This is a genomic window from Pseudomonas sp. FG29 (assembly GCF_057809355.1).
Genome location: NZ_JBMDJU010000006.1, coordinates 115,344 through 171,895 on the forward strand (window position 1 = coordinate 115,344; position 56,552 = coordinate 171,895).

Annotated in this window: 50 protein-coding genes (1 of these 50 only partly in view); 31 read left to right on the forward strand and 19 right to left on the reverse strand. The window is 65.3% G+C overall.

Annotated features, from left to right (window positions below; all coding sequences use genetic code 11):
* Positions 1–91 precede the first annotated feature (91 nt).
* Positions 92–1,408, forward strand: a complete 1,317-nt coding sequence (locus ACODS1_RS09355; protein ID WP_489085420.1) for an alginate export family protein — start codon at positions 92–94, stop codon at positions 1,406–1,408.
* Between the two features lie 88 nt (positions 1,409–1,496).
* Here ACODS1_RS09355 and ACODS1_RS09360 read toward each other — a convergent pair whose 3' ends face one another.
* Complete coding sequence (locus ACODS1_RS09360; protein ID WP_489085421.1) at positions 1,497–2,561, reverse strand: ATP-binding protein; 1,065 nt, start codon at positions 2,559–2,561, stop codon at positions 1,497–1,499.
* Positions 2,558–3,292 carry a response regulator gene (locus ACODS1_RS09365; RefSeq protein ID WP_489085422.1) on the reverse strand — a complete coding sequence of 245 codons (735 nt, stop codon included), beginning with the start codon at positions 3,290–3,292 and terminating at the stop codon, positions 2,558–2,560. Before ACODS1_RS09365 ends, ACODS1_RS09360 begins: the two co-directional genes overlap by 4 nt.
* A 160-nt stretch (positions 3,293–3,452) precedes the next feature.
* Here ACODS1_RS09365 and ACODS1_RS09370 point away from each other — a divergent pair, with 160 nt between their 5' ends.
* Genes ACODS1_RS09370 through ACODS1_RS09385 form a run of 4 tightly spaced genes read left to right on the forward strand, consistent with a single transcriptional unit; the run spans position 3,453 to position 10,735 of the window.
* Entirely contained in the window at positions 3,453–4,616 is a 1,164-nt protein-coding gene (locus ACODS1_RS09370) for an efflux RND transporter periplasmic adaptor subunit (RefSeq protein ID WP_489085423.1), read from the forward strand.
* Between the two features lie 16 nt (positions 4,617–4,632).
* Positions 4,633–7,773: a multidrug efflux RND transporter permease subunit gene (locus ACODS1_RS09375; RefSeq protein WP_489085424.1), complete on the forward strand. Its 3,141-nt coding sequence runs from the start codon at positions 4,633–4,635 to the stop codon at positions 7,771–7,773.
* Positions 7,774–7,775: 2 nt separating this feature from the next.
* A complete protein-coding gene (locus ACODS1_RS09380) occupies positions 7,776–9,230 on the forward strand; it encodes an efflux transporter outer membrane subunit (protein ID WP_489085425.1) in 1,455 nt (484 codons plus the stop codon).
* 2 nt (positions 9,231–9,232) lie between these two features.
* Positions 9,233–10,735, forward strand: a complete 1,503-nt coding sequence (locus ACODS1_RS09385) for an MFS transporter (protein ID WP_489085426.1) — start codon at positions 9,233–9,235, stop codon at positions 10,733–10,735.
* Positions 10,736–10,741: 6 nt separating this feature from the next.
* Here ACODS1_RS09385 and ACODS1_RS09390 read toward each other — a convergent pair whose 3' ends face one another.
* Entirely contained in the window at positions 10,742–11,491 is a 750-nt protein-coding gene (locus ACODS1_RS09390) for an IclR family transcriptional regulator (protein WP_489085427.1), read from the reverse strand.
* Between the two features lie 212 nt (positions 11,492–11,703).
* Here ACODS1_RS09390 and ACODS1_RS09395 point away from each other — a divergent pair, with 212 nt between their 5' ends.
* From ACODS1_RS09395 to ACODS1_RS09440, 10 genes are all read left to right on the forward strand, one after another.
* Positions 11,704–13,254, forward strand: a complete 1,551-nt coding sequence (locus ACODS1_RS09395) for an acetolactate synthase large subunit (RefSeq protein ID WP_489085428.1) — start codon at positions 11,704–11,706, stop codon at positions 13,252–13,254.
* A 4-nt stretch (positions 13,255–13,258) separates the two neighbouring features.
* Positions 13,259–14,749: an aldehyde dehydrogenase family protein gene (locus ACODS1_RS09400; protein WP_489085429.1), complete on the forward strand. Its 1,491-nt coding sequence runs from the start codon at positions 13,259–13,261 to the stop codon at positions 14,747–14,749.
* Between the two features lie 24 nt (positions 14,750–14,773).
* On the forward strand, positions 14,774–15,568 hold the full coding sequence (locus ACODS1_RS09405; RefSeq protein ID WP_489085430.1) for an SDR family NAD(P)-dependent oxidoreductase: 795 nt from the start codon (positions 14,774–14,776) through the stop codon (positions 15,566–15,568).
* Between the two features lie 13 nt (positions 15,569–15,581).
* Positions 15,582–16,622: a glycosyl hydrolase gene (locus tag ACODS1_RS09410; protein WP_489085431.1), complete on the forward strand. Its 1,041-nt coding sequence runs from the start codon at positions 15,582–15,584 to the stop codon at positions 16,620–16,622.
* Positions 16,623–16,633: 11 nt separating this feature from the next.
* A complete protein-coding gene (locus ACODS1_RS09415; protein WP_489085432.1) occupies positions 16,634–17,083 on the forward strand; it encodes a VOC family protein in 450 nt (149 codons plus the stop codon).
* Between the two features lie 10 nt (positions 17,084–17,093).
* Entirely contained in the window at positions 17,094–17,696 is a 603-nt protein-coding gene (locus ACODS1_RS09420; RefSeq protein ID WP_489085433.1) for an amino acid synthesis family protein, read from the forward strand.
* Positions 17,697–17,710: 14 nt separating this feature from the next.
* Positions 17,711–18,559 (forward strand): alpha/beta fold hydrolase, encoded by an 849-nt coding sequence (locus ACODS1_RS09425; RefSeq protein WP_489085434.1) that lies wholly within the window; start codon positions 17,711–17,713, stop codon positions 18,557–18,559.
* 18 nt (positions 18,560–18,577) lie between these two features.
* Positions 18,578–20,182, forward strand: a complete 1,605-nt coding sequence (locus ACODS1_RS09430; protein ID WP_489085435.1) for a bifunctional 3-(3-hydroxy-phenyl)propionate/3-hydroxycinnamic acid hydroxylase — start codon at positions 18,578–18,580, stop codon at positions 20,180–20,182.
* Positions 20,179–20,919, forward strand: coding sequence for a 2-keto-4-pentenoate hydratase (locus ACODS1_RS09435; protein WP_489085436.1), 741 nt, complete (start codon positions 20,179–20,181; stop codon positions 20,917–20,919). The genes ACODS1_RS09430 and ACODS1_RS09435 overlap by 4 nt, the downstream gene beginning before the upstream one ends.
* A gap of 74 nt (positions 20,920–20,993) precedes the next feature.
* Positions 20,994–21,944: a helix-turn-helix domain-containing protein gene (locus ACODS1_RS09440; RefSeq protein ID WP_489085437.1), complete on the forward strand. Its 951-nt coding sequence runs from the start codon at positions 20,994–20,996 to the stop codon at positions 21,942–21,944.
* A gap of 4 nt (positions 21,945–21,948) precedes the next feature.
* Here ACODS1_RS09440 and ACODS1_RS09445 read toward each other — a convergent pair whose 3' ends face one another.
* From ACODS1_RS09445 to ACODS1_RS09485, 9 genes are all read right to left on the reverse strand, one after another.
* Positions 21,949–22,728, reverse strand: a complete 780-nt coding sequence (locus ACODS1_RS09445; RefSeq protein WP_489085438.1) for an IclR family transcriptional regulator — start codon at positions 22,726–22,728, stop codon at positions 21,949–21,951.
* A gap of 217 nt (positions 22,729–22,945) precedes the next feature.
* Positions 22,946–23,620: a sarcosine oxidase subunit gamma gene (locus ACODS1_RS09450; protein ID WP_489085439.1), complete on the reverse strand. Its 675-nt coding sequence runs from the start codon at positions 23,618–23,620 to the stop codon at positions 22,946–22,948.
* Position 23,621: 1 nt separating this feature from the next.
* On the reverse strand, positions 23,622–26,519 hold the full coding sequence (locus tag ACODS1_RS09455) for a 2Fe-2S iron-sulfur cluster-binding protein (RefSeq protein ID WP_489085440.1): 2,898 nt from the start codon (positions 26,517–26,519) through the stop codon (positions 23,622–23,624).
* Positions 26,516–26,824, reverse strand: a complete 309-nt coding sequence (locus tag ACODS1_RS09460) for a sarcosine oxidase subunit delta (RefSeq protein ID WP_074938280.1) — start codon at positions 26,822–26,824, stop codon at positions 26,516–26,518. The genes ACODS1_RS09455 and ACODS1_RS09460 overlap by 4 nt, the downstream gene beginning before the upstream one ends.
* Positions 26,825–26,834: 10 nt before the next feature.
* Entirely contained in the window at positions 26,835–28,073 is a 1,239-nt protein-coding gene (locus tag ACODS1_RS09465; protein ID WP_489085441.1) for an FAD-dependent oxidoreductase, read from the reverse strand.
* A gap of 5 nt (positions 28,074–28,078) precedes the next feature.
* Positions 28,079–28,954, reverse strand: a complete 876-nt coding sequence (folD, locus tag ACODS1_RS09470) for a bifunctional methylenetetrahydrofolate dehydrogenase/methenyltetrahydrofolate cyclohydrolase FolD (RefSeq protein WP_489085442.1) — start codon at positions 28,952–28,954, stop codon at positions 28,079–28,081.
* Positions 28,951–29,817, reverse strand: coding sequence for a formyltetrahydrofolate deformylase (purU, locus tag ACODS1_RS09475; RefSeq protein ID WP_322981366.1), 867 nt, complete (start codon positions 29,815–29,817; stop codon positions 28,951–28,953). Before purU ends, folD begins: the two co-directional genes overlap by 4 nt.
* A 298-nt stretch (positions 29,818–30,115) precedes the next feature.
* The gene (locus ACODS1_RS09480; protein WP_489085443.1) at positions 30,116–31,495 is read right to left on the reverse strand and encodes an ATP-binding protein; all 1,380 of its coding nucleotides are present in this window, start codon (positions 31,493–31,495) and stop codon (positions 30,116–30,118) included.
* Positions 31,492–32,214, reverse strand: a complete 723-nt coding sequence (locus tag ACODS1_RS09485; protein ID WP_489085444.1) for a response regulator — start codon at positions 32,212–32,214, stop codon at positions 31,492–31,494. The genes ACODS1_RS09480 and ACODS1_RS09485 overlap by 4 nt, the downstream gene beginning before the upstream one ends.
* A gap of 179 nt (positions 32,215–32,393) precedes the next feature.
* Between ACODS1_RS09485 and ACODS1_RS09490 the strand changes: the two genes are divergently transcribed.
* The 3 genes from ACODS1_RS09490 to ACODS1_RS09500 are packed head-to-tail and all read left to right on the forward strand — an operon-like array spanning position 32,394 to position 35,349.
* Positions 32,394–33,515 (forward strand): ABC transporter substrate-binding protein, encoded by a 1,122-nt coding sequence (locus ACODS1_RS09490; protein ID WP_489085445.1) that lies wholly within the window; start codon positions 32,394–32,396, stop codon positions 33,513–33,515.
* Positions 33,512–34,585, forward strand: coding sequence for a FecCD family ABC transporter permease (locus ACODS1_RS09495; protein WP_489085446.1), 1,074 nt, complete (start codon positions 33,512–33,514; stop codon positions 34,583–34,585). The genes ACODS1_RS09490 and ACODS1_RS09495 overlap by 4 nt, the downstream gene beginning before the upstream one ends.
* Positions 34,582–35,349, forward strand: a complete 768-nt coding sequence (locus tag ACODS1_RS09500) for an ABC transporter ATP-binding protein (protein ID WP_489085447.1) — start codon at positions 34,582–34,584, stop codon at positions 35,347–35,349. Before ACODS1_RS09495 ends, ACODS1_RS09500 begins: the two co-directional genes overlap by 4 nt.
* On the opposite strand, the gene ACODS1_RS09505 is transcribed toward ACODS1_RS09500, so the two are convergent.
* Entirely contained in the window at positions 35,350–35,787 is a 438-nt protein-coding gene (locus tag ACODS1_RS09505; protein ID WP_489085448.1) for a winged helix-turn-helix transcriptional regulator, read from the reverse strand. It abuts the gene before it with no gap.
* Positions 35,788–35,868: 81 nt separating this feature from the next.
* Between ACODS1_RS09505 and ACODS1_RS09510 the strand changes: the two genes are divergently transcribed.
* Positions 35,869–36,756: an SDR family oxidoreductase gene (locus ACODS1_RS09510; protein WP_489085449.1), complete on the forward strand. Its 888-nt coding sequence runs from the start codon at positions 35,869–35,871 to the stop codon at positions 36,754–36,756.
* Here ACODS1_RS09510 and ACODS1_RS09515 read toward each other — a convergent pair.
* Positions 36,741–38,033: an NAD(P)/FAD-dependent oxidoreductase gene (locus tag ACODS1_RS09515; protein WP_489085450.1), complete on the reverse strand. Its 1,293-nt coding sequence runs from the start codon at positions 38,031–38,033 to the stop codon at positions 36,741–36,743. The genes ACODS1_RS09510 and ACODS1_RS09515 overlap by 16 nt on opposite strands.
* Positions 38,034–38,160: 127 nt before the next feature.
* Here ACODS1_RS09515 and ACODS1_RS09520 point away from each other — a divergent pair, with 127 nt between their 5' ends.
* Positions 38,161–38,910, forward strand: a complete 750-nt coding sequence (locus ACODS1_RS09520; protein ID WP_489085451.1) for an IclR family transcriptional regulator — start codon at positions 38,161–38,163, stop codon at positions 38,908–38,910.
* Between the two features lie 225 nt (positions 38,911–39,135).
* Entirely contained in the window at positions 39,136–41,694 is a 2,559-nt protein-coding gene (locus ACODS1_RS09525; protein ID WP_489085452.1) for a sensor domain-containing protein, read from the forward strand.
* 13 nt (positions 41,695–41,707) lie between these two features.
* On the opposite strand, the gene ACODS1_RS09530 is transcribed toward ACODS1_RS09525, so the two are convergent.
* Entirely contained in the window at positions 41,708–42,331 is a 624-nt protein-coding gene (locus ACODS1_RS09530; protein WP_489085453.1) for a TetR/AcrR family transcriptional regulator, read from the reverse strand.
* A 118-nt stretch (positions 42,332–42,449) separates the two neighbouring features.
* Between ACODS1_RS09530 and ACODS1_RS09535 the strand changes: the two genes are divergently transcribed.
* The 5 genes from ACODS1_RS09535 to ACODS1_RS09555 are packed head-to-tail and all read left to right on the forward strand — an operon-like array spanning position 42,450 to position 48,912.
* A complete protein-coding gene (locus ACODS1_RS09535) occupies positions 42,450–43,286 on the forward strand; it encodes an enoyl-CoA hydratase-related protein (protein ID WP_489085454.1) in 837 nt (278 codons plus the stop codon).
* A gap of 46 nt (positions 43,287–43,332) precedes the next feature.
* Positions 43,333–44,853, forward strand: a complete 1,521-nt coding sequence (locus ACODS1_RS09540) for a phytoene desaturase family protein (RefSeq protein WP_489085455.1) — start codon at positions 43,333–43,335, stop codon at positions 44,851–44,853.
* Entirely contained in the window at positions 44,846–46,009 is a 1,164-nt protein-coding gene (locus tag ACODS1_RS09545; protein ID WP_489085456.1) for an FAD-binding oxidoreductase, read from the forward strand. Before ACODS1_RS09540 ends, ACODS1_RS09545 begins: the two co-directional genes overlap by 8 nt.
* A gap of 49 nt (positions 46,010–46,058) precedes the next feature.
* Positions 46,059–47,729, forward strand: a complete 1,671-nt coding sequence (locus ACODS1_RS09550) for an AMP-binding protein (protein WP_489085457.1) — start codon at positions 46,059–46,061, stop codon at positions 47,727–47,729.
* Positions 47,730–47,784: 55 nt separating this feature from the next.
* On the forward strand, positions 47,785–48,912 hold the full coding sequence (locus tag ACODS1_RS09555) for a YheT family hydrolase (protein WP_489085458.1): 1,128 nt from the start codon (positions 47,785–47,787) through the stop codon (positions 48,910–48,912).
* Here the strand turns inward: ACODS1_RS09555 and ACODS1_RS09560 are convergent.
* Positions 48,896–49,867 carry a GlxA family transcriptional regulator gene (locus tag ACODS1_RS09560; protein WP_489085459.1) on the reverse strand — a complete coding sequence of 324 codons (972 nt, stop codon included), beginning with the start codon at positions 49,865–49,867 and terminating at the stop codon, positions 48,896–48,898. The two genes, ACODS1_RS09555 and ACODS1_RS09560, sit on opposite strands and share 17 nt — an antisense overlap.
* 108 nt (positions 49,868–49,975) lie before the next feature.
* Here ACODS1_RS09560 and ACODS1_RS09565 point away from each other — a divergent pair, with 108 nt between their 5' ends.
* The gene (locus ACODS1_RS09565; RefSeq protein WP_489085460.1) at positions 49,976–50,518 is read left to right on the forward strand and encodes a thioesterase family protein; all 543 of its coding nucleotides are present in this window, start codon (positions 49,976–49,978) and stop codon (positions 50,516–50,518) included.
* A 50-nt stretch (positions 50,519–50,568) separates the two neighbouring features.
* Here ACODS1_RS09565 and ACODS1_RS09570 read toward each other — a convergent pair whose 3' ends face one another.
* From ACODS1_RS09570 to ACODS1_RS09580, 3 genes are all read right to left on the reverse strand, one after another.
* Positions 50,569–50,964, reverse strand: a complete 396-nt coding sequence (locus tag ACODS1_RS09570) for a carboxymuconolactone decarboxylase family protein (RefSeq protein WP_489085461.1) — start codon at positions 50,962–50,964, stop codon at positions 50,569–50,571.
* The gene (locus ACODS1_RS09575) at positions 50,942–51,361 is read right to left on the reverse strand and encodes a MerR family transcriptional regulator (RefSeq protein ID WP_489085462.1); all 420 of its coding nucleotides are present in this window, start codon (positions 51,359–51,361) and stop codon (positions 50,942–50,944) included. Before ACODS1_RS09575 ends, ACODS1_RS09570 begins: the two co-directional genes overlap by 23 nt.
* A gap of 103 nt (positions 51,362–51,464) precedes the next feature.
* On the reverse strand, positions 51,465–52,064 hold the full coding sequence (locus tag ACODS1_RS09580; protein WP_322981381.1) for a helix-turn-helix domain-containing protein: 600 nt from the start codon (positions 52,062–52,064) through the stop codon (positions 51,465–51,467).
* A gap of 245 nt (positions 52,065–52,309) precedes the next feature.
* Here ACODS1_RS09580 and glnT point away from each other — a divergent pair, with 245 nt between their 5' ends.
* The 4 genes from glnT to ACODS1_RS09600 form a co-directional block, all read left to right on the forward strand.
* On the forward strand, positions 52,310–53,644 hold the full coding sequence (glnT, locus tag ACODS1_RS09585; protein WP_037003220.1) for a type III glutamate--ammonia ligase: 1,335 nt from the start codon (positions 52,310–52,312) through the stop codon (positions 53,642–53,644).
* A gap of 77 nt (positions 53,645–53,721) precedes the next feature.
* Positions 53,722–54,624: a class II glutamine amidotransferase gene (locus ACODS1_RS09590; protein ID WP_489085463.1), complete on the forward strand. Its 903-nt coding sequence runs from the start codon at positions 53,722–53,724 to the stop codon at positions 54,622–54,624.
* Between the two features lie 160 nt (positions 54,625–54,784).
* On the forward strand, positions 54,785–55,468 hold the full coding sequence (locus tag ACODS1_RS09595) for a GltB/FmdC/FwdC-like GXGXG domain-containing protein (protein WP_119693163.1): 684 nt from the start codon (positions 54,785–54,787) through the stop codon (positions 55,466–55,468).
* A 30-nt stretch (positions 55,469–55,498) separates the two neighbouring features.
* Positions 55,499–56,552, forward strand: partial view of an FMN-binding glutamate synthase family protein gene (locus tag ACODS1_RS09600; protein WP_489085464.1) — the 5' portion only. It continues 272 nt past the right edge of the window; only the first 1,054 of its 1,326 coding nucleotides appear in the window; it begins with the start codon at positions 55,499–55,501; its stop codon lies beyond the right edge, outside the window.

Consider the following 56,552-nt stretch of genomic DNA (forward strand, 5'->3'; position numbering starts at 1 on the left):
GCTGCCAGCCCGCGTCTTTCGGCGCGGGCATCCATTCCCTCCCGAAAAACCAATAAGAACGACTGCACAAGCACCGAGGAGCTCAATGAAGATGAACCTACGACATAGCAGCAAGCTGGTTCTAACCCTAGCCGTTACGGCGGCATTATCCGGACAGGTTCAGGCCTACGAACTGTACGCCGATGAAGACACCCAACTGAATGCTGACGTACTGGCCGTATTCGGCATGATGAATAGCCGCAAGAACTACGATGGCACCACCGGTGGCTCCACCTGGCGTGAGGGCTTCATCAAGTATGGCCTCAGCGGTCAGCAGGGCCTGGGCAGTGCCGGTAGTCTGTATGGTGCGTTCAACCTGGTCAGCTCCGGCACCTGGGGTGATGGCGACCCGGCTGGCAATACCCTGGGCACCGAGCGCACCACCAAGATCGAGGATGCCTATCTGGGCTGGCGCTCGGGGGATCTGTTCCCCGCGTTGGGCAAGGATGGCGTGGACTTCTCCGCTGGTCGTCAGGTGGTCAAGCTGGGGCGTGGATTTTTGATCAACGACGATGGCCCGAACCTGGGCAAGGGCCCGGCCGACGGTGACCTCAATCGCGGCGGCGCCTACTACATCGCGGCGCGCCATGCCTTCGATCGCACCGCCGTGCTGCGCCTGGGCGGCGAGGAGGGTCTGCATGGCTCGGTGGTCTGGCTCAAGTCCGATAACCGCGCCCAGGCCGAAACCGAACTGGCCGCTGGTACCCTGGATTACACCACCGACGCCGGCACTCTGGGGCTGACCTGGGTGCATGGTCTGGACGTCAACCAGCGTTGGGCCACACCGATCCAGAGCGAGCGTGACAACCTCGACGTCTACAGCATCCGTGGTGAAGGCAATGCCGGCATCGAGAATGCCAATTTTGCCTTCGAATATGCCTGGCAGGACGTCGATACCGGCGTTGAGAAGGCCTGGTACGCCGAGGCTGGCTATACCTTCGCCGACGCGCCCTGGTCGCCGAACCTGACCTATCGCTATACCCGTTACTCGGGTGGCTGGGATTCGCTGTTCACCGGCCTGAGCACCGGTTATGGCACCTGGCTGCAGGGCGAAGTGGCGTCCAACTATTCCGGCCCTTTCAACAGTAATACCGGCATTCATCATGTTGCCCTGAAGGCGTCACCGATGGAGGGCGTCACCCTGGGGGCGTTGTACTTCGACTACAGCACGCTGCATGACCGCGATGCGCTCAACCTGGATGCCCGCGAGCTGGATCTGTATGCCGAGTGGGCGGTCAGCGAACACCTGATCATCAGCCCGTTGGTGGGGTTGTATCAGCCGAAGAAGAGTTCGGATAACGGTGGCAATCAGGTCGGTGGCAACGGCACCAACGTTTACAGTCAGCTGATGGTCATCGTGCCGTTCTGACGTGAGCGATACCCTCTTGGCGTGACCGTGCTTTGCTCCTAACCACGCTCTAGTCGCGTGTCACGCAGCCGCCTTCGGGCGGCTGTTTTTATGGTCGCAGCGGCCAGCTCAAGACGAAGCGGCTGCCACCGTTCGCTGACGCCTTGCAGTACGCCTGCCCGCCATGGGCTTCGGCGATGGCCTTGACCACTGCCAGGCCCAGGCCACTGCCGCCGCTCTTGCGCGAGCGCGACGGGTCGCCACGGCGGAAGGCATCGAAGATATCGGTGGCCAGGGCGCTGTCGATGCCGGGGCCGTCATCTTCCACGCTCAACTGGCACTCGCCGCCGGCCTGCTCCAGGCGCACTCGCAGATTGCCCGGATCGGCATGACGCAGGGCGTTTTCCAGTAGTGCCATCAGCGCCTGGCGGATGCGCACGGCGTCGCATTCCACCTCCAGCTTGGCGTCCAGTTCCCGGTGCAGGGCAAAGCCTCTCTCCGCCAGTGGCGTGGCGAAGGCCTGCAGTACGGTGCCCAGCTCATCGGCGAGGCGGACGCTGACCCGCTGCACCTCCAGATGGCCACTGTCATTGAGGCTCAGCACGCGCAGATCCTCGATCAGACAACTGAGGCCTTCCACCTGGCGCAGCAGACCTTCGAACAGCTCGCTGCTGGGGCTGAACACGCCTTCGGCCAGGCCCTGCAGACGGCCGCGCAGGATGGTCACCGGGGTGCGCAATTCGTGGGCGATGGCGGCGTTCCAGAACTCGCGTTCGCGGGTCATGCCCTGCAGGCGTTCGGCCATCGCATTGAAGTCGCGCACCAGTTGCGCAGTTTCGCCCATGGCCTGTTCGTCCAGGGGAGCGCGCGCGTCGAGCTTGCCCTGGGCGACTTCGCGCAGGCTGTGCGCCACCGAGTTCAACGGAGTGATCAGGCGCCGTGACAGGCGAATGGCAACGAACACAGACAGCGCCAGTGCCGCGGCGATGGTGCAGCCGATCCAGAGCATCTCCACCCGCGAAGGCATCCAGGTTTCGGAGATGCTGCCCGGCAGGTAGGCCATCGCGATCGCGTAGAACACATAGGAACCGAACACCGCGATGAAGATGATGCCCAGCGCCATCACCGCCAGGGACTGAATGAATTGCCGGCGCAGGCCCGGAGTCGGCTTCATGGCTCGGCGCCGAAGCGATAACCCACGCCCCAGACGCTGGCGGGTACGCCCTGGATATCGAGGGCTTCGAGTTTTTTGCGCAACTTGCTGACGTGGCTGTCCACGGTGCGTTCGAGCGTATCGCCTTCGGGCAGGCAACTCTCCAGCAGTTCGGCGCGGCTGAATGCTCGTTTCGGTGCGCGCATCAGGCAGGCCAGCAGCTTGAATTCGGTCAGGGTCAGATCCAGCGTCTGCGTCTGGCCATCACGAAGTACGCTGGCCTCATGGCTGTCCAGGTCGATCTGGAAAGCGCCGACGCGCAGCACCTGCGTGGCGGTCGGTGCACTCGCTCGTGTGCGCCGCAGTACGGCCTGTACCCGCGCTACCACTTCGGCTGGATTGAAGGGTTTGACCACGTAGTCGTCGGCGCCCAGGCGCAGCCCCATCAGCTTGTCGATGTCCTGGTCGAGGGCGGTGAGCATGATCACCGGGGTATCGCCACGGGAACGGATTTCGCTGAGCACCTTCCAGCCATCGAGCACAGGCATCTGCACGTCGAGCAGCAGCAGATCCGGCTTGAGCGATTGGTGCAGTGCCAGGGCCTGCTGACCGTCGCTGGCGTGCTGGGTGCGCAGGCCGCTGCGTTGCAGGTAGGCGATGAGGATGTCGGCGATCTCGGCTTCGTCCTCGGCGATCAGCACCAGTGCCGGAGCGGAGGAGGCGGAGCTGGTGCGTGCGTGGGGATCGAACATGGGCAGGCTCGCAGACGATGGCGCTGAATGTTATCGCGGCCTCCATGCTTTCTCCACAAAGCCTCGAATCATTCGCAATAGCCTCGCTTCAGACTGCCGCTTCGATCAGTTCCCGGCCTGCATCAGGTGTCGGGCTGCAGTGTTCAGTGAGGAGTGGGTTATGGGCAGCAAACAACGGCATCTGGGCAGTGTGCTCGCAGTGCTTGCCGTGTTGGGACTGGCAGGTTGTGATGCGCCGCAGCAGGAGGCACAGCCGGAACCCGTGCAGGTGTCGGTCATGACGCTGACACCGCAGACCCTGGAGGTCAGTGAGGATTTGCCTGCTCGTGTCGCGGCGTTCAGAACCGCCGAGATTCGTCCGCAGGTCGGCGGTATCGTGCAGCGCCGGCTGTTCGAGCAAGGTGCCGACATCCAGGCTGGCGCTGCGCTGTTCGAGATCGATGCCGCGCCGTTCAAGGCCGAGGTGCAAAACGCGGCGGCCGCCCTCAAGCGTGCCCAGGCCGTGCTGGCCCGCGCGCGCATCCAGGTCGAGCGCCTGCAACCGCTGGTGAGCGCCGAAGCGGTCAGCCAACAGACTTTTGATGACGCCGCCTCCCAGCGCGAGCAGGCCGCCGCCGACGTCGCCCAGGCCGAGGCGACGCTGGCGCGCAAGCGTCTGGATCTGAAGTACGCCACCGTCAGCGCACCGATTTCCGGTCGTGTCGACCAGGCGCAGGTCTCCGAAGGTGCCCTGGTCTCGACCACCGACACCACGCCCATGGCCACCGTGCAGCAGATCGATCAGGTGTATGTCGACGTGCGCGAGTCGGCCACCAGTCTGGAACGCTGGCGCCATGCCCTGGGCAACCGGCTGGCCCCTGGCGCCGACGGCGTGCCCGTGCAGATCCTCGACAGCAGCGGCAAGGCCTATGGGCTGAGCGGCAGGATCCTGTTCTCCGGCATCAGCGTGGATGCCGGCACCGGCAACGTGTTGCTGCGTGTACAGGTCGACAACCCCAACCGCCAGCTGCTGCCCGGCATGTACGTGCTGGCGCGGGTGCCGCGGGCACACTACACCGATGCCCTGAGTGTGCCGCAACAGGCGGTGTTGCGCCGTGACGGCCAGGCCAGCGTATGGATTCTGGGCGAAGGCGAGCAGGTGCAGCGCGTGTCGGTCGAGCTTGGTGAGCTGGTGGGGCGTCGTTATCGCATCGTCAGCGGCCTCAGCGCCGGCCAGCGGGTAGTGATCGAAGGCCTCGATCGGCTGGCCGAGGGCGCGCCGGTCAAGGCGCGGCTGTGGCAAGCCGGCACCGCGAGCGAGCTGGCCAGCTCGTCCGCGCGCTGATCGGGAGAAAACTCAAATGCCACAGTTCTTCATCAACCGTCCGGTGTTCGCCTGGGTGATCGCCCTGTTCATCGTGCTGTTAGGCTCAATCGCCATTCCCCAACTGCCGATCGCCCGCTACCCCTCGGTGGCGCCGCCGTCGGTAGCGCTGTACGCCACCTACCCAGGCGCTACGCCCAAGACCCTCAACGATTCGGTGGTCAGCCTGGTCGAACGCGAGCTGTCCGGGGTCAAGAACCTGCTGTACTTCGAGTCCTCGGTGGACACCTCGGGTAGCGCGCAGATCACCGCCACCTTCAAGCCGGGCACCGATCCCGAACTGGCCCAGGTGGACGTGCAGAACCGCATCAAGGCGGTCGAATCGCGGCTGCCCCAGGTGGTGCGCCAGAGCGGTCTGCAGGTGGAATCCGCCGCCTCGGGCTTTCTGATGATGATCGGCATGACCTCGCCGGACGGCCAGTTCGACGAGGTCATGCTGGGCGACTACCTGGCGCGCAATATCGTGCCGGAGCTGCGCCGCATCGAGGGCGTCGGCCGCGTGCAGTTGTTCGGCGCCGAGCAGGCGCTGCGCATCTGGGTCGACCCCAGCAAGCTGAACGCCTTCGGCCTGACCATAGGGGATCTGTCCCAAGCCATCGAGCAGCAGAACGCGCAGATTGCCCCCGGTCGGCTCGGTGATGAGCCGGCATTGCCGGGGCAGCGGCTGGCCGTGCCGCTGACCGTCGAAGGCCAGCTGGAAACGCCCGAGCAATTCGCCGCAGTGGTGCTGCGCGCCAGCGCCGACGGCTCGCGGGTGACCATCGGCGACGTGGCGCGGGTCGAGCTGGGCGCGCAGTCCTACGGATTTTCCAACCGCGAGAACGGTGTGTCGGCGACCAGCGCGGCGATCCAGCTGTCGCCGGGTGCCAACGCCGTGCGCACGGCTCAGGCTGTGCGTGACCGGCTCGCTGAGCTGGCGCCGAGCATGCCCACCGGCATGAGTTATTCGGTGCCGTTCGACACCGCGCCGTTCGTGAAGGTGTCCATCGAGAAGGTGATCTACACCCTGGTCGAGGCCATGGTGCTGGTGTTCCTGGTGATGTTCCTGTTCCTGCAGAACATGCGCTACACACTGATTCCGGCCATCGTCGCGCCGATTGCGCTGCTCGGCACCTTTGCGGTGATGCTGGTGGCCGGCTTCTCGATCAACTCGCTGACCATGTTCGGCATGGTGCTGGCCATCGGCATCATCGTCGACGATGCCATCGTGGTGGTCGAAAACGTCGAGCGCCTGATGGCCACCCGCGGCCTGTCGCCGTGCGAGGCGACCCTGCAGGCGATGAAGGAGATTACCGGCGCGGTGATCGGCATCACCCTGGTGCTCACCGCGGTGTTCATTCCCATGGCCTTCGCCAGCGGCTCGGTGGGGGTGATCTACCAGCAGTTCACCCTGTCGATGGCGGTGTCGATCCTGTTCTCGGCGTTCCTGGCCCTGACCCTGACGCCGGCGCTGTGCGCCACGCTGTTGCGACCGGTGAGTGCCGATCACCATGAGAAACGCGGTTTCTTCGGCGCCTTCAACCGCGGCTTCGAGCGGCTGACCGAGCGCTACACCGGACGTGTCAGCCGGCTGGTCGGGCGCAGCGGAAGTATGATGGTGGTGTTCATGCTGCTCTGCGGCGTGCTGGCCGCCGCCGGTCAGCAGTTGCCATCGTCGTTCCTGCCGGAAGAGGATCAGGGCTATTTCATGACCTCCATCCAGTTGCCGACGGGCGCCACCAGCGAACGCACCCTGGATGTGGTCAAGCGCTTCGAGGCCCACGTGGCCACACGTCCGGCGCTGGACACCAACCTGGTGGTGCAGGGCTTCAGCTTCTCTGGTTCCGGCACCAACGCAGCCATGGCCTTCACCATGCTCAAGGACTGGGATCAGCGCCACGGCGCCACTGCCGCCGAGGAGGCGACGCTGGCCCAGGAGGCCATGGCCGATAACGTGGAAGGCACGGTGATGAGCCTGATGCCGCCGGCCATCGACGAGCTGGGTACCTCGTCGGGCTTCACGCTATTTCTGCAGGATCGTGGCAACCGTGGCGAAGCCGAGTTGCTCAAGGCCCAGGCGCAGCTGCTGGAGCTGGCCGGACAGAGCAAGGTGGTCAGCGACGTTTATCCCGATGGTCTGCCGCCGGGCGAGAGCATTCGCCTGAACATCGACCGCCAGAAGGCCGAGGCCATGGGCCTGTCGTTCGCGGCGGTGAGCAGCACGCTGTCAGCGGCCATGGGCTCGCAGTACGTCAACGACTTCCCCAATGCCGGGCGCATGCAGCAGGTGATTCTGCAGGCCGACGCCCCGGCGCGCATGCAGCTCGACGATGTGCTCAATCTGCGCGTGCGCAACACCAGCGGCGGCATGGTGCCGCTGCGCGAAGTGGTGACGCCGGTGTGGAGCGAGTCGCCGCAGCAGATGATGCGCTTCCAGGGCTTCCCGGCGGTACGCATTGCCGGCGGTGCGGCGCCTGGCGTTTCCAGCGGCGCGGCAATGGCCGAGATGGAACGCCTGGTCACCGAGTTGCCTCAGGGCTATGCGGTGGCCTGGACGGGCCAATCACTGCAGGAGCGCCAGTCGGCGGCCCAGGCACCGATGCTCATGGTGCTCTCGGCGCTGGTGGTGTTCCTGGTGCTGGCGGCGTTGTACGAGAGCTGGTCGATTCCGTTGTCGGTGATGCTGGTGGTGCCCCTCGGTCTACTCGGCGCGGTGGCGGCGGTGATGCTGCGCGGCCTGCCCAACGACGTGTTCTTCAAGGTGGGGATGATCACCATCATCGGCCTGTCGGCGAAGAACGCCATCCTGATCGTCGAGTTCGCCCGTCAGCTGCATGGCGAAGGTCGCTCGCTGGTGGACGCCGCGGTGACCGCCGCGCGACTGCGCCTGCGCCCGATTCTGATGACCTCGCTGGCCTTCACCCTGGGGGTGGTGCCGTTGATGCTCGCCGCCGGCGCCAGCGCCGAGACCCAGCACGCCATCGGCACCGGCGTGTTCGGCGGCATGCTCAGCGGCACCCTGCTGGCGGTGTTCTTCGTGCCGTCGTTCTTCGTGTTCGTGATGGGGCTGCAGGAACGCTTCCAGGCTTGGCGCGCACAGCGCACCGCCGCAGTGCCGCAGCCTGGTGAGGAGCAATGATCATGCGTTGTTTTCTGGTAGTCGCCCTGGTCACCGGTTTGTCGGCCTGTTCCATGACGCCCGAACTGGAGCGCCCGGCGCCGCCGGTGCCGGCCAGCTTTCCAGAGGCTGCTGCGCTGCAGGGCGCCGCCGTTCCTGCCAGCGAAATGGGCTGGCGCACGATGTTCGCCGACCCGCAGTTGCAGCGCCTGATCGAGCTGGCCCTGGCGCACAACCGCGATCTGCGTCTGGCGGCATTGAACGTCGACGCTGCGCGCGCGATGTTCAACATCCAGCAGTCCACCCGTCTGCCGTCGGTGTCCCTGGATGCCAGCCGCACCCGCGAGCGCGCCCTGGCGCAGGGCAACAGCGGTGAGTCGCGACGCGAGGTGAGCAACCAGGTCACCGTGAATGTCGGCGTCAGCGCCTTCGAGCTGGATTTGTTCGGTCGCGTGCGCTCACTTTCAGATGCGGCGCTGGCCCGTTACCTGGCCAGCGAGCAGGGCCGCGATGCGGCGCAGATCAGCCTGATCGGGGCGGTGGCCGACGCCTACTTCGCTCGCCAGCTGGCCGACGAGCAGCGTCAGCTGGCGCAGCGCACCCTCAAGGACTGGCAGCAGTCTCTGAAGCTTGCGCGCCTGCTGCAGGACGCCAAGCAGAACAGCGGCCTGGATGTCGCCCAGGCCGAAGGTCAGGTGGCCAGTGCCGAGGCCGATCTGCAGGCGCGCCAGCGGGCCTATGTCCAGGCCGGCAATGCCCTGCAGTTGCTGGTCGGTGAAGCGCTGCCGGCTGACTTGCCCGCGGTGCGGGAACTCGCCCGGCAACCGCTGGTGGCGCGGCTGCCGGCTGGCCTGCAGTCGGACATGCTGCTGGTGCGTCCGGACATTCGCCAGGCCGAACAGACCCTCAGTGCCGCCAATGCCGATATCGGCGCGGCGCGGGCGGCGTTCTTCCCGCAGGTGTCGCTGACCGCCTCGTTCGGCTATGCCAGCACCTCGCTGGGCAGCCTGTTCGACCCGAGCCGCCAGGTGTGGCGCTTCGCCCCGCAGATCTCCCAACCGTTGTTCCAGGCCGGGCGGCTGCGCGCCGAACTGCGCCTGGCCAAGGTACGCAAGTCCGAGGCGGTGGTTCAGTACGAGCGCGCCATTCAGGTTGCCTTCCGCGAAGTGGCCGATGCCCTGGCGGGCGCGGCCACCCTGGATGGGCAGATCGAGGCGCAAACCCGTGTGGTGGCCAGCGCCCAGCGCCGGATGGCGCTGTCCGGCCTGCGCTATCAGGCCGGCGTCGATGGTCGCCTGGAGCTGCTCGACGCCCAGCGTGGGTTGTACGCCGCCCAGCAGAGCCTGCTGGAGCTGCGCCGCGACGCAGCGGTCAATAGCGTGGCCTTGTACAAGGCGCTGGGCGGCGGCCTGCGTGAACGTACTATCATCACCGCCGCGAACGACCCCGTGGCCAACGCCGATCATCGAGAGCAGTAGTCATGTTGCGTGCCGTACCCAAACGCTGGTTGATTCTCGTCGCCGTGATGCTGGCCTTCATGCCCATCGTCATCGACATGACCATCCTGCATATCGCCGTGCCGTCGCTGACCCAGGCGCTCGGCGCCACGAGCACGGAGATCCTGTGGATCATCGACATCTACCCGCTGCTGATGGCCGGCCTGTTGGTGCCCATGGGCACCCTGGCCGACCGGGTGGGCAACCGGCGAATTCTGCTCGCCGGGCTCGGCGTGTTCGGCGTGGCGTCGACGCTGGCAGCCTTCGCACCCACACCGACTCTGCTGATCGCCGCACGAATACTGCTGGCCCTTGGCGGATCGATGATCATGCCCTGCGTGCTGGGCATCATCCGCCGTACCTTCGAGGATGAACGCGAACGGGCCATGGCGCTCGGCCTGTGGGGCACCGTTGGCGCCGCTGGCGCAGCGGTGGGGCCGCTGGTGGGCGGCGCGCTGCTCGAGCATTTCTGGTGGGGCTCGGTGTTTCTGATCAACGTGCCGGTGATGGCGGTGGTGATTCCGGTGGCCTTCGCACTGCTGCCCCGCGTCGAGGAGACCACGCCGGGCAAATGGGCCATCGGCCAGGCGCTGATCCTGATCGCCGGCATCATCAGCGTGGTCTACGCCCTCAAGGCCGGCGTCGGCGGTACCCAGCCGCTGCCGGTGGCCCTGCTGGTGCTGCTCGTCGGCTTGGCGTTGCTGACCCTATTTACCCGCCAGCAGTTGCGCTCGGCCGAGCCGATGCTCGATCTGTCGCTGTTCGGCCGCCCGGTGCTGCTGGCCGGGCTGATCATGGCGGTGGTCGCGATCGGTGCCCTGGCTGGCGTGGAGCTGACCCTGGCGATGGAGCTGCAGTACGTGCTCGACAAGTCACCGCTTGAGGCCGGCATCTTCATGATTCCGATCATGGCCGCGGCGGCGGTCGGCGGGCCGCTGGCCGGCTACCTGTCCAACCGCTTCGGCCTGCGGGCGGTGGCCAGCCTGTCGCTGCTGGTTTCCGCAGGCGCCCTGGGTTTCGTGGCGTTCGCCGATCTGCATGAGCCGGGCGTCAGCGTGCCGGTGGTGCTCGCCGTGCTGGGGCTGGCGCTGAGCATCGGCCTGACCGCCTCGTCCATCGCCATCATGGGCGCGGTGGAGGCCAGCAAGGGTGGTGCGGCGGGCGCTTTGGAGGCGACCGCCTACGAGTTGGGCACCGGGCTGGGGATCACCTTTTTCGGCGTATTCATGAGCAGCGTGTTTCGCTACAGCATTGTGCTCGACCCCGAATTGGCTGCGCCGCTGGCTGAACGTGCGGCACGTTCCATCGGTGACAGTTATCTGGTCGCCAGGGATTTGGCCGAGCCGCAGGCTCAAGCCCTGATCGAGGCCGCGAAGACTGCCTTCTCGGCCACCCACTCGATCTTGCTGCTGAGCTCTGCAGCCATGGTCGGCGTGCTCGCGGTGGTGGTGTTCTTCATGCTGAGCAAGTACCTGGCGCGCCGCTAGGCGTCTTCAGGGCATCTGCATATTGCTCGCGATACGTTGCGTGGTCTGTATCACCAGGTCGATTACCCGTTCCTGGCGCAGCAGCTTGAAGGTGTCGCTACTGCCTACCGCCGAGACGCTGCCAACCACTTCCTTACCATCCGTGAGCATGATCGGCGCGGCGATGCCGGTGAGCCCCAGGTTCAGTTCGTCATGGGTGATGCAGTAGCCATCCTTGCGGATCTTCTTCGCTGCGCGAGCGAACTCCGACCAGCTGCGGCTGCTGTAGGGGTTGTTGGGATCCTTGGAGATTTGCTCCTCGAACAGCTTCAGCAGGCGCCGGCCCTTCTGGTAGGCCACCAGCACCTTCGATTGCGCGCCGCGAAACAGCGGCAGGGGATGACCACGCCCGAAGGAGAAGTGGTACTGCTCATTGGGGTCGGTGATGTAGGTGTTGATGATGTGGCCGTCGTAGAAAACGCTGGCGAACACCGCCAGACCGGTTTCCTCGGCCAGGCGCTGCATGGGTTCGCGGCCAGCGATGAGGATGGGGTCGTACTGCCGCATCATCCAGTCCAGCTCGATGATGCGTGGGCCCAGGGCGTAGCTGCCGGCGCCGACGCGGCTCAGTAGACCGGCTTCGCAGAGATCCTTGACGTAGCGGTAGACCGTGGCGCGCGACAGCCCCATGCGCTCGGCGATGGTTTCCGGATCCAGCTGCAGTTGCTGTGGGCCGAACAGGTCCAGTACCCCCAGGGTCTTGCTCAAGCTGCTCATGATGTTCCTTCCGGGTTCGGCCCGTGTATGAGGGGCTGGTGGACGCGTGCCTCGAAGCATAGCTGGGAAATGGATTGTTTTTCGAGCGCATTTTTTGGCTTAAAAATCTCATTTATCTCGTATTTTGAGCTTTTTGCAAAAAAACACTTGTTGGTATTGCAGTGCGATGCAATAAATCTCGCATTCGTCAACGCATGCCATGGGATCGTCAAATGAATGGTGCCGAACTCCTGATCGAAGCCGCTGCCGCCAGCGGGGTCGAATACTGCTTCGCCAACCCGGGAACCACCGAGATTCCGCTGGTGGCCGCTATCGCCAAGCATCCTGCGCTGAAACTCAAGCCTGTGCTGTCGCTGTTCGAGGGGGTATGCACCGGCGCCGCTGATGGTTACGGACGCATCGCTGGCAAGCCGGCCATGACCCTGACCCACCTCGGCCCAGGCTTTGCCAACGGCATGGCCAACCTGCACAACGCCCGCCGTGCCAATACCCCCATCGTCAACGTGATCGGCGATCACGCCTCCTGGCATGTCAACTACGACCCGCCTCTGGCCAGCGATATCGAAGCCATGGCCGGCGCGGTATCCGGCTGGGTGCGCACCTCGCGTAGCGCCGAGCGTATCGGCGAGGATTTCCAGAGCGCCGTGCAGGCTGCCTGGCAGCCGCGCGGGCAGATCGCCAGCCTGATCCTGCCGATGGATCTGCAGGCCAACCAGGTGTCGGCGGGTGCTGCGCACTTCGCGCCGCTGCTGGCGCCGGTTCGTCGCCTGGCCGGTGACAAGGTCGAGCAGGTGGTGGCCGCCCTCAAGGCCGGCAAGCGCCTGGTGTTCATCGTCGGTGACAGCGGTTTGACGGCCGAGGGCCTGGAGGCCGCTGGCCGCCTCGCCCACCTTCCGGGTGTGCGGCTGTTCGCCGAAACCTTCCCGCGGGTCAGCCATCGCGGTGGTGGCCTGCCGGATCTCGACCGCCTGCCGTACTTCCCGGAAGTGGCCATCGAAATTCTCGACCAGTACGACCTGGTGGTGTGCGCTGGCGTGCCGGAGCCGATCAGCTACTTCGGCTACGAAGGCATCGCCTCGCGCCTGGCCGAGCGTGACCGCCTGTTGTCGCTGGCCGAGGTCGGTGACGACGTGATCGGTGCCACCAACGCGGTGGCCGACGCCCTGCAGGCGCCGGCCCATATCCCCACGCCGCAAGGCATCGAGCTGCCGCCCGCCGATGAGGCGCTGTCACCGCAGTCCGTTGGCAAGGTACTGTCGGCGGCCCTGACTCACGACTGCATCGTCTCCATCGAAGGCGGCACCTGCGGTTATCCCTTCTTCACTGCCTCGGCCGGCGCGGCGCGTCATCGCGTGCTGACCAACACTGGCGGCGCCATCGGTCAGGGCATTCCGGCCGGCTTCGGCGCGGCCCTGGCCGAGCGCGGCAACACGGTGTTCTGCCTGCAGTCGGACGGCAGCGCCCAATACACCATCCAGACCCTGTGGAGCATTGCCCGCGAGCAACTGCCGGTGATCATCCTGATCGCTGCTAACCACCGTTACGCGATCTTGCAGAACGAGCTGCGTCGCTTCGGCGTCACCGAATTCGGCCCGCAGGCGCTGGCGCTGACCGAGCTGGATCGCCCACGCGTGGATTGGAAGGCCCTGGCCAAGGGTTACGGCGTACCGGCCAGCAGCGTGCGCACCAATGCCGAACTGCAGCAGGCGCTGGCCCGCGCCATCGCCTCTGCAGCCCCCTGCCTGATCGAAATGGAGCTGTAAGACCATGAGCGATATCGAACTGTTGCCTGCGGTACGTGAATTTCTCGCCGCGCCGCGTCGCCTGTTCATCGGCGGTTCCTGGCAGGACGCTGCCCTCGGCCAGACCTTCGCCGTAGAGAACCCGGCCAATGAGCAGGTGCTGTGCGAGGTCGCCGACGCCTCGGAAGCCGACGTCAACGCAGCCGTGGCGGCAGCCCGTGCTGCCTTCGAGGGGCCCTGGCGGCGCGAGACACCGGCCCGCCGAGGCCTGTTGATGATGCGCCTGGCCGATCTGATGGAAGCGCACGCCGAAGAGCTGGCGCAACTGATTACCCTGGAGAACGGCAAGCCCATCGCCAACGCCCGGGGCGAGGCGGCCAGCGCCGCCAACATCATCCGTTACTTCGCCGGTTGGCCGACCAAGATCGAGGGCAGCACCATACCCGTGTCGCCAGCCAGCGGCGCGCCGATGCTCAACTACACCCTGCGCGAGCCGGTGGGTGTATGTGCGCTGATCGTGCCGTGGAACTTCCCCCTGACCATGTGTGTATGGAAGCTCGGCCCGGTGCTGGCCACCGGCTGCACCGCCGTGCTCAAACCCGCCGAGCAGACCCCGCTGGTAGCCGTGCGCCTGGTGCAACTGATCGAGCAGGCGGGCATTCCCGCCGGCGTGGTCAACCTGCTCACCGGCTTCGGTGCGCGCACCGGCGCACCGCTGGCCCAGCATGCGGACGTGGACAAGATCGCCTTCACCGGCTCGACCCAGGTCGGCCGGCTGATCGCCCAGGCTGCCACCGGCAACATGAAGAAGGTGTCGCTGGAACTGGGTGGCAAGTCGCCGAACATCATCCTCCCCGACGCCGACATCGCTCGCGCCGCCAAGGGTGCCGCCGACGGCATCTTCTACAACCAGGGCCAGGTGTGCACTGCCGCCTCACGCCTGTACGTGCACGAAAGCGTACTCGATCAGGTGCTCGCCGAGCTGCGCCGGCATGCCACTTCCTACGTGCTCGGTTCCGGCCTGAATCCGGCGAGCAGCATGGGGCCGCTGGTTTCCGGACGGCAACTGGGCACGGTCAGCGGCTACCTGCAACGCGGCCAGGCCGAAGGTGCCGAGCTGATCTGCGGCGGCAAGCGCCCCGAGCACCTGGACAAGGGCCACTTCATCGAACCGACCGTGTTCCTCGACCGCGCCGAAAACGCCTGCGTGGCCCGTGAGGAAATCTTCGGCCCGGTGGTGACGGTTATGAGCTGGTCGGACACCGACGAGCTGGTCAGCCGCGCCAACGATTCGCCCTTCGGCCTGGCTGCCGGCCTGTGGACGCGTGACCTGCGCGCGGCCCACCGCCTGGCTGCCGAACTCAAGGCCGGTTCGGTGTGGATCAACTGCTGGAACGTGGTCGACCCGGCCTCGCCCTTCGGTGGTTACAAACAATCCGGCTGGGGCCGGGAAATGAGCAAGCACGTGATCGACGCCTACACCGAGACCAAGAGTGTCTTCGTCGATCTCGCCTGACCTGACAAAACAAGAGGATCAATCATGGATCTGCAACTCAAAGACCGCGTAGCCATCGTCACCGGCGGCGGCATGGGCATCGGTAAGGAAGTGGCACGTTTTCTGTCCCAGGAAGGCTGCAAGGTGGTGATCTGTGCGCGGCGCATGGAGTACCTCAAGCAGGCTGCCGAGGAGATCAGCGCCGAGACCGGCAACGAAGTGCTGCCGCTGTTCTGCGACACCAACGAGATGAGCGCGGTGTCCGAGATGGTCGCCGAGACCCAGCGTCACTTCGGCCGCATCGACATCCTGGTCAACGGTGCTGCCGCGCCGTCCGGCGTGGTGCGCAACGACATCGAGCACGCCGGTGACGACGAGCTGCTGTCGGATCTGAACACCAAGGTGATCGGCTACTTCCGCTGCGCCAAGGCAGTGACCCCGCACATGAAGGCCGCCGGCTTCGGTCGCATCATCAACATCGGTGGCCTGACCGGCCGCGGCAGCAAGGTGCTGTCGGGCATGCGCAACCTGGCCATCGCGCACATGACCAAGACCCTGTCCGACCAGCTCGGCCCGGACGGCATCACCGTCAACCTGATTCACCCCGGTGTGGTCGACACCCCGCACATCCAGGAGCTGTACGAGCGTGAAGGCGTCAAGCAGGGCAAGACCCCGCAGCAGGTCGAGCAGGGTTACATCGACGCCACGCCGATCCGCCGCACCCTGCAACCCATCGAGATGGGTTGGCTGATCGGTTTTCTCGCATCGCCCAAGGCCGGCGCCATCACTGGCGAGTCGATCGGCATCGACGGCGGCCTGACTCGCGGCATCTTCATCTGAGGAGCAAGCAGCTATGAGCAACGGAACCTTTCTGGTCGCCACCGTTGGCCAGGCCATCATCCGCAGTGCCGACAACGGCGCCACCTGGCACCGCCAGGGCCTCGGCCAGCCGCTGGAATTCGATGCCATCACCCGCTCGCTGAGCCTCGACCCGCAGCGCCCGGAAGTGATTTACGCCGGCGCCGATATCGGCCTGATCGTCAGCCATGACGTGGGCAGCCATTGGCAACTGGTGGACTCGCCGTTCAACGGGCAGACGGTGTGGAAGGTTGCGGTCGATCCGCAGGATCCGCAGCGCATTTTCGTCGGCACCGGTGCGCCGTCGCGTGCAGTGCTGTGGCGCACCCTCGACGCTGGGCAGAGCTGGTACCGCGTGCCAGTGGAAATTCCCGAGTTCTGCGCCGGGGTGAGCAAGCCGCGCCTGCTGGCCTTCGCCTACGACCCGAGCGACCGCAATCAGGTCTGGTTCGGCCTGGAGGAGGGCGGGCTGTTCCATAGCCGCGATGGTGGCGACAGCTTCACCCGTGTCGATGACCGCCTGCTGTGGGATTACAACTCGGACATCCACAACATCCTGGTGATGCCCAACCACGGCAAGAAGATCATCGTGGTGGTGTGCGTCAACGCCATCTACCGCAGTGAGGACGAAGGCCAGACCTGGAGCGGGCAACTGGCCAAGGACGACTTCGGCCTGTACTACGTGCGTGCCATGAACGCGCCGCTGGGCAGCGAGGACACCGTCTACCTGAGCATTTCCGACGGCACGCCGGGCACCACCAGCAAGATTCTCGTCTCGCGCGATGCCGCCGCGACCTGGGAAGTGCTGCCTCTGCCGCAACAGCCCAACTCCTGCGTCTGGGCCATCGGCATCAACCCGAGCAACCCACGGCAGATCATCGCCGGCACCAAGTACGGCCATCTGTTCACCTCGGACAACGGCGGTGACGGCTGGCTCAAGCAGTGGCGCGACTTCAGCGAGATCGCCGACGTGCTGTGGACGCCAGCGGTCGCGCAGATCAAGCCGGCGCATACCTCTGTCACCAGCAAGAAGTGAGGAGAAGCGCGATGAAAGTCGAGGTCGTGCGTACCCATCTGTCCCTGTTCGTCAGCGATCCGGATGCTTCCGCGCGCTGGTATGCCGATGTGCTCGGCATGCACGAGAGTGCCCGTGGCGAGGCCTGGGTGATGATGGCTTTCGGCAGCAAGCACCACGATATCGCCCTGATCAAGGCCGCTCCCGGCGCCCACCATGGTGGCCTGGGCCTGCAGCACTACGGGCTGGAGATCGCCGGCGACATGACCACCCTGCGCCAGCTCTACGGCATGTTGCTGAGCAAGGGCGTCGAGGTGGTGAAGATCACCGACCATGAAATCGGCAACGGCCTGTACTTCAACGACCCGGACGCGAACCGTCTGGAATTCTTCCTCGAGACCGATCATGACGACGAACGCGCCAAGGCTCGTTTCAAGGCTGCCTGCGCACCCAGTCGCAATATCACCCTCGACCCTCTTTAAGGACACGACCATGAAAGCGAGCAACTTTGCCAGCTACCACATCCGCAAGTGGTACAGCTTCACCGAGGAAACCCTGGCCAACGAGACCGGGCAACTGGCCGACGGTGAGCCGCTGTTCAAGTACGTCATCGCCGCCGCCGTGCACAACCCCTACGCCGGGCGTTTCAGCCAGGATTTGAGTCAGTTGATCGACGACTCGCCAGATCTCGGCGAGGAGTTCGGCCGGCGCATCCGCGAGCTGGCTGGCGAGCGCCAGATCCTCAGTTACGGCAAGGCCTGCCTGGTGGGCGCCAACGGCGAGTACGAACACGGCAATGCCTTCCTCACCAATCCGGCGGCCGACCCGGTGCGCGTGGCCCTGGGTGGTGGCAAATCATGGGTGCCGTCCACCGGCAAGCGCGGCGCGCCGGGCTGCACCATCGACGTGCCGCTGGCGCACAAGGATGCGCTCTATGTGCGCGCCCAGTACGACACCATTTCGGTGACCTTCGGCGACGGCCCGGCCCCGGACGAAGTGATCATCATCTGGGCGTTCGCCACCCGTGGTCGCCTGCATGCGCGTCTGGGCGGCCTGCAGGCCAGCGATATCAAGGGCGATAACGGCCTGACCTGATCCGGAGTTTTGCGATGACCGTGCACAGCCAGTTCTTCAACAACCGCAGCGGGTTGCGTCTGCATGTCCTGCGCTGGGGCAACCCAGAGGGTACGCCGCTGATCCTGCTGCACGGTCTGCGCGCCTACGCGCAGACCTGGGAGCCCCTGGCGCAGGCGCTGGGCGATGAGTTCTGCTGCTATGCCCTGGATCAGCGTGGACGCGGCCTGAGCGACTGGGCCGAGAGCAGCAGCTATCACACCCAGTCCTACGTGCACGACCTGGAAGACCTGGTTGCGCACCTGGGCCTGCAGCGTTTCGCCCTGGTCGGCCATTCACTCGGTGGCGCCAATGCGCTGGAGTATGCGCGGCAGCATCCGGGACGCTTGCTGGCGCTGGTGATCGAAGACATCGGCCCCGGTTCGTCGAACGTTGGCGAGGGCGCCGAGCGCATCCGCCGCGAGATGCGCCAGACGCCGCTGCTGTTTGCCGACTGGGACGCGGCGCGGGCGTTCTGGGTCAAGTCGCGGCCTGGGCTTTCCGAGCAGGGGTTGCAGTCGCGTCTGGCCCACTCCATGCAGGAGACCGCGCAAGGCATCGTCTGGCGGCATGACCAGCAGGGCATCGCCGAGGCGCGCCTGAGCATCGAGCCGGTCGACCTGTGGCCGGCCGTGCGTGCACTGGATTGCCCGACGTTATTCGTCCGTGGCGGCAATTCGGACTTTCTGCCGCCAGCGACCCTGGCGGCGATGCAGGAACACAACAGCAACATCCGCACGGTGGAGATCGCCGACGCGAGCCATTACGTGCACGATGACCAGAGCGATGCATTCAACCGCAGCGTTGCCGGTTATCTTCGGCAAATGACCAAGCCATCAGAATAAGAAACGGGTGAGCGAAAGATGAAACGGGAAACTACCCAGGTCGTGATAGTCGGTGGCGGCCCCAATGGCATCACTGCAGCGCATTACATGGGCCTTTACGGCATCGATTGCGTGGTGCTGGAACTGGCCCAGGGCATCCTGCCATACCCGCGTGCGGTGGGCATGGACGACGAGGCCCTGCGCGTGCTGCAGACCGTCGGCGTGGCCGAGCGCGCACACCGCGACATGATCGCCAATGTGCCGCTGCGCTATTACAACGCACGCGGTGTGTGCTTCGCCGAGGTCAAACCGAGCGTCGCCGACTATGGCTGGCCGATGCGCAACATCTTCATGCAGCAGTTGCTCGAAGGCACCCTGCGCGAGGAGCTGCTGCGCCACGAGGGCGTCGACCTGCGCGAAGGCCACGAGATGCAGACGCTGGAGCAGGACGACGAAGGTGTCACCCTGCAGGTGCGCGATGCCGATGGCGAAGCCTACGAACTGCGCGCGCGCTACGTGATCGGCGCCGACGGTGGCCGTTCCTGCGTACGCAAGCAATTGGGCATTCCCCTGGTCGGCTTGACCCACCCGCGCAAATGGGTGGTCGTCGATGCCGCCAACGACACCCTGGATGCGCCTTACACCGCCCTGCATGCCGACCCGCAGCGACCGTTCGTGTGCATTTACCTGCCGTACCGCCAACGCCGCTGGGAGTTCATGCTCCTCGAAGGTGAAAGCGAGGAGGCCATGTGCGAGGAGGGCAACATCCGCCGCCTGATCCGTGGCCATATCGGCGAGGCCGTGGATCAGCTGGAAATCGTCCGCATCCGTGCCTACACCCACAACTCGCGGGTGGCCGAGCGTTTCGTCAGCGGTCGCGTCGCGCTGATCGGCGATGCCGCGCACATCACCCCGCCGTGGGCCGGCCAGGGCCTCAACTCCGGCCTGCGTGACGTCGCCAATCTGTGCTGGAAGCTGGCAGCAGTGCTCAAGGGCCGCGCCAAGCCGTCGATCATCGACAGCTACGACGTCGAGCGACGTGGCCATGCCACCGACCTGATCGGTCTGGCCGACAACATGGGCGCGGTGCTGGGCATGACCAACCCGCTGGTGGCAGGGGTGCGTGACTGGCTGTTCCAGGCGGTGAATACCGTCGACAACCTGCGTTCGCACCTGGTGGAGTTCAAGTTCAAACCCAAGGCGACCCTGACCAAGGGCCTGGTGCATCACGAGCGCCCCGATGTCAGCGAGGGGGATCTGGTCGGTCAGTTGTTCATCCAGCCGGACGTCGAGAACGCCGACGGCCAGCGCCAGCGCTTCGACGAAGTGCTCGGCCCCTGGTACGCGGTGATCGGCTATCGCTGCAATCCGCTGGAGCAGGTCGGTGCCGAGATGCAGGCCTATTGGCAGGGGCTGGAAACCCGCTTCATCCAGGTCAACCGCTCGCGCAGCGGCGCACGCAACCAGCCGCTGAGCAGCGAGGGCGTGATCAGCGTGGAAGACGTCGATAACCGCCTGGGCGACTGGTTCTCCAAGGCCCGCGACCGCATCGTGGTGGTGCGCCCGGATCGCTTCATCGCTGCCATCACCACGCCGGAACGGCTCAACGAGGTGCTGGGCAAATTGGCCCGGCAACTGTCATGAGTGCCCTGAGCGAACTGCCTGCCGCGCTGCGCCAGGCGCTGCAGCAGGCTCGGCCACTGCCCAAGCTGGAACAGTCGCTGTCGCTGGAGCAGGGCTACCGGCTGCAAGGCGAAGCGTTAGCGCAAGCTGGTATGGCCCTCGGGGGGTGGAAGGTGGCGCTGAGTGGTGCTCCAGCCCAGGCGCGCCTGGGCCTGAGTGAGCCTGTATATGGTTGGTTGAGCGCCGACATGCAGCGCGAGCCCGGCAGCCTGCTGCCGCTGGCGCAGCTCATTGCGCCCAAGCTGGAGGTGGAAGTGGCTTTCGAACTGGGCCGCGACATCGTCCCCGGTGAGCATGACGACGCCAGCCTGCTGGCTGCCGTGAGCCGTATGGCTGCTGCCTTCGAGGTTGCCGACTGCCGCTGGCAGGGTTGGAGCTTCGACATCGGCGCCTTCCTTGCCGACGATTCTGCGGCGGCGCTGTATTGTCTCGGCCCCTGGCAGGCGTTCGACGCTCAGGCCTGCCGCCGCATCGAATGTGATCTGGTGCATGACGGCGCCTTGCTCGGCAGCGCCAAGGCCGGCGAGATTCCCGAGCAGAATCTGCTCTGGCTGCTGCGCCGGTTGTTGGCCGACGGTCAGCCGCTGCTCGCTGGGCAGGTGGTTCTCTCCGGCGCGCTGCTGGCGCCGGTGGATGTGCACAAGGGCCATTACAGGGTGCAGATGATGGGAGTAGAGTTGGTTCTACGCTTCGAATAACTAAGCTAAGAAAGCGCGTAGCGGTTCAGGGATGAGGGTTTCCTGGCGGTGAATTGCGCAGAGAGGCGATGGTCATGTTCCGCGAGATCCGTTCCTTTTCCGACCCGCAGCAGCATGCCAGCTCCTTGCTGGGCTGGCAGCAGGTCTACGACCAGCAGAGCTGCGGGAGCTTTTCCAGTGAGTTGCGTCAGGTGACTGCTGACCACTTCCAGATATTCCAGGAAAGCCTGGACAAGCGCATCGTGCAGTATGGGCGTTCGCCCAAGGGGCGTTTGTGCATCGCCCTGCTGATGAGTGCCGACCGTTCGCCGCTGGTGCTGGGGCAGAAGGTCGGCGCACACAACGTGGTGCTGCTGCGCGATGGCGAGGAATTCCTCCTGCATTCACCGGAGGGCCTTTGCTTTCTCGGTGCCAACGTCGACCTGGTGCGCTTCGCCAAGCTGGCCGCGCTGGAGTTGTCCTCGGACAAGCTCGAACTGCTCAAGTCGATGCCGCAGCTGTCGCTCGCCGAGCCGGTGCTGCAGCGCGTCCGCCAGCGCATCTATCCGGTCTTCGAGTGCCTGTTGCAGCGCCGCGAACCGGTCAACGCCGCGGTCGAGAAGATGCTCGAAGACACCCTGCTCGATGCCTTTCTCGACCTGTTCAGCCATGCCTGCGAAGAGGGCCGCGACCGCCGTGGCAGTGCGGCGGTATGCGCCTATCTGGTCAAGCGCAGCCAGGAACTGGCGATGGAGGCGGGGGGCGACTCACCGATCAGCATCATCGACCTGTGCGAACGACTGCGCGTCAGCCGCCGTACCCTGCAGAACAGTTTCCAGGTGATCACCGGCACGCGGCCGGTGGAGTACCTGCGCAACCTGCGCTTGAACGCCGTGCGCCGGCGTCTGATCGAGACCTCGGCAAGCGAGTTCAAGGTCGGGGAAGTGGCGGCGCAATTGGGCTTCTACCACCTCAGCCATTTTGCCAGCCACTATCGTGCGCTGTTCGGCGAATACCCATCGGAAACCCGCCGCGCCGAATACTGAAGCCTCAGCGGCCGAGCTTGGCGCCTAGTTCGGCGGAAATGGCGTCCGCGCACTGTTGCAGGCTTTCGCGGTAGCGTTCACGCGCCACGGGGCTGTCCATCACCGCTTCCGGGCCGGAGAGGTTGATCGCCGCCACCACGTCGCCACGGTGGTCGCGCACGGCGCAGGCGATGGCGGTGGAGTAGTCGGAGCGGTGCATCACCCAGCCCCGCTCGCGGTCGCGTTCGAGCAGTTGTTGCAGCTCGGGCAGGGTCTTCGGTGCGGGCGGTGGGTAGTCGTCCAGGCGCACGTGCTGGTAGAGCGTGTCCAGCGCCATGGGCGTCAGGCCGCTGAGCAGCATGCGGCCCATGGCCGTGCAGTGGCAGGGGATGCGCGTGCCGATGGGGATGTTCACCGACAGCCGCTGGGCAGCGAAGGCGCGGCCGATGTAGAGACTCTCGGTCTGCTCACGGATGGACAGGTGGCACGACAGCGAGGTGCGGTCGCGCAGGGCATTGAGGTGCGGCATGGCGATGTCCACCAGGTCGCGGCTGGCCAGGTAGGCGAAGCCATCGCAGAGCACCTGCGGGCCCAGCTCGTAGCTGTTCTTGCCTAGCTTGCGCAGGTAGCCCATGTCGGTGAGTGTGACCAATATGCGGTAGATGGCCGAGACGCTGACGCCGAGCCGCTCGGCGATGGTGTTGCTGCTCAGGCTGCGCTCGCTGGCGTTGAACATCTGCAGGATGCTCAGGCCGCGCTGCAGCGCGGGGACGCGGTAGTCCAGCTCGTCTTCTTGGATGCTCATGATGCTGCCCTCGTGGCTGTGTTGCCCTCTCCCCCAGCCCCTCTCCCATTAATGGGAGAGGGGAGCTAACAGGCTGTTGAAAAACTACCTGCGTTGGCAATACTGCGTTAAAAACAGCCTCAAAATGCTCATTTACAGCGCGTAAACTGCGCTTTTTCGGCTGTTTTTGCCTTGTCTTGCCTGCCTCGCTTACGTTTTTCAACGGCCTGCTAAGGGCTCAGGGCAGGGCGTCGATCCCGACCGGCTGTCCACCGAACTCCTGCATGGCATCGAGCAGCGCGCCCCAGAAGTAATGCACCGAGGCGCGGTCGCAGAGGAGGTGCAGGCACGGCACTTCGCCCAACGGCAGGTTGGCGACTATGACGTTGACCCGCGCCGCCGAGGTCTGCGCCACCTGGCCGACGGCGAAGGCCTGCGGGCTGAGGTCGACGCCGCAGAGCTTGGCCATCACCTCGGCCCCGCAAGTGCCGCTGAGCACCAGCCAGGCGTGGCTGTCCTGGCGCGGCAGCAGGTATTGGCCGGCGCTGGGCTGCCACTGGCTTTCCTCGCGCTGCGCTTTGCTGCCGGCATCGTGCAGGCTGCCGAGCAGCAGGTACTCGGTCTGCGACAGGCGCAGTACGTGACTGCCATCGGCCTGGCTCAGCGCCTGGTTGGGCGCCTGCGGTAGCTGGTAGCCCAGTGCGCCCAGGTAGTCGGCAGCCGCCGGGCCGCGCAGGCCGTAGCGGGCGAGGTTGGTCAGGTCGATGAGCGCGCAGTGGCCCAGCAGGGTGCTTTCCTCGCCCTGGCCGTAGGTGGTGACGATGCAGCTCTCGCCGAACGGGGCGAGGGTGGCGCCGGCCTGCAGGCGGTAGAGCGGGCTGCGCGCTGCGAATTGATTGGCTTGGAGGGTCATCTCACAGCTCCTGGCGTTGGCTTTCAGGGTCATAGAAGGGCAGTTGCACCACCGTGGCCTGCACCATCTCGCCGCCTTCGACGCGGATCGGCAGGCGCTGGCCCGGCGTGGCCTGGTCGGGCGCGCAGTAGGCCAGGCCGATGATCTGGCCGAGGGTCTGCGAGTACTCGCAGGAGGTGACGTTGCCGCTGATGTCCGGCCCCTTGAGCACCAGATGGCCTTCCAGCGGCTGGCTGCTGCCCTTGGGCAAGGTGAAGCCGACCAGCTTGCGGATCGGCGGCTGCACTTCGAGGATTTCCACCGAGCGCTTGCCGACGAAGAACGGCTTGCTGCGTGCGATGGCCCAGCTCATGTCGATCTCGGCCGGGCTGGTCATGCCGTCGGTGTCCTGGCTGATGATCACATGGCCCTTTTCCAGACGCAGCAGGCGCTGCGTCTCGACGCCGAAGGGGCGAATGTCGAACTCCCGACCGGCTTCCATCAGCGCATCCCACAGGGCTTCGCCGTAGCGCGCCGGGACGTGGATCTCGTAGCCCAGTTCACCGACGAAACCGACCCGCAGCAGGCGGGCGGGAATGCCGGCCACCGTGCCCAGGCGTACCGCCAGGTAGGGGAAGCCCTCGGCGGACAGGTCGACATCGCTGCACAGTTTGGCCAGCACCTTGCGCGAGTCCGGCCCGGCCAGGTTGACCGCGGCCAGCGCAGCGGTGACGTTGGTGATGTCGACGTTCAGGCGCCACTGCGCGTTCCACTTGAGCATCTGCTGGTAGACGCGGTCGACGCCGCTGGTGGTGGCGCTGACGTAGAAATGCTCGTCGGCAAAGCGCGCGCATACACCGTCGTCGATCACCACGCCGTGCTCGTTGGTCATCAGCGCATAGCGCGAACGGCCCACCGGCTGCTTGGCGAAGGCGAAGGTGTAGAGGCGGTTGAGCAGCTCGGCGGCGTCCGGGCCGCGCACGTCGAGGCCGCCCAGTGTGGACACGTCGATCAGGCCGACCTTCTCACGCACCTGGCGCGCCTCGGCCTGCATGCAGGCTTCACGTTCTTCCGGCTTGCCGTAGTAGGCCGGGCGCTGCCAGATACCGGCGGGCATCATCTTCGCCCCCAGCTCCAGGTGGCGTTGGTGCATGGCGGTTTGCCGATACGGGTCGAAGCCACGTCCAGCGACCTGCGCCAGGGTTTCCGGGCTGAACGGCGGGCGCGCGGTGGTCACCCCGGTTTCGCTGACGCTGCGGCCGGTGGCCTGGGCCACCAGGCGCGCGGTGGGCAGTGCCGAGTGGCGGCCCTGCGAGGGGCCCATGCCGACGGTGGAGAAGCGTTTGACCAGTTGCACGTCGCGGTAGCCGTGGCGGGTGGCGTTGACGATGTCACGCACTTGCAGGTCTTCGTCGAAGTCGACGAAATCCTTGCCCTTGGGATGGGGGAAGATCGGCCAGGGGAAGTTGACCCGCGGCTCGCTTGGCAGCTCGCGAGGGCTCGCACCCGCCTCCAGACCGAGGGCGGCAAGTGCGCGCAGGGCGCCGTTGGCGGCATCGATGAGCAGCGCGTCGAGGGCGTTGCGGCCATTGACCGAGCCGACCACCTGCAGCCCGCTCGGCAGGCCGGACAGGCTGAAGCAGGCACTGGCGTCGTCGTAGGCCAGCTTGCCGCCGGCCTGGCACAGCAATTGGTAGACCGGCATGTAGCCGGCAGACATGCACAGCAGGTCGCAGTCGATGCGCAGGGCGCTCGCGGCAACCTCGCCCTGGCCGCTGATGCGGCGCACGTCCACGGCGTTCAGGTGCTTGTCGCCCAGCGCTTCGTAGACCGTGCTGCCGGCATGGCAGGCAACGCCACGGGCTTGTAGGGCTGTGGCCACATTGGCGTCATCGGCGCGTTCGCGCATGTCCACCAGGGCGGCGACCTCGACACCGGCATCGAGCAGGTCGAGAGCAGCCAGGTAGCCGTCGTCGTTGCCGGTCAGTACCACGGCGCGCTGGCCCGGCTTGACCGCGTAGAGCTTGATCAGACGCTGCGCGGCGCTGGTCAGCAGCACGCCGGGCAGGTCGTTGTTGCGAAACACCACCGGCTGGTCGAAGGCTCCCGCCGCGACGATGCACTGGCGGGCGCGCACCTTGTACAGGCGATTGCCCTGGATCACCGGCAGGTAGTGGTCGGTGAACCAGGCGTTGCAGGTGGCTTCCTTGAGGATGCGGATATTGGCGTGGCCTTCGACGGCGGCCAACAGCTCGGCGCGCAGCTCGGCGGCACGCTTGCCTTCGACGTCGAAACGCGCCCAGGCCAGCGCGCCGCCGAGGTAGTTCTGCTGTTCGATCAGCAGCACCTTGGCCCCGGCGTTGGCAGCGGTCAGCGCCGCGCACAGGCCGGCTGGGCCTGCGCCGATCACCGCCAGGTCGGTGAACAGAAAGGCCTTGTCGTGGTACTGCGGCTGCAGCTTGAGGTTGAGCACGCCGAGGCCGGCTTTCTTGCGGATCAGCGGTTCCCAGACCTTCCACATGCCCTTGGGCTTGTAGAAGGAGCGGTAGTAGAAACCCACCGGCATGAACTTGGAGAAGTGCCCGAGCAGGGCGTCGCGATCCTTGTCCAGGCTGCCGTTGTAGTTCTGCGCGCTGACTTGCAGGCCGCCAGACAGCGGCTGCATATCGGCCAGCACGTTGGGCTCGTCCGGCAGTTGCACCAGGGTGTTGGCGTCCTGCCCGGCCATCGACAGCGGGCCGCGCGGGCGGTGGTACTTGAACGAGCGCGACAGCAGCCAGCGCTGGTTGGCCAGCAGGGCGCTGGCGATGCTGTCGCCGGCCAGGCCCTGGTAAGTGGTGCCCTCGAAGTCGAAGCTGACGGGGCGGTTGCGGTCGATCAGCAAGCCCAGCGGGGCCGGCAGGCGGGTAGCGGCGCTCATGCGCTCACCTCCTGGGGTTTGGCAGGCGCGGCGAAGTCGACGCGGCGGTCGAACAGCTCCTTCGGGTCGAAGGTGCGCAGAATTTCATCGCTTACGGTGTGGCGTTCGGCCAGGAACCAGTAGCTGGAGGCGTTGTGCATCCACCATTCGGTGACGACGCCGGCGATGTTTTCGCTGTTGAACACGTAGTCGGCCCATTCGGCGTCTGAGCAAGTGTTCGGATCGGGCATGCGCTTGAGTTCGCCGCCGTAGGTGAATTCGTTGATGTTGCGAGGCCCGTTGAGCGGGCAGGGCATGATCTTCATGGTGCGAACCTCAGTGACTGGCAGCCGTGGCGCCCATCTCGTTGACCTGGCGGAAGGTCGAGAAGCGCTCGAGGGCGAAGGGTTTGATCAGCGCCGGGGTCTTGCCGGTGGCGACCAGCTCGGCCATGGTCCAGCCACAGATCGGCGTGGCCTTGAAGCCCCAGGTGCCCCAGCCGGCGTCGAGGTAGTAGTTGTCCAGCGGCGAGTGCCCCATGATCGGGCTGTAGTCCGGGGTCATGTCGGTGCTGCCGGCCCACTGGCGCATCAGCTTGGCGCCGGCCATGAAGGGGAACATCTCGATGGCGTGGGCCAGCAGGCTTTCCTTCAGGTCGAGGGTCGAGCGCGTGTTGTACAGCGGGTAAGGGTCGGAGCCGCCGCCGAAGACGATCTCGCCACGGCTGGTCTGCTGCACGTAGCAGTGCAGCGCCGAGGAACTCACCAGCGGGTCGAGGAAGGGCTTGAACGGCTGGGTGACCATGGCCTGCAGTGGGTAGGTGTGGATCGGCGCCTTGATGTTCAGCTTGTTCATCAGCAACGAGCTGGCGCCGGCCACCGCTTGCACCACGCAGCCGCAGCGCACGTCACCGCGGTTGGTGCGCACGGTGGTGACGCGACCGTTCTCGACGATGAAATCCTGCACCTCGGTGAGCTGGTGGATTTCCACGCCACGCTTGGCCGCCTGTTTGGCGTAGCCCCAGGCCACGGCGTCGTGGCGCGCGGTTGCGCCGTCGATGTGCCAGAGCCCGGCGAGCACCGGGATATGGCCGGGGTCGAGGTTGAGGCAGGGCACCAGTTCACGGATCTGCTGGCGGTCGATCATCTCGGTGCGGCCACCGAAGTGCTTGTTCACCTCGGCGCGCTGGCGGAAGGCGCGCACGGTGGCGTCGGTATGCGCCAGGGTGAGCTGGCCACGCTCGGAATACATGATGTTGAAGTCGAACTCGTTGGACAGCTCCTTGAACATCCGCACCGACTCGGCATAAAAGCGCACGCCTTCGCTGGTGAGGTAGTTGGAGCGGATCACCGCCGTGTTGCGCGCGGTGTTGCCACCGCCGAGGTAGGACTTCTCCAGCACCGCGACGTTGGTCACGCCGTGGTACTTGGCCAGGTAATAGGCGGTGGCCAGGCCATGGCCGCCACCACCGATGATGACCACGTCATACGCCGGTTTGAGTTCCTTCGGCGCAGGCAGGTCGACCTCCACGGGGTATTCCGAGGACAGGCCGTACTTGAGCAGGGCAAGGGGCATTGCGGTTACTCCTGGGCCGTCAGGCCATGTTGCTGGCGGGCGGCGGTGACAGTGTTCTGCATCAGCAGGGCGATGGTCATCGGGCCGACGCCGCCGGGCACCGGGGTGATGGCCGAGGCCACCTCCCGCACCGCGTCGAAGTCGACGTCGCCGACCAGGCGCGAGCGGCCGTCCTCGTCGATGCGGTTGATGCCGACGTCGATCACCACCGCGCCGGGTTTGATCCAGTCGGCGCCGATCATCCGTGGGCGACCGACGGCGGCGACGACGATGTCGGCCTGGCCGCACAGCTTCTCCGGCTTGACGCTGCGCGAATGCAGTACCGTGACGCTGCAGTTGGCGGCCAGCAGCAGCGCCGCCATCGGCTTGCCGACGATGTTCGAGCGGCCGACCACCACGGCGTGTTTGCCGGACAGGTCGCCGAGGGTGTCGCGCAGCAGGCGCATGCAGCCGGCCGGGGTGCAGGGCGTGAGCACCGGGCGGCCCTGGCTGAGACCGCCGACGTTCTCGCTGTGGAAGCCGTCGACGTCCTTGGCCGGGTCGATGGCCTGCAGCACGCGGGTTTCATCGATATGCGCCGGCAGCGGCAGTTGCACCAGGATGCCGTTGACCGATGCGTCTGCATTGAGCGCGGCCACCACTTCCAGCACCGCTTCGGCGCTGGCGTCGGCACTCAGGCGGTATTCCAGCGAGCGGATGCCCACTTCGCCCGCGCGCAGCACCTTGTTGCGCACGTAAACGTGGCTGGCCGGGTCATTGCCGACCAGTACCACGGCCAGCGCCGGCTCGATGCTCTGGGCCTTTAGCGTGGCCACGTCAGCGGCAACTTCGGCGAGCACGCGCGCGGCGGTGGCCTTGCCATCGATCAGTCGCGCGCTCATCGGAAGATCACCGTTTTGTCGTGGTTGAGGAATACGCGGTGTTCGAGGTGGTACTTGACCGCCTTGGACAGGGCCACCGTTTCGGTGTCGCGACCCACCGCCACCAGGGCGTCTGGGGTGTAGTTGTGATCCACGCGCTGCACTTCCTGCTCGATGATCGGGCCTTCGTCGAGATCCGAGGTGACGTAGTGCGCGGTGGCGCCGATCAGCTTCACGCCGCGCTCATAGGCCTGGTGATAGGGCTTGGCGCCCTTGAAGCCGGGCAGGAACGAGTGGTGGATGTTGATGGCGCGGCCGGAGAGCTGCTTGCACAGATCGTCGGAGAGGATCTGCATGTAGCGCGCCAGCACCACCAGATCGGTCTTGGTCTCGTCGACGATCTTCAGCAGCTCGGCTTCCTGCTGGGCCTTGGTGTCCTTGGTCACCGGCAGGTAGATGAAGCGGATGCCCTCGCGCTCGGCCATCGGCCGCAGGTCGAGGTGGTTGGAGACGATGGCGGTGATCTTCATCTGCAGCTCGCCTTTCTGGTGGCGATAGAGCAGGTCGGCCAGGCAGTGGTCGTACTTGCTGACCATCAGCAGCACGCGCATCGGCTCGGTGGTGTCGTGCAGCTCCCAGCTCATCGTGAAGCGCTCGGCGACCTCGGCGAAGCCGTCCTCGATCTGCTGGAGGCTGCCGGGGAAACCTTCGTTGAAGCGGAATACTGCGCGCATGAAAAAGGAACCACTGACCTCGTCGTCGAACTGCGCCATTTCGCTGATGTAGCAACCATGGTCGGCGAGGAAGGACGTTACGGCGGCGACGATGCCGGATGTGGCCGGGCAACTGATCTTGATCACGTATGGGTGCTTGGCGTGCTGCATGGCGAATCCTCTGCTGGGGTCGGCGGCAGGAAAATCTTCAGGGATAAAAGTAATGTTCGTCTGTGAATAAAAATTACTGTGACGAATCTATTTTTCGTGATGGTGATTTTTATAAGTGAATGACTATGCGCTGTCCATGCCTGTAAGGAATTTTTTTATCTTGAAGGGAAAATAAAGACGAGCGGCAGTCGCGCCTATGACAGAGGTCGCTAAGGGATGGAAAAAAGAGCTGCCTGGGGGATGGCGTTGGTCGCCATTCGAGAGGATGTAGCGGGTGCGCCTTGCGCGCCCGCAGGGCTCAACGCTGGCGGGGCAGGTCGAGCATCGCCAGCAGCCCGCCGCCTGCGCGCGCTTGCAGGGTAAGGCTGCCGCCATGGGCGCTGGCGATCTGCCGGGCGATGCTCAGGCCGAGGCCATAGCCAGCGGCATTTTCACTGCGCGCTTCGTCCTCTCGGTAGAAGGGCTCCATGACGCGCTCCAGCAGTGCGTCGTCGATGCCCGGTCCACGGTCGGCAATGCCGATGCGCAGACGCTCGGCACTGTCTTCGAGCTGGACTTCGATGAGGCCTCCGGCATGCCGCACGGCATTTTCCAGCAGGTTCTGCAGGCAGCGGTGCAGGCCGCTGGCGTGGGCTACCAGAGGTCGAGCCTTGCCGTGGATTTCGACCTGTGCCCCTAGATCGTGAAAGTCCGCCTGCAGGCCTTGTAGCAGGGCGTCGATATCCACCGGCTCGCGAGCGTCTTCCAGTTCGCCGCTGCGCAGGAAGTCCAGGCTGGCCGAAACCATCTCTTCCATACGCTGCAGGTCGTCGCGAAAGCGCTGGCGGGTGGCTTCGTCGGCGAGCAGCTCGGCACGCAGGCGCAGGCGGGTGATCGGCGTGCGCAGGTCATGCGAGACGGCCGCGAAGAAGCGCGTGCGCTCGGCGATGCTGTCGATCAGGCGGCGCTGCATGACGTTGAACGCCTGTGCGGCCTGGCGTACCTCGCGCGGGCCTTCGACCGCTAACGGCGGGCGATGGATGTCCTGGCCAAGCGCTTCGGCCGCGCCAGTCATGCGTTGTAGTGGGCGCATGACCAGGCGCACGGCGAGCAGGGCGATCAGCACCACCACGATGATGCGCAGCAGGTAGATGCGCGTCAGGTAGTCGAGCAGCAACGACAGCGGCGGGGTGTTCGTCCAGCCCTGTTCCTCGGTGACCTGCAGGTAGAGCTGCGGGCCGCTGGGCAGTTGCAGCTCCACCAGGAAGCGGCCGCTGGCCGGGCCCGTGCCGAACAGCACTGGCAGGCTGGCCGGGTAGCCGTCCTGATCGAGCACCTCAAGGCTCAGCAGGCGCAGTTGCGGAGCGGCGCCGGTACGTTGCTCAACCACTTCGCGCAGCAGCGTTTCGCGATCGCGATCGGCCTTGTCCAGTGGTGCCGGGCTCGGCGGGCGTTCGAGCAGGCGAAAGTCATCGGCCTGCAGCGCACGAATCAGCGCCATGGCCTGCTGCGGATCGTGCCGGTCGAGCAGGATCAGATCGGCCAGGCGTGTCGCCAGCAGGCGTGTGGGAATCTCCAGCACCTGACCATGGCGCACTTCGTACCAGATGCTGCTGGTGAGAACCTGCGCGGCGAGCAGACCGGTCACCAGAATCAGCACCAGCCGACCGGAAAGCGAGTCGGGCCAGAAGCGCTTCACCCTTGCTCCACCTCTTCGACGGTCAGTGCATAGCCCTCGTTGCGCACGGTGCGGATCAGCTTCGGTGAGCGTGGGTTCTCTTCCAGATGCTGGCGTAGGCGGCTGATGCACACATCAATGCTGCGGTCGAAGGGCGCACGTTCCTTGTCGAAGGCATGGCCGAGCAGGAAGTCGCGGCTCAGTGGGCGGTTGGGGTGTTGCAGCAGCAGGCGCAGCACGCGGTAGTCGGAGTTGCCGAGGCTGATCACCAGGCCGGCGGACGAGCGTAACTGCCGCGTGGCGGTGTCCAGGCGCCAGCCGGCGAAGCGCAGGGTGGCAGCCTCATCGAGACGCGCGCGATCCGGGAAGCTCTGCGTGCGGCGCAGCACCACCTTGATCCGCGCCAGCAGTTCACGTGGGTCGAAAGGCTTGGGCAGATAGTCGTCGGCGCCCATCTCCAGGCCGACGATGCGGTCGACCAGGGTGCCGCGTGCGGTGAGCATGATCACCGGGATGTTGCTGCGCACGCGCAGCTCGCGGCACAGGCTCAGGCCGTCTTCGCCGGGCAACATCAGGTCGAGCACCACCAGGTCGATCAGCTGCTCCTCCAGGCGCTTGCGCATTTCCACGCCCTGGCTGGCCACGCTGGTCTGGTAGCCGGCATCGCTGAGGTAGGTGGAAAGCAACTGACGAATCTCGGGATCGTCATCGACGATGAGGATGTGATCCGGTCGGGACATGGGCAGTACCTGCAAAGGCTGAGCGCGGAACATACACCGACGCCCAGGGGCAAATGTAATGGATTGTGTTGCGAGCGCCGATTTCACACTGGCGATACATCTTGGGCGGCGGGCCGGGGAGGGCGGATCGCTAGAATGCCGCGGATACAAATGCGACTGATTGTATTTAAGGAATCTCGATGTCCCAAGTCTCTCCCGTGCTCCTGCGCCGCTTGGCGGCGTTGCCGTTGCTGTTGTGTGCCTGGTTGTCCCTGGCAGGTTCCGCTCATGCCGTGGAAGTCACCGACGTGCTCGGCCGCAAGGTCGAAGTGCCGGCCGAACCCAAGCGCGTGGTGCTGGGCGAAGGGCGCTTGTTCTTCGCCCTGGCACTGCTCGACCGCGAGGCGCCGTTCCAGCGCGTGGTCGGTTGGCAGAACGATATGCGCCTGCTCGATCCGCACACTTATGAGGTCTACGCGCAGAAATATCCGGCCATCGCCAAGATTCCGCTGATCGGCCAGGCCTCGGAGCAGAGCGTCAGCGCCGAACAGATCCTCGCCCTCAAGCCGGATTTGGCAGTGTTCAGCATTGCCGGTGAAGGCCCGACCCAGCACAGCCCGGTTGCCGACCTGCTGGCCGCGGCGGGTGTGCCGGTGCTGTTCATCGATTTTCGCGTGCATCCGATCGAGAACACCCGCGTCAGCCTGGAGGCGCTGGGCAAAGTGTTGGGACGTGAGCGTGAGGCGCAGGAGTACCTGAGCTTCTATGACCGCCACCTGGCGCGCATCACCGATGCCGTGGCAGATCTGCCGGATGCGCAGCGGCCCAAGGTGTTCCTCGAACTGCTGGCAGGCGTCTGGCAGGCGCCGGGTCATACCACCGGCAAGAGCGGCCTGGGCGGTGTGGTCGAAGCAGTCGGTGGGCGCAATATCGCCGCTGGCGTGGTGCCGGGCGCTATTGGTGACGTCAGCGTCGAATACGTGCTGAGCGCTGACCCGGACGTGTACATCGCCACCGGCAACCGCAATCCCGGCGTGCTGCTCGGCGCCGGTGTGGACGAGAAGACCGCCCGCGACAGCCTTGCGAAGATCGCCGCGCGCCCCGAATTCGCGCCGCTACGACCGATCCGCGATGGCCAGGCCCATGGCCTGTGGCATGACTTCTACAACTCGCCGTTCAACATCCTGGCCATCGAGAGTATGGCGCGCTGGATTCATCCCGAGCGTTTCGCCGACCTTGACCCGCAAGCGACTCAGACCGAGATCAACCGCTTCCTTGCCGTTGGCCTGGATGGCCACTACTGGATCGATGCCACACCGTGAGTGCCTATCTGCAAAGTGCCGGCGCGCCCGCGCTGGAGGCGGCTGCGCTGAGCTATCGGCGCCTGCTGTGGCGGCGTACCCTGCTGGTGGCGTTGCTCGCCGGCCTGCTGCTGCTCAGCGTGCTGGCCGACCTGGCTAGCGGTGCTTCGGGTATGGGCCTGGGCCAGTTGCTGGCCGGCGTTTTCGATCCGGGTGCGCTCAGCCCCACCGAACGGGTGATCATCTGGAACGTGCGCCTACCCTATGCGCTGATGGCGGTGCTGGTCGGCGCCGCCTTGTCGCTGGCCGGCGCCGAGATGCAGGCGATCCTCGACAACCCGCTGGCCAGTCCCTTCACCCTTGGCGTGTCCTCGGCTGCGGCGCTTGGCGCCTCGCTGGCCATTGCCTATCCGCTGGCCATCGACTGGCTGGCGCCGAGCGGCCAGGTGACGGTGGCGGCGTTCGTCTTCGCCTGCCTGTCGGTGCTGCTGTTGCAGGCCATGTCGCGCTTGCGTGGAGCTGGCGTGGAGAGCCTGGTGCTGTTCGGTATCGCTCTGGTGTTCAGTTGCAATGCGCTGGTGTCGCTGTTGCAACTGCTGGCCACCGAGGACGTGCTGCAGCAACTGGTGTTCTGGACGCTGGGCAGCCTGGCGCGGGCCAACTGGGAGAAGCTCGGCATTCTCGCGGCGGTGCTCGCCATGCTGTTGCCGTTCTCCTTGCGCGCCGCACCGGGCATGACCCTGTTGCGCATGGGCGAGGATCGCGCACGCAGCTTTGGTGTCGATGTGCGCCGCCTGCGCTATGCCTCGCTGCTGCGCATCAGCCTGCTGGCGGCCACGGCGGTGGCCTTCGTCGGTACCATCGGCTTCGTTGGCCTGGTCGGCCCGCACATGGCGCGCCTGCTGGTCGGTGAGGATCAACGCTTTCTGCTGCCGGCCAGCGCACTGGTCGGCGCCTTGCTGCTGTCGCTGTCGTCCATCGCCAGCAAGCTGATCCTGCCGGGCGTGATCGTGCCAGTGGGCATCGTTACTGCGCTGGTCGGTGTGCCGGTGTTCGTCGCGCTGGTGTTCCGCCGGGGGAGGCGCCTATGACCCTCAGGGCGGAAAACATCTCGGTGGCCTATGGGCGCCGCCAGGTTCTTCACGAGTTGTCGCTGCCCGAGCTGCAACCGGGCGGCCTGGTGGCGCTGGTCGGCCCCAACGGTGCCGGCAAATCCACCTTGCTGCGGGCGCTGGCCGGACTGGAGCGCATGCAAGGCAGCCTGACTCTCGGCGACCAGGATCTGACGCGCATCAGCAGTGGCGAGCGTGCCCGCACCCTGGCCTACATGCCGCAGCAGTTGCCGCCGGGCATCGCCCTCGGCGTGCTGGAAAGCGTGTTGGCGGCGCTGCGGGTGAGCGAGGAGGGCGAGGTACTGGCGCGTGCGTTCGATGCCCTGGCGCGAATCGGCATCGAGAACCTGGCCGAGCATTCGCTCGACGGCCTGTCCGGCGGGCAGCGGCAACTGGTCTCGCTGGCGCAACTGATCGCACGGCGACCGCAAGTGCTGCTGCTCGACGAGCCGACCAGCGCGCTCGATCTGCATTACCAACTGCGGGTGATGGATTGCGTGCGCGACCTGGTGCGCGAGCACCAATTGCTGACGGTAGCGGTGCTGCATGACATCAACCTGGCGGCCAGTTGTGCCGATCAACTGGTGGTGATGCGCGCCGGGCGCATCCACGCCAGCGGCACGCCCGATGAGGTGCTCACGCCGCAACTGCTCGCCGAGGTCTACGGTGTTGAGGCGCGTGTCGAGCGCTGCTCGCGCGGGCGTTTGCAGGTGCTGGTGGATCGGGCGATACGCCGGGCCTGATCAGGCGCTTTGCGGCTGTGCCGAGTCGTAGTGCTCGCGGGCTGCGCTGATGCTGGTATGGCTGCGTTCGGCCCAGTTGACCAGGTTGGCCAGCGGCACCAGCAGTGATTCTCCCAGTGCGGTCAGGCTGTATTCGACGCTGGGCGGCTTGGTTGGGTGGACGGTTCGGTCGATCAGGCCATCGCGTTCCAGTTCGCGCAGGGTCTGCGTCAGCATGCGCTTGGAGATGTCCGGCACCGCACGGCGAACATCGCTGAAACGCATCGAGTGCTGGGCAAGCGCGATGAGGATCAGCGTCGTCCACTTGTCGCCCAGATGGTCGAGCACGTCACGCACCGGGCAAAGGCCATCGCCGAAGGTCATGGCGCTCCAGGCCTGGAAACGTTCGGCCAGCTCAAGGCGCGCCTGGCTGGGGTTATCGCTGGGTAACCTGGTCACGAAAAACTGCCTCCTTCCGCATTTGCTCTGATGGTCTCACAATCGATCCAGGTCTCAATTCTAGTCCATGAGGTGAGTGCGATGACAATCTCCGAAACCATTCTGATCACCGGTGCTGCCGGACAACTGGGGCGTTTGGTGATCGCTGCCCTGCAGCGCCGGGCGCCGACGGCCAAACTCGTCGGCCTGGTGCGTGATGCCGCCAAGGCGCGTGATTTGGCTGAGCATGGTGTCGAACTGCGAGTGGCCGACTACACCGATCCCCAGGCACTGGCCAGTGCGCTGGTGGGTGTCGACAAGCTGCTGCTGATCTCTTCCAGCGAGGTCGGTCAGCGTACGGCTCAGCATCGCAACGTGATCGACGCCGCCGTAGCTGCTGGCGTCAAGCTGATCGGCTACACCAGCCTGCTGCACGCCGACAGCAGCCCGATGGCGCTGGCGGTCGAGCACCGTGAAAGCGAGGCGCTGATCCGCGCTTCGGGCTTGCCGTTCGTACTGCTGCGCAATGGCTGGTATAGCGAGAACTACGCCATGGGCGTGGCGGCAGCGCTGGAGCATGGCGTGGTGCTGGGCGCTGCGGCGGATGGCGCACTGTCGCTGGCCGCACGCCGTGATTACGCTGAAGCGGCTGCCGTGGTCATGTCTGATGCTGTCGCGCAGCATGCCGGCAAGGTTTACGAATTGGCCGGTGACCAGGCCTATACCCTGGCCGATTTTGCCGCTGAGATCGCTCGCCAATCCGCTAAGCCGGTGCGCTATCAGGATCTGTCCGAAGCTGACTACAAGGCTGCACTGATCGGTGTCGGTTTGCCCGAAGGCTTCGCCGCATTGCTGGCCGAAAGTGACGCCAAGGCAGCCAAGGGCTCGTTGTTCGAGTCGGGCCAGACGCTAAGTCAGCTCATCGGTCGCCCGACCACGCCTTTGAGCGAAACCGTTGCGGTTGCCCTTGCCGCTCAGAGCCTGTCGTAGGCGAAGGGACGGGGATCGACCAGCGGCGTGCTGCCGTCGATCAGGTCGGCGAGCAGGTGGCCGGCGCCGGGCGCGATGCCGAAGCCATGGCCAGAATAGCCGGTGGAGAGAAACAGCCCCGGCAGTTGCTCGACCGGGCCGAGCACCGGAATGGCGTCCGGGGTGACGTCCATCACCCCGGCCCAGCTCTGTTCGATGCGCATCTGGCGGAAGAAGGGGAAGGCGGCGGTCAGGGCTGTGCGCGCTTCGGCCAGAATCGCTGCAGAGGGCTGCGGGTCGAGCACCCGGCAGCGCTCGAAGGGGCTGGCGCTGTCCATATCCCAACGTCTTGGCTGGCGCAGTTCTTCGAGAAAGCGCCCGTCCAGGCGCAGGCGCACTTCGCGAAACTGCTGGCTCAGCGCGGGTAGAAAATCGCTCAGGTAGCGGAAGCTGTCCGGTGTGATCGGCGCCAGGTTGCCGTTGCGCTGGGCAATCGTATAGCCGCCGTCGGCGCGCTTGCGAAAGGCATAGCGGCTGGCGCCCACGGTCAGCTCCGGGCCGCCGGCCATCGGTGCGGTGCGCAGTACCGAGGCCACCACCTTGAGTTGTGGCAGGCGCAGGCCAAGGTTGGCGCAGAACAGCGTCGACCAGGCGCCGCCGGCCAGCACCACGTTGCTGCAGCGCAGCCGGCCACGTTCGCTGTACAGGCCGGTGACCTTGCCTGCCGCGATATCCAGGCCGCGCACCGCACAGCCGGTGACGATGCGCGCGCCCAGGCGTTGTGCCGCGCGGGCGATCACGGCACTGGCGCGGTGCGGCTCGGCGCGGCCATCACTGGGCGTGTGCAGCGCGCCGCTCCAGCCGGCGGCGGCGCCCTCGGGCATCACCCGCAGCAGCTCTTTGCCTTCCAGCAGCCGCGCGTGCACGCCATGGGTGCTGGCGGCCTGCAACCAATCGGCCTGCTGTTGCAACTGGCGTGGGTTTTCGCAGGCGTAGAGCACGCCGCTGCGGCGAAAACCCAGACCCTCACCGAGGTACGTCTGCCAGGTGTCCCACAGGTGCAGGCTGGCCATGGCCAGGGGGATTTCGGCCAGGTCGCGGCCCATGCTGCGGCACCAGCCCCAGTTGCGCGAGGATTGCTCGGCGCCGACCAGGCCCTTTTCCAGTAGCGTCACGGCGATGCCTCGGCGGGCCAGCCAATAAGCCGTGCTGACGCCGATGATGCCGCCGCCGATGATGGCGACCTCGGTGCTCTCGGGCAGCTTGTCACTGGATACCTGCTCGATCTGCGGATACATACATGCGCTCCAGAATAGGGTGCACCACGCGCACCGAAGGAAGGAGCCACGAGCATGCCCTGGGCGATGGGGCGTGCAATTTGCATCGCACTGGCCAGCCTTCCTTTATCAGCATGTGAGAAAAGCCATGAATGGCACCCAGAGTCTGGAGCGGGCATTTCTGCTGTTGCGCCTCATCGCTGCGACCGGTCAGCAGGGGGCCAGCCTGGATGAACTGCGTGCTGCGCTTGGCTGTTCGCAGGCCACCGCCTATCGCCTGCTGCAGTACCTGCGTCGCCAGGGCTTCGTGCGTGGCGCTACGCAGCGCGGGCGCTACGTGCTGGGTTATGAACTCTTCGCTCTTGGTGCTCAGGCCGGCAATGCCAGCGCCCTGCGTGAACGGGCGCGGCCGGTGCTGCTGCGCCTGGCGCAACGCTTTGGCGATACCTTCTTTTTACTGGTGGCGGACGGTCATCAGGTGCTGTGCCTGGACATGCTGGCTGGGCAACTGCCGGTGCAGAGTTACAGCGGCGCCGTGGGTGGGCGCATCCCCATGGGGGTTGGCCAGGCTTCGCAGGTGCTGCTGGCCTGGCTCGGGCGCGGCCAGCGCAACGAGATCCTCGCGCATAACGCCGCCACACTGCGCCTGGACTACGGCCTGGAGGTGCAGCACATCGCCGCCAGCCTGCCCAGCGTCAAGCGCCTGGGGTACGCCAGCGGCCTGGTGGACAAGCGCCTGCCGGGCTACACCGGCCTGGCAGTGCCGATTCTCGATGGCGATGGTCGGCCACTGGGGGCTCTCAGTTGCGCGCTGGCGCGGCCACGCATGACCGATGCCCGGCGCCAGGCATTGGCGCAAGTGATGAAAGAGGCGGCGCGGGATTTAAGCCAACCTTAACGTGCAGCCTGTTAGGTTGCCGCGGCACTTCGCCACCACGCGACCCTGACGCGATGATCTAGGCTTAATCGGTGAGTATTGCGCCAAGAAGACGGGCGCCGATCCGACTCGCTGCACAGGCGTGGGCAAGCCGCATAGCCTGCAGTGTTGCGAGTGACCGGTTGCTCTGCATGGCCCTGGGTTTATGTCACCGTACCGTTTGTATACCCGTGGAGTTCGTTCATTTTGAAGACACTGCTTGATGCGCAATGGGCTGCATTGGAACGGGTCATGGCCATCGCCGAATTTGCCCTCGACGGCCAGCTAATGCGTGCCAACGATAACTATCTGGCCCTGTTCGGTTATCGCGCGGAGCAAGTGACGGGGCAGCACCACGCATTCTTTTGCCGTGCCGATGACGCCGCGCCTGCGGCTCACGAGCGTTTCTGGCGGCCCTTGTGTGCGGGCGAGGCCTACAGCGGGCAGGTCGAGCGTCTGCGCGAGGGGGGGCGCAGTTGCTGGCTGCAGACCACCTACATGCCGATCATGGATAACGCCGGCCAGGTGCGGCAGATCATGCAGATCGCCATCGATATCACCACGCGGCTGCTGCACGAGCAGGAGCAGCAACAGCATCTCAGGCGCTTGTCCCTGGTGGCCGATGCCAGCGATTCGGCGGTGATGATCAGCGATGCCAATCCGTACATCGTCTATGTCAATGCCGGGTTCTGTCGGATGTTCGGCTGGACGCCCGATGAAGTGCTCGGGCGTCGCCCCGTTAGCCTACTGGCTCCTGAAAAGGACGCTGCGTATGCGCAGCAGTATCGCGATACGCTGGCAGCCGGCCTGCCGGTAGAGCGTGAGGAGATTGTCGAGGGCCGGGACGGGCAGCGTTATTGGGTCAATATCATCAGCAACCCGATCATGGACGATATCGGGCAGTGGCAAATGACGGTGACCATTCTCACCAATATCACCCAGGCCAAGATGCACGAGGTGTTGCAGCACAGCGTCATGGAGGCCATGGCCCGTGAGCGACCGCTGACCGAGGTGCTGGAGCTGATCTGCGAAGAGGTCGAGCGCATCGCGCCCGAGGTGGTCGCCTCGATTCTCGAGGTGGACGAGAATGGCCTGCTGCACCCTCTGGCGGCGCCAAGCCTGGCGCTGGAGTACCAGCAGAAACTCGATGGCGTGGCGATCGGGCCGGCCGTCGGCTCATGCGGGACGGCCGCCTGGCGCAAGGAACCCGTTTGGGTCGATGACATCGCCAGCGATCCACTCTGGGCCGATTACCGTGATCTGGTTCTGCCACTGGGCCTACGCGGATGCTGGTCGGCGCCAGTGCTCAATGCGCAGGATAGGGTCGTTGGCACCTTCGCCTTCTACTTCCGGCGCACACCGCAGGATTGCTCGATGCAGTTCTACCGGCGCCTGGTCGAGGCTTGCCAGCATCTGTGCGGACTGGCGCTGGAGCGCGAACAGACCCGTCGGCGCATACGCCAGTTGGCGTTCTACGACGCCCTCACCGGCCTGCCCAACCGCAGCCTGCTGCAGGCCCGTGCGGATCAGGCCATTGCCACCGTCACCCGCGAGGGTGGGAACCTGGCGGTGTTGTTCATCGACCTCGACCGCTTCAAGCACGTCAATGACTCGCTCGGGCATTCGGCCGGCGACGATCTGCTGCGTCAGGTCGCTGCCCGTATCCAGGGCGTCCTGCGCGAATCGGACATCGCCGGGCGGCAGTCAGGTGATGAGTTCGTCGTGGTCTTGCCCGGTTGCGATGCCAATGACGCGACGGCGGTGGCCGAGCGTCTACTGCAATTGCTGGCGGAGCCGTTCAGCCTGATCGGAACCAGCCTGCAGATTTCCGGCAGCATCGGTATCGCCATGTATCCCAATGACGGCCGAGACATGGAGACGCTGATGAGCCGCGCGGACATGGCCATGTACCAGGCCAAGAGCAGCGGGCGAGGGCATTTCCATTTCTACAGCAGCGAAATCAACCGGCTGGCCCAGGAGCGCCTGCAGATGGAAAGTGCCTTGCGCCAGGCGATCAAGCAGGGTGGCTTGCGCCTGCATTACCAACCCCAGATCGATATGGCCAGTGGCGAACTCTATGGCGTCGAAGCGCTGGCGCGCTGGACGCACCCGGAGTTGGGTGAAATTCCGCCCGTGCGCTTCATTGCCTTGGCCGAGGATTGCGGCCTGATCGTCGAACTGGGGCATTGGGCCGTGCAGGAGGCTTGCCGACAATTGGCCGAGTGGCGCGCTGCAGGCCTGCGTATACCCGCCATGTCGGTAAACCTGTCGCCGACCAGTTTCCACAACCTCGACCTGCCGAACCTGTTGGCTACGACCCTGCAGGCCAATGCCTTGCAGCCAGAGGATCTGACTCTGGAGCTGACCGAAAGCATGCTGGTGGACAACAACCCCAGCACCATGAAAGTCCTCGATGAGGTGCATCGGCAGGGCATCCGCCTGTCGATGGACGATTTTGGTACCGGCTACTCCAGCCTCAGTTATCTGCGGCGACTGCCCATATCGGAATTGAAGCTCGATCGCAGCTTCGTCTGCGACCTGGAGCATGACGAAGCGACTCGTGCCTTGAGTAACGCCATTCTGGGTATTGGCAAGAGCCTGCATCTGACGGTGGTGGCCGAAGGTGTGGAAAACGAGGCGCAGCACCAGCTACTGCGCGAGCAGGGTTATCCGGTGGGGCAAGGCTACCTGTTTTCCAGACCGCTTTCGGCGCAGGAGCTGCAGTGCTGGTTGAGTCAGGCCTGTGCTCGGCAGCCCGCAACCTGAACGGTGCGCCGCGCTAATCAGCGCCCGTGCCGCACGCCTTGAACAGGTGCTCGAAGCCTTGCAGGGTGGTGTCGACGAAACGGGCGTCGGTGGTCGAGGCGGGAAAGTGCAGCACGCCATGGATGACCAGCGACGCCAGGCCATGGGTGTACGACCAGGCCGCCAGCGCAGCGCGGCGGCCCTCAGCGCTCGCAGCGTCCTGGCCGAGGATGTCGGCCATGATGCGTTTCAGCTCGTCAAAGGCCTCGTCGCGGGCCTCGCGGTACTGCAGTGGCATGTCGTCGCTGGCCGACTCCGGGCCGAACATCAGCTGATAGAGCGCCGGGTTTTTGCGGGCAAAGCTGAAGTAGGCGAGGCAGGCATCGCGTAGTTTCTGCAGACCTGCGCTGTCCTGATCCTCCAGGCGCAGTGCCGTGCCCAGCTCGCGGAAACCCTGAGCTGCCAGGTGTCCGATCAGTTCTGCGCGGCTGGCGTAGTGGTGATAGGCAGCCGTCGAGCTGACGCCGACACGTTCGGACACCGCACGCAGTGACAGCTTGGTCGGCCCCACTTCCTCGAGCATTTCCCGCGCGGCGCTGAGCAGCCGAGGGGCAAGGTTGCCGACATGGTAGGTGTCGCGGGCGCGGTTCGTGCTCATGCGAGAGAAGCCTTGGTTGCATGGGATAGGGGCGCTCGAATCTTATCATTGAGCAGTATCTTGACGATGCTAAGATTAGATCTTAGCATCGCTAACATTACCTGCATGAGGCCTGCCCATGACTCACCACTACGAGTGCTTTGCCGTCAGCGTCGAGAACGGCGTTGCCCACCTGCAACTCAATCGCCCGGACAAGGCCAACAGCCTGACACGGGCCTTCTGGAGCGAGTTGCCGGAGGCCGTCAGCCGCCTGAATCATTCGGGCCAGGTACGAGCACTGGTGATTTCGGCGCAGGGCAAGGTGTTCTGTGGCGGCCTGGACATGCAGATGTTCTCCACCGCCAAGGAATTCCACGCGACCTCGCCGCAGGAGCGCGAGGTGCTGCAGGTCAACCTGGAGCGCATGCAGGAGGCGCTGAATGCGCTGGAGCGGGCGCGCTTCCCGGTGATCGCCGCCGTGCAGGGCGCGTGCATCGGTGGTGGCTTCGATCTGATCGCCGCCTGCGATCTGGTTTTCGCCTCGCAGGCGGCGAGCTTCCGTATCGAGGAAACCAACGTCGGCATGATGGCTGACCTGGGCGTGCTGCAACGTCTGCCGCGACTGATTCCAGCCGGTGTCGCTCGCTACCTGGCGCTGACCGGAGACACCCTGCAGGTCGACGAGGCTCACCGCCTGGGGCTGCTGGCCAAGGTTTTCGTCACGCCCGAGGAATTGCTGGCCGGTGCCTTTGCCGCCGCGCAAAAGATCGCCGGGCGCCCGCCGATCGCGATCAACGGCATCAAGCGCGCCATGCTCTACAGCCGTGACCACGGCGTCTACGAATCCCTGCAACACACCGTGCTGCTACAGAGTTCCATCCTCAGCGGCCAGGACATCCTGCGCTCGGTCGGTGCGCGCAAGAGCGGCACGCCAGCGGAGTTCGCCAATTTGATCGAGCTGCAGGACACCTTCTGAGACCTTTTTTAACCAAATCTTATCGCTGATAAGTTTGAGGTGAACGATGAAGCATTACGACGCCGTGGTGATCGGTGCCGGCAACGCCGGGCTGACCGCAGCCACTGCACTGCAGCGCGGCGGCAGTCGCACCCTGCTGGTGGAGAGGCACAACATTCCGGGCGGCTGCGCCACCTCGTTCGTGCGCGGCAACTTCGAGTTCGAGGTGGCGTTGCATCAGCTCAGCGGCCTGGGCACCGAGGACAAACCCTTCGTGATGCGCAAGTTCTTCGACAAGCTGGGGGTGATGGACAAGGTCGAGTTCATTCAGGAGCACGCGCTGTATCGTCTGGTCGTGCCGGGTGAGCTGGACGTCACGCTGCCGGCCAGTTGGTCGGGCATCCGCCGCCTGCTGCAGGAGATGTATCCGGCCGAAAGCGAGGCCATCGAGCGCTTCATGCTGGTCTGCGAGAAGGTCACCCTGGAAAGCTTCATGACCTTGCCGCAGGCCGCTCGCGCCAACAGCGAGGCGATGCTCAGGTCGATGTGCCCGTACTACGTGCAGTACGGCTTCCGCCCGGCACGCGAGGTGCTCGACGAGTTCTTCAGCGACGCCAAGTTGAAGAACATCCTCGCCACCTACTGGCTCTACCTCGGCGTGTCGCCGAACATGCTGCCGTTCGCCGACCTGGCCACCATGCTCTACGCCTATGCGGTATTCAAACCCTGGCACATCAAGGGTGGCTCGCAGGCCATGTCGAGCGCGCTGGTGGAGTCGTTCCTCGAAGCCGGTGGCGAGGTGCGCTTCAACAGTGGCGTGGAGAAGATTCACACCGAAGGCGGGCGAGTCAGTGGCGTCAGCCTGGAAGGCGGCGAGCGGGTCGCCTGCGACGCGGTGGTGTCCAACGCCAGCCCGCTGATCACCTTCAACGAGCTGCTCGACCTCGACCGCCCGCCGCTGAAGATCCAGCAGGACTTCAAGTCGCGGCGCATGGGCACCTCGGCCTTCGTCATCTACCTGGGCCTGGACTGCACGCCGCAGGAACTGGGCGTGACCACGGCGTCGAGCTTCATCTACGAGACCCTCGACGAGGAGGCGATCCATGCACGCATGGGCAGCCTGGAAGCGCCGCTCGGCGGCATGCTCACCTGCTACAACCTGGAAGACCCGAGCGCCGCACCGGCCGGCAAGAGCCAGGTGGTGCTGGTCTGCCTGCAATACGGTGACGTGTGGAAATCGGTGAAGCCTGAGGACTACGCGCAGACCAAGTACGCCTTCGCCGAGAAGCTCATCGCGCTGATCGAGCAGGTCTACCCCAAGGTGCGCCAGTACATCGAAGAGGTGGAGGTGGCCACGCCGCTGACCATGATGCGCTACCTCAACACGCCCGGTGGGGCGATCTACGGCTTCCAGCAGAGCGCGCAGGATTCGGCGCTGCTGCGCGAGCGCCTGGACGCCGTGCCGGGCCTATACATGGCCGGCTCCTGGACGTCCATGGGCGGCTTCCAGCCGACCTACATGGCCGGCGAATCCACCGCCCGCGCCGTACTCAAGCAAATCAAGGTGAAGGAGGTGGCCAATGTCTGAGCACAATGCATTGAACCTGATCGCCGGTTACAGCGAGGCGTTCGCCGCCAAGCTGGCGCTGGAGCAAAGCGGCAGCGACTTCCAGGAAGTGCGCGGCGAGGTGGCCGGCAGCGTGGTGCAACTGCACCCCAAGCGCCTGGCGCTGCAGGTCGCCGAGATCATCGAAGACACGCCAAGCACCAGAACCCTGCGCCTGGTGGCGGTCGACGGCCAGCCGCTGCCACCGTTCCAGGCCGGCCAGTACATCAACCTGTTCGTCGAGATCGATGGGGTGAGAACGGCGCGGCCCTACGCCATGTCTTCCTCGCCACTGCAACGCATGCACTACGACCTGACGATCAAACGCGCCCAGGGCGGTTTCGTCTCCAACTACCTGCTCGACCGGGTGAGCGTCGGTCAGCACCTGAGCAGCTCGGGGCCGATGGGCACCTTCCATCACAATCCGCTGTTCCATGGCGACGACCTGGTGTTCCTCGCCGGCGGTTCGGGGTCGGCGCCGGCGCGCAGCATCCTGCTCAATATCCTTGAGCACAAACTGCCGCAGCGTTTTCACATGATCTACGTGAACAGCCATGTCGACGACGTGATCTATGCCGATGAGCTGCGCGAGTTGGCTGCGCAGCACGAGAACTTCACCCTGAGCGAGGTCATCTCGCGGCCGCCTGCGGGCTACGCCGGGCGCAGTGGTCGCCTGAACCGCGCCATGCTGCAGGAGCTGCTGGGCGAGATCGGCGACAAGATGTTCTACATCTGCGGCCCGACGCCGTTCAACGACAGCTGCGTGGCGCTGCTCGGTGAGCTGGACGTCGCCCGCCGGCGCATCCGCGTCGAGGCCAACGGTGCACCCAAGACGCCACACCAACAGGCCGGCTGGCCGGCAGGCGTGAGCCTGGACGAGGAGGTGACCATCACCGTGCAGGGGCGTGGCAGCTTCCGCAGCACGGTCGGTGAGCCGCTGCTCAATGCCCTGGAACGCAACGGCTACTTCGTCGAGAACGCCTGCCGCTCCGGTGAATGCAGTCTGTGCCGGGTCAAGCTGACCTCCGGCGAGGTGTTCAACCCGCAGGAGGTGCACCTGCGCAAATCCGACCGTGATTTTGGCTGGATCTATTCCTGCGTGGCCTTCCCCATTGGCGATATCGAAGTGTTGCTCTGAGCAGGCACGCGACGCTCCAGCCCCAATAACAAGAACCAGGAGAATGACGATGACCGCTCAAGCCCGCCGCTGGGAACAGCACTACCCAACGCACCTGCATGATTACCGCATCGACGTCGAATCATTGGCCGGCAACCTGGCCGATAGCGCCGGCGAGAATGCCCGGCGCTTCGGCGCTGCACCGGCCTTCACCCAGGTGCTGCCCAACGGCTTGCAGGCCGAGCTTTCCTTTGCCGATGTCGAGCGCTTGTCGGATGCCTTCGCCGCCTATCTGAGCCGGGAGCAGGGCTTGCAGCCAGGGGATGTTGTCGCCCTGCAACTGCCCAACAGCCTGCACTATCCCGTCGCCGTGCTGGGGGCGTGGAAGGCCGGGTTGATCGTCACCAACGTCAACCCGCTGTACACCGAACGTGAACTCGATGCGCAACTGCTCGACAGCGGCGCCCGGCTGCTGGTGGCCTGCGATCTGTTCGTCAAACGCGCGCAGCAGGTGATCGAGCAGCGCGGCGTGTCGCTGCTGTTGACCAGCCTCGGCGATTTCTTTCCCGCGCCGGTGGGGCAGACGATCCAGCAGAGCCTGGAAGAACAGAGCGGCGACGACCTGACGCCGCAGATCGCCTTCCAGCGTTTCAGCGAGGCGCTGAGCATCGGCGCAGAACTGCCACTGTCGCGGCGCAATCACCCGGTCGCCCTGTACCAGTACACCGGCGGCACCACGGGGCGGAGCAAGGGCGCGGTGCTGACCCATGCCAATCTCAAGGCCGTGCTGCGCATGGCCGAGGATTACCTCAGCGCCTTCGGTGCGCAGATCGAGCCCGACGACATCATCCTCACCATCCCACCGCTCTACCACATCTTCGCCTTCAACTTTAACTTCCTGCTGTTCTTCGGCCGCGCTGGGCACAACCTGCTGGTGCCCAATCCGCGCCCGCTGGCCAACACCCGACCGGCATTCGAGAAATTCCCGGTGCGCTGGATGACCGGGGTGGACACCCTGTATGCCGGCCTGCTGGCCGAACCCTGGTTCCAGGCCAACCCGCCTGCGCTGAAGCTCGCGGTTTCCGGCGGCACTGCGTTGCGCCCGGTGACCGGCGAACGCTGGCGCGCGCTGGTCGGCCAGATTCTCGAAGGCTACGGCCTGACCGAGAGCTCCTGCTTCGTGGCCTTCAACCCGCCTGGCCCCAAGGAGCGGCCTGGCACCGTCGGCCTGCCGCTGCCCGGTCTCGAGGTGCGCATCGCCGATGCCGATGGACAGGCGCTGGCCAGCGGCACGCCGGGCGAACTGTTGGTGCGCGGGCCGAACATCATCGAGCACTACCTCAACCGCCCCGATGAAACCCGCGAGGCCTTCGTCGACGGCTGGTTCCGCACCGGCGACATCGCGGTGATGGACGAAGATGGCTACATCCGCATCGTCGACCGCAAGAAGGACATGGTGCTGGTCTCCGGTTTCAACGTGTACCCCAACGAGGTGGAGGCGGTGATCGCCGAGCATCCGGATGTGATGGAGGTGGCGGTGATCGGCGTGCCGGACGAGACCACCGGCGAGGCGGTATGCGCCTTCGTCGCGCTGCACCGGCCAGGGGTGGATGGCGAGGCGATCATCCGTCATTGTCGCGAGCGGCTGACTGCCTACAAGGTGCCCAAGCGCATCGAGTTCCGCGAGCAGTTGCCCAAGTCACCCATCGGCAAGATCCTCAGGGCGCAGTTGCGTACCTGACCCTTGCCAGCCGGCTACCCTACGTAGCCGGCTTTTCACCTGTTCAAGGACGCCTATGTCGCTCTGGATCATCCTCGTTGCCGTGTTCGTCATCGGGCTCGCTTTTCACTACCTGCGCACGGCAGCGCTCAGGCCACAGTTGAGCTATCAGGACAATCCGGAAAACCGCCACCTGCTTGCCCAGGTGCCGCGCCTGAGTCGGCGCTTCTGGGTGACGCCCTGGCTGTTCAATGGCCACCTGCAACTGCTCGGGCTGGGGCTGACGAAGGCCTTCTGCAGGCGCCTGCGCTACGACCGAGTGGACACCCTGCGCATGGCCGATGGCGGCACCACGGCGCTGCACTGGCTGGGCGCCGACCTGCCCGGCGAGGTGCCGACACTGGTGGTGCTGCACACCATCACCGGCTCGCCGCACAGCATGCGCGGCTTCATGCGTGACCTGCAGCGGCTGACCGGGTGGCGCGTGGTCTTGTGCCAGCGGCGTGGCCATGGCGAGCTGGCGCTGACCAGCGCACGCTTCAACACCATGGGCGACACCGAGGATCTTCGCGAGCAGTTGCGCCTGATTGCCGAGCGCTATCCGCATTCAACCTTGTACGGCGCAGGTATCTCGGCCGGCACCGGCCTGCTGATCCGCTACCTCGGCGAGCAGGGTGAGGATACGCCGCTGCGCGGTGCGTTCGTCTATTGCCCGGGCTACGACATCAGTGTCGCCTTCGCCCGCTCGCGCGCGCCCTTCACCCGGTTGATGGCGCGCAAGCTGGTGCGCCAGTTCGTCACGCCGAACCGCGAAACCCTGGCTCATCTGCCGAGCTTCGCGGCGCTGGAAGGCGCGCAAAGCCTCGAAGAGTTCCACCGGCACCTGTACGAATGCGCGGGTTACTCCAGCCACCAGGCCTTTCTCGAAAACTGCAACCCGATATCGGTGATAGAGAAGGTGAGCATTCCACTGCTGGTGCTCAACGCCGAGGACGACCCCGTATGCGTGCTGGACAACGTGCAGGATCACCAGCAGGCCATGGCCAACATGCCGCGTACGATATTGGCGGTCACCGCACGTGGCAGTCACTGCGCCTACCTGGCAGGCTTCACCGCGCGCCCCTGGGCGCATCACCTGGCGGCCGAGTTTCTCCAGGCGCTGCACGCGGAACGGGCAGGGCACTCGCTCACGTCCCCGGCGTGACGCGCTGGAAGCGCTTGCGAAAGGCGGCCGGGGACACGCCGACCCGCTGGCAGAACAGGCGGCGGAACGAGTTGCTGTCCTCGTAGCCCACCCGGCTGGTGATCGTCTCGATGCTCAGGCGGGTGGCTTCCAGCAACTCCTTGGCCTTCTCCAGGCGCAAGGCCTGCAGATAGGCCAACGGCGCGTGACCGGTGGCGTCCTTGAAGCGGCGCTTGAAGTTGCGCACACCGAAACCGAAGCGCGTGGCCAACTCGTCGATGCTGCACGGCTCGGTGAAGTGCGCCTCCATCCAGTCCTGCACGCGCAGAATCGCTTCGTCGCCATGGCTGCGTGGCAGCGACCAACTGATGTAGACGGACTGCTCGCTGCGCACGTTGTCGATCAGCAGGTAGCGGCTGCATTGCTGCGCCAGCTCGCGCGAGGCGAAGCGGCGGATCAGGTGCAGCAGCAAGTCCATCGCCGCACTGGCGCCGGCACTGGTGATCACCCGGCCGTCCTCGCAGAGAATGCGCCGCTCGTCCACGCGAGCTTCAGGGTAGCGACGTCGCAGCAGGCCGGCGAAGGCCCAATGGGTGGTGGCTTCGACACGGTCGAGCAGGCCCGCCTCGGCCAGCATGAAGGTGGCTGTGCACATTGAGGCGACGACGGCCCCCTGTGCATGCTGATGGCGTAGCCAGCCGGCATGGCGCTCGAACCCTGGCAGCGCCTCGCGCAGGCTGAAGAGAAAGCCGGGGATCAACACCAGGTCGGTTTTCGCCACCGCGTCCAGCGCCATGTCCACCGGCATGCTGCGGCCCAGGGCGCTGGTCACCGGCTGGCCGTCCAGCGACGCCACGCTGAGACGGAAGGGCGGCGCGGCCGGCAGGGCGAAGCGATTGGCCGCATCCAGCACCTCCAGGGCCAGGGCGGCGCTGGCCAGTGAGCTATGTTCGGCCAGCAGCAAGGTGACGTGCATGGACACTCCATTGCGTAATCAGCATGGTATTGGTCATTTCTGCACCTACCTTAGCGCAAGCTCGCTGCTTAGAGTGCGGCCCTCGTCATTCAAACAGGTGCTTGTCGTATGAACCTCTGGTTTCGCCTCTTGCTGATGTTGCTGCGCCGTCCCTGGCGGCGGCCGGTGCCAGGGCTCGCCACCACCGTGGTGCGCCTGCGGGTCTGGCCGCTGGATCTGGACTTCAACCGGCACGTCACCAATGGTCGTTATTTCACCCTGGCCGATGTCGGGCGCATGGATTACGTGCTGCGCAGCGGCGCCTTTCACGTGGCCCTGCGCCACCGCGCGCGGCCCGTCGTCGGTGATGTGTGTGGCAAGTTCCGCCGTGAACTGAAGCTGTTCGAGCGCTTCGAGATCCATACGCGCATGCTCGGCTGGGACGACAAGTGGAGCTTCGTCGAGCACCGTTTCGTCAAGGATCAGCGGGTCATCGCCGTGGTGGTCATGCGCGGGCTGTTCCGTGGGCCGAAGGGCAATGTGGCTCCCGCCGAATTCGCCCGTGAACTCGGCCTGGATGAGCGGTCGCCACCCTTGCCACAGTGGCTGCTGGAGTGGTCGAGCAGTTGCGACGGCCTGAGCCAGCAACTGCGGGAAACCGAGCGGGCCTAGAACTGGGGTATCTCAGGCTGGCGTTGATCGGAGGCCCTGCATGGCGCCGATCAGCGCGCTGGTTCTGCCAGCGCGAAGACCTCCCTGGCCGCCGCCAGGCCATTGAGGGCTGCAGGGAAGCCGGCATAGACCGCCATCTGCATGATGGTCTCGACGACTTCGCTGCGGCTGACGCCGACATTGAGCGCTCCCTGGATATGCACCTTGAGCTGCGGGGCGGCATTGCCGAGCGCGGTCAGCGCCGCGACCACGGCGATTTCCCGGCTTTTCAAATCCAGGCCGGGACGGGAATAGATGTCACCGAAGGGGAATTCGATCAGGTAGCGGGCGAAGTCCGGGGCGATATCGGCCAGGCTATCCAGCACGGCCTCACCGGCTTGGCCGTCTATTTCCTGCAGTTTGGCGAGCCCGCGGGCGTAGCGATCATCTTGGGTATTCATCGGCATGTCCTTGATCGGAGGGTAAGTCCGGCGCCGAGGACTGCTCGAGCGAGCGGTAGTGCTCGATCTTGCTTTGCAGTGCGTTCGCGGCCTGTTGCATCGCCTCGATTTCTGCAAGGACTTGCGTTAAATGTCCTTCCAGCATCTGGCGACGATCCTTGACCGTCGAGTCCCCAGCGCCGCGTAGCTTTGCGAACGTCTGCATCTTGCCGATAGGCATGCGCGTGGTTCGCAAGCGCAGCAGGAATTCGATCCAGACCATGTCCGATGCCGCATAACGGCGTTGCCCTCCGGCTGCCCGGCCGATTGGCGCGATTAGCCGGATGCGCTCGTAATAGCGCAGGGTGTGGGCCGTCAAGCCCGTGCGTTTGGCGACTTCGTCGATGCTCAGATGCGTTTCCATGAGGGCAGCCTAGAGGTTCGAGCGCGCTCTAAGTCAAGCGTTTCCAGTGTGATCGCGGACAGACAGCCCATGCCTTAAAGCTTGGGGCGACTGCATGGCCGGCTCAATCCGCCCCGTAGTTCATGATCGACAGCAGGCGGATCGGCACTTTCACCAGCTTCTCTGGCCCGTGCGGCACTTCGCCGTCGAAGGTCAGGCTGTCGCCGGCCTGCATCGGGTAGAGCTGGTTGCCGTGGCGGTACACCAGTTCGCCTTCGAGCAGGTGGAGGAACTCGGTGCCGGGGTGGGCGAAGGTGGGGAACTCCTCGCTGGCGTCGTCCATGCTGACCATATAAGCCTCGAAGCTCTTCTTCGGCCCACGGGTGTGGTTGAGCAGACGATAGGTATGACCCTTGTCGGTGCCACGACGCACCACTTCGAGGCCTTCGCCGGCCTTCACCAGCAGGGCGCTGCCACCTTGCTGGTCGTACTGACTGAACAGCTTGGACATGGGCATGCCGAGCACGTCGCACAGACGGCTGAGGGTGTCGAGGCTGGTGGAAACCTGGGCGTTCTCGATCTTGCTCAGCATGCCCTGGCTGATCCCGGCAATGCGTGCCACGTCGGCGATCTTCAATTCCTGGGCCTGGCGCTGGCGGCGAATCTGCATGCCCAGGTACTGCTCGAGCTTGAGGCGGGGAGGAGTTTCCGTCGAGGTCGTCATGCGCGCTTTTGTCTTCCTATGAATAAAAAATTCGCACCAGGAATGTGCGGGATGCCTTGCTTCGGTGCATTTTCACCGTGGGAATTTCCTCGTATGAAAGCATTTTTCCTCCTCAGATAGAAGAAAGACGCGGGTTTGCGCCTTGAGAGGGGCTGGGTTACTCAGTTGGCAAGCTGCTTGCATTTCTTTTGGGGAAATTAAAATTCCCTAGCGGAATAATGGCGACGCCACCGGAGGCCCCAACCATGTTGCCCAGCGAAACCCAGAAAATCATCGACCAGCACGGCATCAAGTACGTGCTGGCCCAGTTCGTCGATATCCACGGTGCGGCCAAGACCAAGTCGGTGCCGGTGTCTGGCCTCAAGGCGGTGGCCGAGGAGGGCGCCGGCTTCGCCGGGTTCGCCATCTGGGGCATGGGTATGGAGCCGCACGGCCCTGACTTCATGGCGCGCGGCGATCTGTCCACGTTGATGCCGGTGCCCTGGCAGCCAGGTTATGGACGCGTGGTGTGCGTCGGCCATGTCAACGGCCAGCCGCATCCCTACGACACCCGCTATGTATTGCAACAGCAGGTGCAGCGCCTGACGGATCGGGGCTGGACGCTGAACACCGGCCTGGAGCCGGAATTCAGCCTGTTCCGCCGCGATGCCGAGGGCAAGCTGGTGCCGGTCGATGCCAGCGACAAGCTGGAGAAGCCCTGCTACGACTACAAGGGCCTGTCGCGTTCGCGCGTGTTCCTGGAAAAGCTCACCGAGGCGCTGCAGCCGGTCGGCTTCGACATCTATCAGATCGACCACGAGGACGCCTGCGGCCAGTTCGAGATCAACTACACCTACAGCGATGCCATGGAGTCGGCTGATCGCTTCACCTTCTTCCGCATGGCCGCCGGCGAGATCGCCAACGACCTGGGCATGATCTGCTCGTTCATGCCCAAGCCGGATCCGCGTCGCGCCGGCAACGGTATGCACTTCCACCTGTCGATCGGCAACGGCACCAGCAAGAACCTGTTCCATGACGCCAGCGACCCGAGCGGCATGGGCCTGTCCAAGCTGGCCTATCACTTCCTTGGCGGCCTGCTGGCGCATGGTCCGGCGCTGTGCGCCTTCGCCGCACCGACAGTGAATTCCTACAAGCGCCTGGTCGTCGGTCGTTCGCTGTCCGGCGCGACCTGGGCACCGGCTTTCATCGCCTACGGCGACAACAACCGCTCGGCGATGCTGCGCATCCCCTACGGGCGCATCGAGTTCCGCCTGCCGGACGCCGGCTGCAACCCCTATCTGGTCACTGCCGCGATCATCGCCGCCGGCCTCGACGGCATCGACCGCCAGCTCGATCCGGGCAAGGCCTGCAACGAGAACCTCTACAAGCTCAGCCTGGAGGAGATCGCCGCACGCGGCATCGACACCCTGCCGCAATCGCTCAAGGAAGCCTGTGATGCGCTGCAGGCCGACCCATTGTTCCGCGAGGTGCTCGGCGCCGAGATCGTCGACGAATTCCTCAAGCTCAAGCGCATGGAGTGGGTCGAGTACAGCCGCCACGTCTCCGACTGGGAAATCGAGCGCTACACCGAATTCTTCTAGCCGAACGCCCGCCCGCGCGGGCACACGCCAACGCCCCTGAACGAGCCTCCCCAAAGGGAGGTGATGAGGACTTTTTTATGTGTGGAATCGTAGGTCTGTACCTGAAGAACCCGGCGCTGGAAAACCAGCTCGGCGCGCTCTTCGAACCCATGCTGCTGGCCATGACCGACCGTGGCCCGGACAGCGCCGGCTTCGCCATCTACGGCGACGAGGTGAAGGACGGCTGGATCAAGCTGACCCTGCAGAGCACCACAGCCGGTTATGACTTCAAGACCCTGATGGGCGAGCTGGAAGGCCGCCTGGGCTGCTCGCTGGACTGGTTCCAGAACGCCAGCGCCGCCGTGCTCAAGACCAATGCCGACGAGGCGGCGGTACGTGCCGTGCTCGCCGAGCTTGCGCCGGCCGTGCGCGTGATGAGCGTCGGCCAGAGCATCGAGATCCTCAAGGGCATGGGCCTGCCGAAGGAAATCTCCGAGCGCTTCTCGCTGGCCAAGATGAAGGGCAGCCACATCATTGGCCACACCCGCATGGCCACCGAGAGTGCGGTGACCATGGAGGGCAGCCACCCATTCTCCACCGGCCAGGATCTGTGCCTGGTGCATAACGGCTCGCTGTCCAACCACTTCCGTCTGCGCCAGGAACTGCGCCGCCACGGCATCGAGTTCGAAACTGAGAATGACACCGAGGTGGCCGCCGGCTACCTGACCTGGCGCCTGCGCCAGGGCGATTCACTCAAGGAAGCGCTCGACCATTCGCTGGAAGACCTCGATGGCTTCTTCACCTTCGCCATCGGCACCCGCGACGGCTTCGCGGTGATCCGCGACCCGATTGCCTGCAAGCCGGCGATCCTCGCCGAGACCGACGACTACGTGGCCATGGCCTCCGAATACCAGGCCCTGTCGACCCTGCCGGGCATCGACAAGGCCAAGGTGTGGGAGCCGGAACCGGCCACCATGTATATCTGGGAACGCAGCGCCTGAGTCGCTCCAGGCCTGCTGCGCACACCGATTGCTGCGTCAGATCCTCGCGCTCCGCTCGCCGTACTACTCGTACTGTCTCGCGGCTCGCTGCGGTTCTTCCTTGCACTCGGCGCGCTCGCGACGGCCTGAATTCGACTCTCTATTTTTTGGAGACACGATCATGAAAACCATCGACCTTTCCAGCGCCACCGTGCGCGACCTGAACCAGGCCCTGCACGAGCAGGCCAAGACCCTCACCGAGCGCGAGTGGGTGGTGAGCAACCCGGGCGGCAAGCACAACCTCGCCGTGGGCCTGAACGAAGCGCTGAGCGTGGAGATCGACGGCCACGCCGGCTACTACTGCGCCGGCATGAACCAGAAGGCCAGCGTCACCATCCACGGCAACGTCGGTGTCGGCGTCGCTGAGAACATGATGAGCGGCATGGTGCGCATCAAGGGCAGCGCCTCGCAGGCGGCCGGCGCCACCGCCCATGGCGGCCTGCTGGTGATCGAAGGCGACGCCGGCGCGCGTTGCGGCATCTCGATGAAGGGTGTCGACATCGTCGTCGGCGGCAGCATCGGTCACATGAGCTGCTTCATGGGCCAGGCCGGGCGCTTGGTGGTGTGCGGCGATGCCGGTGACGCGCTGGGCGATTCGCTCTACGAGACGCGCATCTACGTCAAGGGCACGGTCAAGTCGCTGGGCTCGGACTGCATCGAGAAGGACATGCGCCCCGAGCACCTGGAAGAACTGGCCGAACTGCTCAACCGCGCCGGCTTCGACGAAGACCCGGCCAGCTTCAAGCGCTACGGCTCGGCCCGTCAGCTGTACAACTTCAAGGTCGACAACGCCTCGGCGTACTGATCGCGCACCCTGCCCGAAGAGGAATTTGCAATGAGCGAAAAAATCACCCCGGTGCTGCGCGAGTCCGCCACCTTCGACCGCCTGTCCATCCAGGAAATCCAGCGTGCCGCCGAGACCGGCATCTATGACATCCGTGGCGGCGGCACCAAGCGCAAGCTGCCGCACTTCGACGACCTGCTGCTGCTCGGCGCCTCCATGTCGCGCTACCCGCTGGAAGGCTACCGCGAGAAGTGCGGCACCGACGTGGTGCTGGGCAACCGCTTCGCCAAGAAGCCGATCCACCTGAAGATCCCGGTGACCATTGCCGGCATGAGTTTCGGCGCACTGTCGGCGCAGGCCAAGGAAGCCCTCGGCCGTGGCGCCACCATCGCCGGCACCAGCACCACCACCGGTGACGGCGGTATGACCCCGGAAGAGCGTGGCCAGTCGCAGAACCTGGTTTACCAGTACCTGCCGTCGCGCTACGGCATGAACCCGGACGACCTGCGCAAGGCCGATGCCATCGAGATCGTCCTTGGCCAGGGCGCCAAGCCGGGCGGTGGCGGCATGCTGCTGGGCATGAAGGTCACCGAGCGCGTCGCCGGCATGCGCACCCTGCCGATTGGCGTCGACCAGCGCAGCGCCTGCCGTCACCCGGACTGGACCGGCCCGGACGACCTGGCGATCAAGATCGCCGAGATCCGCGAAATCACCGACTGGGAAAAGCCCATCTACGTGAAGATCGGCGCTAGTCGTCCGTACTACGACGTCAAGCTGGCAGTTAAGGCCGGTGCTGATGTGATCGTGCTCGACGGCATGCAGGGCGGCACTGCGGCGACCCAGGAAGTGTTCATCGAGCACGTCGGCATCCCGATTCTCTCAGCCATCCCGCAAGCCGTGCAGGCCCTGCAGGAGATGGACATGCACCGTAAGGTGCAACTGATCGTCTCCGGCGGCATCCGCACCGGCGCCGACGTGGCCAAGGCCATGGCCATGGGCGCTGATGCGGTGGCCATCGGCACCGCCGCGCTGATCGCGTTGGGTGACAACCACCCACGTCTGGACGAGGAACTGAAAGCCATCGGCTCGGCCGCCGGCTACTACG

Bases quoted from the DNA above. Each gene is read 5' to 3' on its own strand.
- ACODS1_RS09410 (WP_489085431.1), top strand. From the start codon at position 15,582: ATGAGCAACGGAACCTTTCTGGTCGCCACCGTTGGCCAGGCCATCATC.
- ACODS1_RS09365 (WP_489085422.1), bottom strand. From the start codon at position 3,292: ATGTTCGATCCCCACGCACGCACCAGCTCCGCCTCCTCCGCTCCGGCA.
- ACODS1_RS09355 (WP_489085420.1), top strand. From the start codon at position 92: ATGAACCTACGACATAGCAGCAAGCTGGTTCTAACCCTAGCCGTTACG.
- ACODS1_RS09400 (WP_489085429.1), top strand. From the start codon at position 13,259: ATGAGCGATATCGAACTGTTGCCTGCGGTACGTGAATTTCTCGCCGCG.
- ACODS1_RS09465 (WP_489085441.1), bottom strand. From the start codon at position 28,073: ATGCCCCTTGCCCTGCTCAAGTACGGCCTGTCCTCGGAATACCCCGTG.
- ACODS1_RS09575 (WP_489085462.1), bottom strand. From the start codon at position 51,361: ATGGAAACGCATCTGAGCATCGACGAAGTCGCCAAACGCACGGGCTTG.
- ACODS1_RS09415 (WP_489085432.1), top strand. From the start codon at position 16,634: ATGAAAGTCGAGGTCGTGCGTACCCATCTGTCCCTGTTCGTCAGCGAT.
- ACODS1_RS09485 (WP_489085444.1), bottom strand. From the start codon at position 32,214: ATGTCCCGACCGGATCACATCCTCATCGTCGATGACGATCCCGAGATT.
- purU (WP_322981366.1), bottom strand. From the start codon at position 29,817: ATGCAGCACGCCAAGCACCCATACGTGATCAAGATCAGTTGCCCGGCC.
- ACODS1_RS09360 (WP_489085421.1), bottom strand. From the start codon at position 2,561: ATGAAGCCGACTCCGGGCCTGCGCCGGCAATTCATTCAGTCCCTGGCG.
- ACODS1_RS09530 (WP_489085453.1), bottom strand. From the start codon at position 42,331: ATGAGCACGAACCGCGCCCGCGACACCTACCATGTCGGCAACCTTGCC.
- ACODS1_RS09380 (WP_489085425.1), top strand. From the start codon at position 7,776: ATGCGTTGTTTTCTGGTAGTCGCCCTGGTCACCGGTTTGTCGGCCTGT.
- ACODS1_RS09370 (WP_489085423.1), top strand. From the start codon at position 3,453: ATGGGCAGCAAACAACGGCATCTGGGCAGTGTGCTCGCAGTGCTTGCC.
- ACODS1_RS09390 (WP_489085427.1), bottom strand. From the start codon at position 11,491: ATGAGCAGCTTGAGCAAGACCCTGGGGGTACTGGACCTGTTCGGCCCA.
- ACODS1_RS09500 (WP_489085447.1), top strand. From the start codon at position 34,582: ATGACCCTCAGGGCGGAAAACATCTCGGTGGCCTATGGGCGCCGCCAG.
- ACODS1_RS09565 (WP_489085460.1), top strand. From the start codon at position 49,976: ATGAACCTCTGGTTTCGCCTCTTGCTGATGTTGCTGCGCCGTCCCTGG.
- ACODS1_RS09440 (WP_489085437.1), top strand. From the start codon at position 20,994: ATGTTCCGCGAGATCCGTTCCTTTTCCGACCCGCAGCAGCATGCCAGC.
- ACODS1_RS09535 (WP_489085454.1), top strand. From the start codon at position 42,450: ATGACTCACCACTACGAGTGCTTTGCCGTCAGCGTCGAGAACGGCGTT.
- ACODS1_RS09430 (WP_489085435.1), top strand. From the start codon at position 18,578: ATGAAACGGGAAACTACCCAGGTCGTGATAGTCGGTGGCGGCCCCAAT.
- ACODS1_RS09580 (WP_322981381.1), bottom strand. From the start codon at position 52,064: ATGACGACCTCGACGGAAACTCCTCCCCGCCTCAAGCTCGAGCAGTAC.
- glnT (WP_037003220.1), top strand. From the start codon at position 52,310: ATGTTGCCCAGCGAAACCCAGAAAATCATCGACCAGCACGGCATCAAG.
- ACODS1_RS09445 (WP_489085438.1), bottom strand. From the start codon at position 22,728: ATGAGCATCCAAGAAGACGAGCTGGACTACCGCGTCCCCGCGCTGCAG.
- ACODS1_RS09590 (WP_489085463.1), top strand. From the start codon at position 53,722: ATGTGTGGAATCGTAGGTCTGTACCTGAAGAACCCGGCGCTGGAAAAC.
- ACODS1_RS09455 (WP_489085440.1), bottom strand. From the start codon at position 26,519: ATGAGCGCCGCTACCCGCCTGCCGGCCCCGCTGGGCTTGCTGATCGAC.
- ACODS1_RS09450 (WP_489085439.1), bottom strand. From the start codon at position 23,620: ATGACCCTCCAAGCCAATCAATTCGCAGCGCGCAGCCCGCTCTACCGC.
- ACODS1_RS09420 (WP_489085433.1), top strand. From the start codon at position 17,094: ATGAAAGCGAGCAACTTTGCCAGCTACCACATCCGCAAGTGGTACAGC.
- ACODS1_RS09460 (WP_074938280.1), bottom strand. From the start codon at position 26,824: ATGAAGATCATGCCCTGCCCGCTCAACGGGCCTCGCAACATCAACGAA.
- ACODS1_RS09425 (WP_489085434.1), top strand. From the start codon at position 17,711: ATGACCGTGCACAGCCAGTTCTTCAACAACCGCAGCGGGTTGCGTCTG.
- ACODS1_RS09550 (WP_489085457.1), top strand. From the start codon at position 46,059: ATGACCGCTCAAGCCCGCCGCTGGGAACAGCACTACCCAACGCACCTG.
- ACODS1_RS09560 (WP_489085459.1), bottom strand. From the start codon at position 49,867: ATGCACGTCACCTTGCTGCTGGCCGAACATAGCTCACTGGCCAGCGCC.
- ACODS1_RS09570 (WP_489085461.1), bottom strand. From the start codon at position 50,964: ATGCCGATGAATACCCAAGATGATCGCTACGCCCGCGGGCTCGCCAAA.
- ACODS1_RS09540 (WP_489085455.1), top strand. From the start codon at position 43,333: ATGAAGCATTACGACGCCGTGGTGATCGGTGCCGGCAACGCCGGGCTG.
- ACODS1_RS09520 (WP_489085451.1), top strand. From the start codon at position 38,161: ATGAATGGCACCCAGAGTCTGGAGCGGGCATTTCTGCTGTTGCGCCTC.
- ACODS1_RS09385 (WP_489085426.1), top strand. From the start codon at position 9,233: ATGTTGCGTGCCGTACCCAAACGCTGGTTGATTCTCGTCGCCGTGATG.
- ACODS1_RS09555 (WP_489085458.1), top strand. From the start codon at position 47,785: ATGTCGCTCTGGATCATCCTCGTTGCCGTGTTCGTCATCGGGCTCGCT.
- folD (WP_489085442.1), bottom strand. From the start codon at position 28,954: ATGAGCGCGCGACTGATCGATGGCAAGGCCACCGCCGCGCGCGTGCTC.
- ACODS1_RS09510 (WP_489085449.1), top strand. From the start codon at position 35,869: ATGACAATCTCCGAAACCATTCTGATCACCGGTGCTGCCGGACAACTG.
- ACODS1_RS09545 (WP_489085456.1), top strand. From the start codon at position 44,846: ATGTCTGAGCACAATGCATTGAACCTGATCGCCGGTTACAGCGAGGCG.
- ACODS1_RS09490 (WP_489085445.1), top strand. From the start codon at position 32,394: ATGTCCCAAGTCTCTCCCGTGCTCCTGCGCCGCTTGGCGGCGTTGCCG.
- ACODS1_RS09375 (WP_489085424.1), top strand. From the start codon at position 4,633: ATGCCACAGTTCTTCATCAACCGTCCGGTGTTCGCCTGGGTGATCGCC.
- ACODS1_RS09515 (WP_489085450.1), bottom strand. From the start codon at position 38,033: ATGTATCCGCAGATCGAGCAGGTATCCAGTGACAAGCTGCCCGAGAGC.
- ACODS1_RS09405 (WP_489085430.1), top strand. From the start codon at position 14,774: ATGGATCTGCAACTCAAAGACCGCGTAGCCATCGTCACCGGCGGCGGC.
- ACODS1_RS09395 (WP_489085428.1), top strand. From the start codon at position 11,704: ATGAATGGTGCCGAACTCCTGATCGAAGCCGCTGCCGCCAGCGGGGTC.
- ACODS1_RS09435 (WP_489085436.1), top strand. From the start codon at position 20,179: ATGAGTGCCCTGAGCGAACTGCCTGCCGCGCTGCGCCAGGCGCTGCAG.
- ACODS1_RS09595 (WP_119693163.1), top strand. From the start codon at position 54,785: ATGAAAACCATCGACCTTTCCAGCGCCACCGTGCGCGACCTGAACCAG.